We start from the raw sequence: 41,937 nt of genomic DNA on the forward strand, positions 1-41,937 counted from the left end.
ACGAATGACAAATGACAAATGACGAATGACAAATGACAACCCCCGCCTTTAACTTTTATTGTCCCCACCTGCACAAAACGTGAACCACTACTTTGCCACAGTCGCCCGTGGATTAGAACCCATTGCGGCGCAAGAACTTGAACGCCTAGGGGCGCAGGAGGTGCATCCTGATTTTACGGGGGTGCATTTTCAGGGGGATACAGCGTTAATGTACCGAGTCAACCTCTGGGCGAGAACGATTTTCCGGGTACTCGTTGTTTTAGCCGAATTTCCTTGTGCAAATGCGAAACAACTGTATCAGGGAGTACAAACTATCCCCTGGGCACAATACCTGAAACCGAAGCACACTTTAGCCGTAAATGCGACAGGAAAGACTAAACAGCTTAACCATAGTCATTTTACCGCCCTCCAGGTCAAAAACGCGATCGTTGATCAACAACGGAACCAATTTGGTAAACGGTCGAGTGTCAATATAGAAAAGCCTGACCTATTCGTCAATGTTCACATTCATCAAAACCGTTGTATTCTTAGTTTAGATAGTTCAGGAACCAGTCTACATCGGCGCGGATATCGACCCGCCATGGGACTTGCTCCCCTCAAAGAAACTTTAGCCACCGCACTGTTAGAATTAGCAGAATGGCAGCCAACGTTACCATTATTAGACCCAATGTGTGGTTCCGGAACATTACCCTTAGAAGCCAGTTTAATCAGCTTAACTATTGCCCCTGGCTTGTTTCGAGAACAGTTTGCATTTGAACGTTGGTTAGACTTTGATCCCACCCTTTGGCAACACCTGCTCAACGAGGCAAAAGCCTGTCAGCACCAGGAATTAGCTGCACCGATTACCGGGTGCGATCGCGCGGCGGATATCCTCAACCAAGCTCGGAGTAATGCCCTGCACTGTGGCATTTTAGATCAGATCACCTTTATTCAACAAGACCTTTCTCAGCTAGAACCGCCAGCCGATCGCGGAATAATTATCTGCAATCCTCCTTACGGAGAACGGTTAGGGAAGGCTCAGGAATTGGGAGATTTATATAAATTACTCGGCGATATCTTTAAACAACGATTTAAAGGCTGGACAGCATTTATTTTAACCGGGAATAAGCAGTTGGCAAAGCGAGTCGGACTTAAAGCATCGCGCCGAATTCCAGTATATAACGGCTCTATTCCTTGCACATTTTTAAAGTATGAATTGTATTAATAATTACATCTTGCACCTGTTGCCTGTTGCCTGTTGCCTGTTGCCTGTTGCCTGTTGCCTGTTGCCTTGCTAACAGAAAGCCTGCGCCAATTGCTGAACAATAAACAACCCGGCTTGAGAATTCCCCATCTCATCTAACGCCGGAGAATAACAAGCGATCGCACCCTGAGAAGGTACGACAGAAACCATCGCTCCACTCACCCCAGACTTAGTTGGCAATCCCACATCCGCCGCGAAGCGACTAGAGGCTTGATACAATCCACAGGTGATCAGAATGTCGTTAACAGTACGGCGGTGTTGAGGTGATATCATGCTACTATCCTGCGCCAGCAACATTCCCAAATTAGCTAAATCCCTCACCGTTCCCGATAGACAACAGACGTGATTGTAGGTATCCAGGGCGATTTCTGGGTGATCCAGATAACCCGAGGCGGCTAATAGATTCGCGATCGCGTGGTTCCGTTCATTGGGGAGAGAACGCACCGACTGTAACATCGCTTCATCTAAAACTAACTGAGAGTGCGATCGCTGATTCAGCCACTGGCGCAGACTTTCACAACAAGACGCCCCATCCTTACCCGGTAAACGCCCAGCGAGTGCGATCGCGCCACTATTAATCATTGGGTTGCGCGGCTTTCCCCGATCTGCTTGTAATTGCGCTAAGGAATTAAAGGGCTGATCTGAGGCTTCCCTTCCTACCCGATAAAATACCGCCTCGCTTCCCAATTTCTCCAGCAAAAATAGCAGAACAAATGGCTTAATCACACTCATCAAGGGAAAAGAACAGCCAATATCGCCCACCGCTATTTTCTCTCCTTGAATCCTCTGTACCTGTACCGCTATCCAGCTTGGATCTGCCTTGGCGAGTAAGGGGATATAGGTTGGTAATTCTCCCCCTTTACACTGTACCTTTGCCTGAACGATTAAGGTTTTGAGTTGAGCCTGAGTTAGTGTAGATAGTCTAAGTGAAGATTGATTACCCTTCTGAGCATTCCCGCTACTGAGAGATTCAGACGGCTTATTTTTTTCAGTCATATAGCATTCCTATTTGAGTCCTGTCCAAAAATCTGATAATTTTCGGGAATGGGGAATGGGGAATAGTGCGTGACAGATTATGGCGAACGCCATAATAATACCAAACTACCCCGATTGATAGATGTTTGAACGCCTAGCTTTAGCCGATAATGATAAGCTCAAATCAATATAATAGGAGTTCAACAGACTATGGGTTGGTTAAAACGATTATTTGGCATGGACAAGCCCAAAGAAGCGAAAGTAAACCCTCCGACACAACAGCCGCCTACATCTGCAGCTAGTCGCCCCAAAACAAGTCAAGCTCCAGCAACCACGCAACAATCCACCATTCCTCCAGAACGCCAGGGATTACATGGAGAATATGACCAAAGTGGTTTAGCCAAGCGCGTCGCTTTAGCTTTTGATGAAGACCCGGATTTAGATGACATCGATACTCTCTATGTCGCCCAAACGAGTACCACTGTAGTTTTGAAAGGTCAAGTTCCGAATCAAGCTATTTTGGATAAGATGGTCAAGGTTGCTAAAGGTGTCAATGGTGCAAAATCAGTTGATACAACTCAAGTTACCGTAGGTTAAGCTGATATCGCCAAAGGTAGAAGGCATTAAATTTTAACCTTCAATTATTTATTGCAGTGTTTCACTGTAGGGGCGCAAGGCTTGCACAAAAAAAAACTATCATGTTTTAACCTTTCTTTGCTTTTCTTTAGACCTCCATTAGACCAAGATATAGCCACAGGAACTATTATCGCTCGTTGAAGTGCCTTGTTTTTGTGAGCGCATCTACTTGACTATCTGTACGATATTGGGGATGATCAGGATGAAAATGCTATCATACATAATTCACCCAATCAATCCCCTTTCTAAATCGGTCTTGCCCTCTAATTTAATGAGCAGATAAAATTACTGTTCAATCTTTACCGAAAGAATTTTATCCCCTTTCTGAATCGCATTCACCACATTCATATCTTCTGTCTTGCCAAAAACAGTATGAACACCATCTAAATGGGGTTGAGACGAGTGGCAAATAAAAAATTGACTCCCGCCAGTATTACGACCCGCATGTGCCATAGATAACGACCCAGCTAAATGCTTATTGGGGTTAATTTCACAGTTAATCGTATAGCCAGGACCTCCCCTTCCCGTTCCCAGAGGACAGCCGCCTTGAATCATAAAACTGGGAATAACGCGATGAAAAGTCAATCCATCATAGAATCCTTTTTCACTGAGATCGACAAAATTTTTCACTGTATTCGGAGCATCTTTGTCGAATAAGTCCAGATGAATTGTACCTTTTTCCGTTTCCATAATGGCGCGGGTCATAGTTTTTTCCTTGCGTGTGATATGTTGTTAGGGTTAAGTGAAACTGGGGAATGTTCACATTATTCGGTACGATCCGTTTCAGCATTAAACGCCATTTGCCAAAACTCTGCTTCTAATTGAGCAACTTGCAAAAAGGCAGACTCGGCTTGCTGTTGAATGGATTCTGACCCCTCTGATAATACCTGATTCGCTTGGTTTTCCAACAAAGCGACATACTCAGTAAATCCAGGATTTCCCCAGCGTTGTGCAAATTCATTGTAAGACCCACTCATCTGACCTGGCAATTGCCAGCCTTGATTATATGCCAATTCAATCGCCCAAAACGCAGTGGCTTGAACCGGATAAGGCATATCCCAAAGCGTTTGCATGAAGTGACAGTATTGGTTACAGGCGGGTTGTTTCTGAGTATTCAGATTTAGCGATCGCTCTGTCGCCTTTTCTCGAAACCAAGTTAGTTCATCTTTGATCGCACTTGCTCCACTCAGGAGAGTATCAAAATGGGCGGTAGGGGCGGCGGCTAAGACTTGTCCGATTAGGCGGGTGAATTCTAGCACAAATAAATAATCTTGCACCAGCCAGGTGTTAAATTGTTCAGGTTTAATCGTGCCTAATTTACACTGTTTGAGAAATGGATGTATGGTGGCATTGTGCCAGACATGATTGTGCTTTTGCAGAAGCTGTTGACAAGTTAAACTCATAATCTTATTCTCTATTCTCCTACTTGGTCAGGGCGGGTTGAGTCGCATCTGGGTGAACAATAAACGATAATTGTAAAACCCGCCCCTACAACCGATAAATTATGCCACTGGGATGGGGCGGGTTTAGTCGCATCTGGAGCAACAATAAACGGTAATAGTCAAACCCGCCCCTACAACCGGCAAAACTTAAAACTCCCTTATCTACAAAACAGACTGTTGCCAATATTGATAGACAGAATAAGCCAGCGTCACCACACCTGTAATAATCGCCGATTCATTCACTTCAAATTGGGGGTGATGTAACGGATGATTGGGTTTATCCTTAAATCCGACACCGAGACGGAACATTGTACCCGGAGCATGTTCAAGATACATGGAAAAATCTTCTGCTCCCATAGAGGATTCGGGTAAAATTTGCACGTGATCACTTCCCCAAGCTTCCTTGGCACATCCTTCTAAAAGTTGAGTTAAAGCTAAATCATTTTGCACCGAAGGCACACCCCGGCGATAACTCACCTCATAGCGAGCGCCATACATCTGGCAGACATTTGCCACAATCGACTCAATCCATTCTGGCAGATTCGCGTGAGTTTCGGGGTGGAGCGATCGCACGGTTCCGGCTAAGTGGACTTGATCCGCAATCACATTCGGGGCGCGTCCACCATTAATCTGTCCAATTGTCAAGACTATCGGACGTAAAGGATTCTGAGTGCGGCTGATGGCTTGTTGTAAGGTAGTAATCACCTGAGCCGCAATCCAAATCGCATCCACGGCTTCATGGGGACGGGCACCATGACCCGATTCCCCGGTAATAAAGATTTCCAAATCATCCGCCGCCGCCGTGAGTGCGCCATACCGGACACCAATGGAACCCCCTGGAATCGATGGAAACACATGAACCCCAAAAATGGCACTGACATCATTCATCGCCCCATCCTGCACCATCCAGTTGGCACCTTGGGCAATTTCTTCAGCCGGTTGAAACAAGAAGCGCACATTTCCTGGCAATTGTTCGCCCAATCCGGACAACACCATCGCCGTACCTAAACCAACAGTGGTGTGAACATCATGACCACAGGCGTGCATTATCCCCATCTTCCGGGAGGCAAATTCGAGAGGGGCGGCTTCGGTAATCGGTAACGCATCCATATCCGTGCGAATCGCCACTAAGCGTTCATCCGTTCCCCCGACTAACTCCCCAATCACGCCAGTTTTGCCAATCCCTTCTTGGACAACAATGCCACAGGAGGACAACACCCCCGCCACATACGCAGCCGTTTGGTATTCCTGACCGCTCAATTCCGGATGAGCATGGAAGTGACGGCGAATTTCAATCAGACGCGGTGCAAGGTTTTGGGCTAGGTCTTTGATTCGGCTAAGCATAAACTCAATTAGAGAGGTCTTACTATACAAGCTGTTCTATTCCATCATCCAAACATCTGAAAAATAATGCAGCTATCGGTCGTTAGACATTACCTTAACCAAGACATTAATCCCAATCAAAATGGGAGTGGTAGGGTGGGCAATGCCCACCTACAGATGGAGACTGTGCGTAAATCCTGATTACCTTAACTAAGACGTTAATCCCAATCACAATGGGAGATATGGAGAATGAGCAAAAAACCATGAAAACCTACGATTGGATTGTTGTTGGTGGGGGTATTACCGGAGCAGCACTCGCCTATGAACTTGCCCAGGTAGGGTTAAGGGTTCTGTTGGTCGATTCAGATACAGCCATTCAAGGCGCGACTCGGTACAGTTATGGTAGTTTAGCCTATTGGTCAGGGACATCTGACCTAACTAGAGTGTTGTGCACTGAGGGAATTGAACGCCACAGGCATTTATCAGCGGAATTAGACCATGATACCCAGTTCCGGGAATTGGATTTAGTCCTGACAATTTCTGCCAACCAAAACCCAGAAACAATGGCAGCGGCTTATAAGCATTTTGCCATTCCACCCAAATTACTCTCAGTCGAGGAGGCTTGTGAGTTAGAACCCCTACTCAATCCTAATGCGATCGCGGGCGTTCTTACGGTTCGTCATGGTCATATTCATCCGGAACACCTTACCCAAGGCTATCGCCAAGCCTTTTGTCGTGCTGGGGGTGAACAGCAGATGGCTCAAGTGGTGGAACTCCTGCGCCAGGGGGATAGGGTGCAGGGGGTGAAAACCTCGGATAATCAAACCTATCATGCTGCCAATACAGTGATTTGTGCCGGGGGATTTAGCCGCGCCTTGCTCAAAGCGGCGGGTATTCAGGTTCACGTATACTTCACCCACGCGGAGATGATTGAAACGCCACCAGTTGACCTGAAATTGCGAACATTAGTCATGCCCGCAAACACCCAACGCTTTCAACTTGAAGCTCAAGCCAGCGCTGCGGAGGTAGAACCTTTGTGGGATAAGCCGGGTTACGAACCCGTGCCACCAATTCTAGACGCCGGGGCGATTCAGTTTCTAGATGGCAGTTTACGAATGGGTCAAATTAGTCGTGTTCTGACTCAACCCTTCGCCGCCATAAACTCAGCCGCGAGTGAGTCTGCCATTCGCACTCAGGTGGGGAATGTCCTACCTGCTTTAGCTAGCCTACCGGGAACTTGGCATCACTGTTTAGTGGCGTTTGGTGGTAATAATTTACCTGTGGTGGGAGCAATTGAGGGCGTAGAGGGTGTCTATATTTTCTCTGGATTTACGAATCCTCTGGTATATGTACCACCCTTAGCCCAACGCTTTGCCCAATGGGTTATGGGGAAGCAGGATCAGATTATCGCTCAATTGGCACGGAATTTGTAGGGAACGGGGAATAGGGAATGTAGAGACGTAGCATGCTACGTCTCTACATCGGGGCGGGTTTGATGTCAGGTTATCATTCAAATCGCGAAATGAAAGCCCATAAACCCGCCCCTACACAATCAAAATTTCCCCCTCTTCCCCAGATGCTAAAGTCATTTATTTAGTGACTAGCGGCTGCGGCTTTTTCTTGAGGTTTGGCTGAGCTTTGAGTTCCCAATTGTATCAGCTCAATCTTATAGCCAGTCGGGTCTTGGACAAAAGCGATGACAGTAGAACCATGTTTCATTGGACCAGGTTCCCGCACAACTTTACCACCCCGTTCCTTGATTTGTTCACAGGTGCCGTAAATATCATCAACGCCAATCGCAATGTGACCATAGGCATCACCCAACTCGTATTGGTCAACACCCCAGTTGTAGGTTAGTTCTAACACGGTATGGTCAGATTCATCGCCATAGCCGACAAACGCTAAGGTGAATTTCCCGCCGGGATAGTCTTTTTTCCGCAGTAACTTCATGCCTAGCACATCACAGTAGAATTTGAGTGACTCATCTAAGTCACCGACGCGCAGCATTGTATGTAGCATTCGCATAGCTGATTACAGACTCCTTAGGTTTATTCATGTTTCTTTGCTTTTCATTCTATCGAGGCGGTGAGGCGGTGCAACAGGTGATTCCCTCACAAACCAATCCCCAACGGCGAATCTTTAAATCATCGGGGTCAATATGTTCAAGTCTAATATAACGATCAATACCGTCTGCTTCAGGGTCTTTACTGCGTTCTTTACTCAGGCGAACCACATCACCAAACTTAACCCATTTCCACCCAGATTTTAACTTCTTCTCCTCACCCCTTAGGAAACATCCCCTTCCACAAAACCCTCAACCATCAACACCTTTAACTCAGAAACCCGTCGGAATTGGTCATCATTGGTTAACAAAGCCTCATCTAAAGTCACTCTGACTTCCTCCAGGCGCGATCGCGCTCCTCCCATTCATCCCGCATCTGACTAACCCATTCCTGAGCATCTTGACCTTCTAATAAATTGGGTGCAATCCCACGAAACTCTTGTAAAGGTCTTCTACATTCTGTGTTCTTAGTTTCAGCAATATATTGCAACAAATGTTCATAATCTTCCATCTCAGAGTTTACAGGTTCTTTCGCATTAGAATTAGGTTGTGGCTTCATATCTTTACTTGAATCCAGGAATAATATTTAGAGACTGATTCTTATTGATTCGATAGATAGCAAAATCTTCTCTGTCTATCGTAAAAACAGTATCAATTCCCATCGACTCAGCCAAATAACAAACAGACGAATCAGCAAGCTCTACTTGTCTCCGGCTGTGAGGATTACTAACGTAGTACCTATAAAGGAAATCCTTCAGCCAAGTTACAGCGTCTTCGGGTAAATCCACTATCTCTACAAGACCTCCTTCAACCATCTCGAATAACTTTTTCACCGCCTCCCTATCCTGTTTCAAGCGAAACTGTGCTTCCGTTACAACTGACCAGCAAGTAAATAGGGGAAAATTGATATTCTCTAAGGCTTTTACGCAAACTTGATGATAGTCGTCCTGCTCAGAAACAATCGCTACCAACGGCCCCGTATCAGCAATCACGCGAATCCCCATTAACCCCCAAACCCACTCATATACTCTTTGTTACTGCTGAGGTCAGGCGGTAGATTTTTGGCAGCACCAATAACTCCTAGCTTTACCGCTAAATTATAAGCACTCTGCTCATCCTCTTGTTCTGCTTTGTCAGTCGGTTGAGATATTTTCTCAATTACATCCATCGTCATTCTCTCCTTTAAACCATTCATCCAGCCCCAAGGGAAATTTCCTTCATACTGTAAACGACCAACAACAATCCCAGGATGAATCCCTATCTTCTCGGCAAAAGTGGTGACTTCTTCCTCAGACCGAAGAGAATAGAGTTCCGCTTCATATTCAGGAGGAATCAACCAATCTCGCGCCTGTTCATTGGCTTCATTTTCTTGGTCTGACTCTATTTTTTCTCCCTGCTCCCAGTCATCTAAGAAAACAACATCCTTATTTTCCTTTTCATGCAGGAGAATATGAGCAGCTTCATGGAAAAACGTAAACCAGAAGCGGTCATTATACTTGCCATAGAGAGACATCTGAATCAGAGGTCGATGGCGATTTAACCACCGTGCTAACCCACTCACCCGTGCGCCTGGGATTTTTGGGACTAATACCCACAACACCCCTGCTTCCAAACAAAGCTGTCGCAGACGGGGTATGGAGTCTTCCGGTGGTAGCACCGTGAGTGTCCGAATTTCCTGAATCGCCTTCTCAAACTTGATCCGGTTGAAACGGGGACAGCTTTGCTTCTCAACTTCAAGTTCACCCAGGCGCATCCAAGTCGTAATTACATTCGTATTATCCTGTCCAGTATAAGAACGTCGGAACTGCCCCTCAAGTTGAGTATAACAAGCTCGCCATTCATCAGGAGAAGCCACACCAAAAAACTCAAGCAACTCTCTCACAATCCCAAGCTTGTTTTTTGCATCCAAACGACAGTCGGTAATTTTGCGGGCTTTTTGCAATGCCTTTACAGGAATTTCATCAAGCCAATCAACCCAGTTTTCAAGACATTCGGTTTCTTCAACTTTCGCTAAAGCAGCACGATATTGAGCTTCGCGTTCTAGCCAAAACTCCTCCGTACTACCTAACACCCGCGCCAGCTTCAAGGCTGTGTCTTCAGTGATTGGTGCTTTCCCATTGACAAGCTGACTAACGTGCTTGGTGGTATAGCCCAAACGCTTTGCTAACTGCGCTTGCGTCCAGTCTAGTTCTTCTAGCAAATCAGCAATTGTTTCTCCTGGGGGAGATATCCAATCGGGATTGAAGGGATGAGTGCAATTAGTCATGATAATCCCCTATAAATACAATACAAACCTGAGAAACCTTTGCCCAATCCAGGCTTATGTCTTCCTTTAATTGACTTCTCTATTATAAGTTTACCAATTTGGTAAACTTTTTCAAGTTAAATGATCTGATCTAACATTTCAACCACCTCATCCATCGGTTACCCGGCGGAATCGTAAAACGGTGTTCATCAGCAAAGGCTTCACCGTACTCCTCAATCATGCGATCGCGTTCTTCGTCCCAGGTAAGCTGTTCGGCATTTAAATCTTAATGTCCAGGATAGCGAAATCCTTGTAGTGTGAGCATCTTGCTCGCTACCCATTCCCAATTTAAATGAGTTATATTTTATCACAAAGGTACTTGAAAAACAATAACGGTAGGATATAACTTATGTTAAGAAGAATGGTACTGACTGGTATGCTGGTGGGTTTCGACTTCGCAAGGACCCACCCTACGGTATATCCAGGGTGGAGGCAATTGATGTTAAGAATCATGCTTGATTGATCTAAAAGCATGATAAAAATCAGGCATGATAAGGGCAGCCCCGTTAAAAGCTGGAGGAACCTATGTCATCGGCTCCGCTATTTAGCGATCGCACTCATGCCGGTGAAGAGCTAGCTCAAGCTCTGCTCACCCAAATTACGGAACTGGAAATGACGACGGGTGAGACTGTATCACCAATGGTGTATGCACTCCCCCGTGGCGGTATTCCTGTCGCCGTACCGGTTGCTCGTCGGTTAAATTGTCCTCTGGATATCGTGGTGGCTAAAAAAATTACCACTCCCCAAAATCCGGAATTAGCCATTGGTGCTGTCACCTCAGACGGACAAGTGTTGTGGGCGCAACAACGGCTATGGGGGCGACTGAAGGCGAATCTGCGACAAACCGCCCTGCGTCATGCTCAAGATAAAGCTCAAGCTCAACTGGCTGAATTTGCCCCAGGTTGTCCTCAGGCTAATCCCCAAGGCAAATTAGCCCTTTTGGTTGATGATGGAATTGCTACGGGGATGACTATAATCGCGGCGACTCAAGCGTTGAAAGAGCATCATCCTCACCAGATCTGGATTTGTACACCCGTCGCCCCAGCTGGACTAATCAAATGTCTCGGTGGTTTTTGCGATCGCTTAGTTATCCTGGAAACACCGGATGACTTTCTCAGTGTCAGCCGTTTCTACGGGGAATTTCCGCAGGTCAACACAGATGAGGCGCTGGCTTATCTAAAAGACTACAATCATCTTCCCTACCAACAGTAGCCCAATTCCTTATCTTAATCAATAGTTCTAGCTGATGAGTTTTTTCATGAGACATTTGCAATTCTGTTGGCGCACCTTGGTGCTTTCCACGCAGCAAAATCCACCGGAGTCGATCGAACATTTGATGGTATTGTTAACCCTGGCTTTGGGGTTAAATTGGGTCTTTCAACCGGACTGGCAATACCTTGTCCTCAGTTCTAGCTTCGCGATTGGTGCAGCCGCATCCATGTGGGTGAGGGAAGCATTTGTCCCGTCACCGCGTCCGCGTTTGGTTATGGTTGTCGCGATTACGGTTTTGCTTCTCTATAGCGTCTATGCCTTTGCCAATGTTGCTTATGACGTAGCAATCAGTTAACGCTGCGGTTGGTGTAAAATTAAACGATTGCCGTTGGGGTCGTAAGCGTAGATTTCCCGCCCATGGGACGCGACGATGATTTCGCCCGGTGGCGGATATCCCATGTTGCTCAACTGTGCGATCGCGGCGTCTAAGTCATCCACGTCTAAACACAAACTCAACCCACTTTGCTCAGACTGCTCAAATTCCTGTCGATGATTATCCCTGGGCTTAAATAATCCAAGTCGCAATCCAGGTAGCTGAAACTCAGCATAGGTATTGGGACTATGGCAATGGGGAGATTCAGCGAGTAATTGACTATAAAATTCAACCAGTGGCTCGATATTCGTAGCCGCAATGGTAACCCAAGCCGTCTTATAGTGAAATTTCATCCCTATCGCTAAGTCCCTGAATATAACTTCTGTCGGGCGGAGTTAAGAATTGTAAAAACCCTCAATCCCTTGTCCCGTTCCCTGTTCCCTGTTAAGAGTTCCCCATTCCAGAGAAATTAATCCCCATCATTCCCGAAACCCCTACAATAAGATGAGTAATTCCTTTGAAGACACCAAGCCTGAGTATGCCCAAAACCGTTGCCGAAGTCATGAGCCGTGACCCGATCGCGGTTTCCCCCCAAACGCCCATCAGAGAGGCGATGAAAATTCTTGCCGAACGACGTATCAGTGGTTTGCTGGTGGTCAATGATGCAGGCAAATTGGTGGGCATTATTTCAGAAACAGATTTGTTGTGGCAACAGACAGGAGTCGAACCCCCAGTTTATATCGTATTTCTAGACAGTGTGATTTATCTGGAAAACCCAGCCCGGTACGAAGAAGAACTGCACAAGGCTCTAGGGCAAACCGTTGGAGAAGTCATGACCCAGAACCCCGTGGTTGTCAAGCCCGATCAACCCTTACGCAAAGCCGCGAAACTAATGCAGGACAAATCCCTACGCCGTTTAGCGGTGACTGACAACCAAGGAAAAGTGATTGGTGTCCTCACAGCGGGAGATATTGTGCGGGCAATGATTGCTGAACTCGAAGAGTCATAATCAACCCACCGCTTAAAAGCGTGGACATACAGACAGTATAATGCCACGATTCAAGATACATCATTGATTAATAACGAATACATGACTGTTTCTCGTGAGTCTGTTCAACAGTTGCTGAGTTCCGAGGATTTTGGCAACCGCCTGAGTGGGGTAAATCTACTACGCCAGCTAGAACCATCGGTAGCTTATGAATTAATCCAGCCTATTTTGACTGATGCCAATGCTCGGGTTCGGTACGCTGCTGTTAGCCAGCTTGATACCCTTGGGGATCAGGATTTATCTCTCACCTCGACACTGTTGCGCGATCGCCTCTTGAACGACTCAGAACCCGATGTCCAAGCCGCCGCCGCTGACGCTTTGGGTGCCCTGAAGATGACCGAGGCGTTTGAGGAGATGCAACAGTTATATCACCAATCATCGGAATGGTTATTACAGTTTAGTATTGTTGCCGCATTAGGTGAACTAGGCGACTCCCGTGCTTTTCCCCTCTTAAAAGAAGCACTTTCCTCCGAAACCAGCTTGATTCAAACCGCCGCGATTAGTTCATTAGGAGAACTGGGTGATCCCCGTGCTGTGCCATTATTAGTTCCCTTTGCCACCGACTCTGACTGGCAAGTACGTTACCGAGTCGCCCAGGCGCTCAAACCCTTCGATACTTCAGAGGCTCGATCTGCCCTAGAAGCCTTAGCCAACGACTCGGTTGAGCAAGTGGCTCAGGAAGCCAAACGAAATTTATGATAGGTGGACATTAAAGTTAAAGGTGGAGATCGTCATTCGTCATTCGTCATTTGTCATTTGTCATACTTCGGGGTTCATCAATCGACAACTTTCACAAGTCCACGATGCACCCCATAAATCAGCCGCATTAAGATAGCTTCATCATTACTTGTGAAAGAATTATCCCAAGGCGCTGTCATCAATTCACGCCAGTCAGACAAACTGATCTGACCCTTACACATGATGTCAGCAAATAGTGGTGCCAAACAGCATCGGCTCAAGGTTTGTTCGTCTAGAGGAGCTTGTTCAGTCGCATTCATGGCTGGTTGGGTTGACTTTCAATGATCACATCAATTGTACTCACTCACGATGAGTCGTCCGGCGATCGCGTCACCAATACCCCAAATTGGGCGGGCGGGAAAACTCGCAAAACCATGAAAAATAAAGGTTTCCAGAACAATTAAAGGTTTATAAAATGAATGCAGTTTTTGAACGGATATACCCTTTGTGGAGAGGTTGAAGTTATCAAAACTGTTCCCTGTTAACAATTTCCTAACCTCACCATAAGAGTTATTCAGCAACTCCTAATTCTGATTCTGTGTTAATGGAGCTAAGCGGGCTCGAACCGCTGACCCCCTCAATGCCATTGAGGTGCTCTACCAGCTGAGCTATAGCCCCGTGCAGCATCTTCCATCATGCCTTGATTCTGTCCTTTCGTCAAGTCTTATGAATTAAAATATTGCCTCGTGAGAGATTATCGAGTTACGCAACCCAAGCCTCACTAAAACGAACCCGACACCGCCGCAATCCGACTCAAGTAGCCCAAATAGCTGTCCATCAAGAAATACACGACCAACATGGCAGCAGCTGACATCGCCACTAAAGTGCCAGCCAGCATAAAGGAAAACTCTCGTGTGTCAAACGCCTGTTGCATTAAGTGCAGTGACCAAGCAACTAGAGCAATATCGAATATTAAAATAGCAATCAACATAATTTAAGAAATGTAACATCGAATCTATTCTAGCAGTGGTCTATGTAGCTGCAAACGATCCAATTGTGTGATATTAGTCACAAAAGTTTACGGCAGAGCGGCAAGGATTTGAGAACCCTCATGACATCCGGACAGGAACCTGATGGTTCTGCAAATAGTGCTTAATTTCCGATACGCTGAGTTGTCCGTAATGCAGTAGAGAAGCTAAGAGGGCGGCTTCGGCTTTCCCCTCACTCAGGGCTTGATAAATGTGATCACAGGTTCCCGCCCCCCCTGAGGCAATCACCGGAATTTCCACCTGTTCAGCAATGGTGCGGGTTAGCTCTAAGTCATACCCAGCTTGAGTTCCATCCGCATCCATACTGGTCACCAGTAACTCTCCCGCACCGCGTCGTTCCACCTCTTTTGCCCAGGCGATCGCATCAAGTCCGGTATTTTCTCGTCCGCCGCGCACGAAAACATCCCAACCCGGATGGCTGGGATCAACACGGCGACGGGCATCTATCGCCACCACAATACATTGATTGCCAAAGCGATCGCTGGCTTGATTGATAAAATCTGGATTGCGGACAGCCGCCGAATTAATACTGACTTTATCGGCACCTGCCCTTAACAATAACTTAACAGTCTCTAAGGATTGGATACCGCCGCCAACGGTTAAAGGAATAAACACCTGTTCTGCGGTACGGTAGACAACATCGATAATAATATCCCTGTCTTCATGAGTGGCAGTGATATCCAAAAACACCAGTTCATCGGCACCGGCTTGGTTATAAGCTTGTGCCAATTCCACGGGATCACCCGCATCTTGCAAATTTACAAAGTTGACGCCCTTGACCACCCGCCCCGCCTTTACGTCCAGGCACGGTAAGATTCGTTTAGCTAGCATGTCAGATGTCTTACGCTGTGTGATGCGATAATACTTAGTTCCTTAACTAATCTAAACCTTTTGCGCCTGAGTGTCTTGGTCGCCGATGAAATGATAGGCTGAAATCATGGCTATAACCTCCTTTAGACAATCTCAAGAACCCGACCCACAACCCCAATCCCGCCAGAAAAAAAAGGGTCGCCGTAAGAAACGTCAGCAAGACTTGGAAGCAGACTTGTTACTGGCGACGGCGACAGCCGATGAAACAGAGAACCAAGAGGAGGGGATTCGTCCCCATCGGTTAGCCGACTATATTGGGCAAAAAGAACTCAAAGATGTTTTAGAAATTGCGATCGCGGCGGCGAAGGCGCGAAATGAGGCTTTAGATCATTTGCTCTTGTATGGACCGCCAGGATTGGGGAAAACCACGATGTCGCTAATTTTGGCGACGGAGATGGGGACGAATTGTAAAATTACAGCGGCGCCAGCGTTGGAACGTCCCCGGGATATTGTGGGGATTTTAGTGAATCTGAAACCGGGGGATATTTTATTTATCGATGAGATTCATCGCCTCACACGTATGAGTGAGGAACTGTTGTATCCGGCGATGGAGGATTACCGTTTAGATATTACGATTGGCAAAGGGCAATCAGCGCGAACTCGGAGTATTCCTTTGCCCCAGTTTACCCTGGTTGGCGCGACGACACGGGTAGGATCACTCACCTCCCCCTTACGCGATCGCTTCGGTTTGATCCAGCGCTTACGATTCTACGAACCCGAGGAATTGAGTCTAATTGTGCAACGCACCGCCCAATTATTACAAACGCCGATGAGCGAAGAGGGAGCGATAGAAATTGCCCGTCGTTCGCGGGGAACTCCCCGCATCGCCAATCGTTTACTGAGGCGAGTGCGGGATTATGCTCAGGTGAAAAAGATGGGTGTTATTAATCCAGACGTCGCAGCCGTTGCCTTGGAAGTATTCAATGTTGATCCGGCGGGTTTGGATTGGACGGATCGGCTGGTGTTAAGTGTGATGATTGAACAATTCCAAGGGGGACCTGTGGGTTTAGAAGCCGTAGCCGCCGCCACCGGAGAAGACGCTCAAACCATTGAGGAAGTGTATGAACCGTATTTATTGCAGATTGGTTACTTACATCGAACCCCTCGCGGGCGGGTTGCTACAGACGCGGCTCGTAAGCATCTAGGGTATTGGCAAGAATGAGCGGCTCAAATTATGCCATCTACAGGATTAACCGTGCATGGCTCTACGCTTGAACTCCTCGTGCGCTCTAGAAGGAAGGGATTCAACTTTTTTGGGCGATCGCTTTCCATTCTCACAGGGCGCTTCAACTTTTGCCCAGTTCTCTTGAATGTAGTTTAGATCATCGGCTGATGCCACATAGCTTTCAACATAGCCACAATTGACACAAACATACGTATCCAGTGAAGCATAACGAGCGCTGGAGTTTCCTAGTCCTAGCGTCATCGTATTCAGTGCGGGAAATTTTCGGTTTTTGTTACTTCTGATCTGATAAGATCCACAGGAGTGGCATTGACCGTTCTTCATTGTCATGACTGCTTCAACCTTACAAGTTTGGCTTTCTTTTTGTCTTCATTAGGGAAACGGCACAATCCGGATGACCGTTAACTTTTATTTTCATTTCGCCAATAAAACGTGGGGGTCGTCTAGTCCACAAAATTCTGGTATAATTCAACAGGCTGCTGCCAAAATAGAATTTTTCTCAATATCTTCTGACGTTGCCGGATTTACAGGCGCTCAATACTCTAAACTAGACTCTAAACTAGCATCAAAACCAACAGGTTAACATAGTCAATTGAATACTGCCCACCTGAAATTTAAATCTGACATCAAATCGGGTTAAACAACCTCACGAAACATGGCTGGAACGCTCATTATGAGGTGATTACCGCTGTGTGCAATCAACCTGATTCGATAGGACATCAATTAACAACCTGTAGGGGCGACCCGTTTACATCAATTAACCACACCCGCCCACTCAATCGGGTCGGGTCGCCCTTTACTCAATGGGGTCTGATCCTCCTTTTGATGGTGACTTTACCCCATGAGAATTACCGTGTCAATAACATGGATAATACCATTATCTGCTTCGATGTCAGGGGCAACAACTGTGGCATTTTTGACTTCAAAACCATCAGAACAGTCAATTCGGATAGACGAACCCTCAACAGAAGTTACCGAATCGACCTTGGCTAAATCAGCTTGAGTCAATTTCCCGGAAACGACATGATACGTCAGAATTCGCGTAAGCTGGGGAATATTCTGGAGCAACGTTTGTATGGTTCCTGGTGGCAACTTGGCAAAAGCAGCATCATTGGGTGCAAAAACCGTAAAAGGACCAGGACTTTTGAGAGTGTCCACTAAACCAGCCGCTTGCACAGCAGCTACCAGGGTTTGGAATGAATCCGCACTAACGGCAATATCGACAATATCAGGCATTGATGTTAACTCATCCTCTGCAAAATAATCTCTTCTCGGATTTTTTCATTCTCCCATATACCTGATATAGAAGCGGGTTTTACGACTCTCGTTGTTTCTCTCACCCCCATGAATTAAAGCCACCCCGACTTTCCCTGATATGCTTCTAGTGGGGTTTTGAGTGATTCAAACGCTTAAACCAGATTCCTTAATCTCCTTGATTTGCTAAGTTTCAACGTATCGCGGGAGTCCCCACCCTCAGCAGATCCTTCGCAGGCTCAGGAGGGTGGGGAGGGATAGCGGATTGCCGGAGGAACGAAGGCAATCAACCCTTCGACTTCGCTCAGGGTTAATCTTGAGGTGCTTCTTGGGATTTAATGTAAGCTTTGACTCTCTCAATGGGAGCGCCACCAGTAGAGGCAACATAATAAGAGCCTGACCAGAATGCTGACTTGGTATAAGTTTGTGATAGTTCCACAGCAAAGTCTTTTCTGATGATTCGACTGGAAGCAGACTTCATGCTGCCAATTAGAGATGAAAGTTTGTTGTCAGGATGAAAGTCTACCAATAGATGTACGTGATCGGCTTCTCCTGAGAACTCGACAAGGCGGCACTTTGTCTTAATACAAATATTTGCAAGCACCTCATGCAATCGCTCCAGCATTCCCGATGTAATAACCTTACGTCTGTATTTAGTTACGAACACTATATGCAGTTGAACAGAAAATACGGAATGAGAACCTTTTCTGGCTTTCACTTGACATACCCCCACCTGAGTCTGTTAGATTAATGTTAACAGGAGGAAGCGGCAATGCCAACAAGACGTGTAACTTTTCGGCTATACCCCAATAAAAAGCAAGAGCAGACATTACGGTATCACGCCCCAGTTGCATAAAGACCTGTATAACGCTGCTGTCTGCAATCGATTTACCCAGTATCAAAGGTTTAATCACCGAGTTGATTACTTTGAGCAGCAAAACTCTTTGCCTGCTTTCAAGGAAGTTTGGGGAGAGTACAAAGAATGTAATTGCATGACTTTGCAGGCTACGTTAAAGCGTGTTGATTACGCTTTTAATCGGTGGTTTAAAGGGTTAGCCAAGCGACCTAAATATAAGTCGATTAAGCATTATTCGGGCTGGACGTATCCGAGTAAAACAGGTTGGAAGGTACACACAACAGGTGATAACGGTTATCTGGAATTAGCCAAAATTGGTTCTATCCAGATGCGCGGTAAAGCCCGGATTTGGGGGACTCCGACAACTTGTACCATTGTTTATCGCAATGGCAAATGGTACGCCAGTATCACCGTTAACTTAACCGAGCTACAGGCGGCAACAAGACAAACAGATTTTGGCTCAGTTGGCATCGACTTGGGTTGCAAGTCAGCGTTGGCGATAACTGATGGGGAAAACCATTCTTTTATTGAAGCCCCTAAGTTTTTGCGAAAAGCTGAGGCAAAAATCAAGCATCTTTCTAAGGGAAAGCGTCGTAAAACGGCTCCCAATAGACAGAAGAAACAGAAAGGCTCTAGCCGGTGGAAAAAGACCCAAGCTAAAATTAGCAAATTTTCCCGTAAGGTAGCTAATCAGCGTCAAAATTGGGTACACCAAGTAGCAACAGACATTGTACGCTGTAATAGCTTCGTTGCTACAGAAAAACTAGAAGTCTCTAAAATGACCCGCCAAGCCAAAAAAGGTAAGCGCAAAAAGCAAAAAGCCGGACTAAACAAATCCATTTTAGATGTGGGCATTAGGAAAGCTACCGGGGTTTGGAACGAGCCTCGTAGACGCAGATGTCTCTAGCTCTACTTCAGAAACTTGTAAGCGCAAGCGAACGGGAAGCATGAAGCAACTAGGGCAGGCGAAGCGTCGGAAACACAGCCCTACTGGTCTGGTTGTAGAAACAAGGGACCTCAACGAAGTAGGTCTGGGTAGTTCATGACACCCCATGGAAAGTCAGGTAGGTCACAAGCTAAAATCAGCGACATCAGTACTGAGGAGTCCGAATATGCGACATTTTATTGGCATCAGCGTCACCCTTGCCACAGCGGTACTAGCGAGTATGGCGTTTACCCCCACATCAGCATCAGCTCAAGCCGCTTATGGTAGTTATGTCGGCGCTGGTGGTACTTTCGGTATTGAAGAAGATAGTCGCGGTGAAGGGCGGCAATTTGGGGGAGTTTTGGCGGTACGATACAAACTCTTAGAACTTCCTGTCTCTCTGCGAGCGCAAGCCCTGATTGGTGCAGGTACGGCGGTGGTGCCAACTATTTCTTATGATTTTCCCCTCAACTGGCAAACGGATGTTTATCTGGGGGCGGGTGCGGCGTTTGCTAGTGGTGATACGCCGTCGCCGGTGGGAGATCAAACCAGTTTCGCCTTGCAACCGGGGATTGATTATGTTGTTCCTGGGGGTACTACAGTGCTTTTTGGGAATGCAATTATTGCCTTTGATGCCTATCGTAAAGGAGGCGGAACAGCGGTTTCGGTGCAGGGTGGCGTAGGGTTGCGATTTTAAAAAAACTGCCGCTAATTTGCTACCCCCGTTATAACCCAGTCCGTTTGTAGTAACCACTTTAGTGGCTTCAGATGCTCTATTTTCCAGCACTAAAGTGCTGACTACGAACAAATAGCAATCCGATTCTCACACCCCTGAATCTCCAATTCCAGTCGCAGTTCTGGCTGATTACAGCATAGAACACCCCGATAACCACTAGAAACCAGCGTAAAAGATAACTGTTGACTCTCCCCAGCTTCCACCGTCGCGTCTCCTAGATTCACCTGACATTTTGCCCAATCCACACGTACCTCTCGATTACTAAGAATATCGGTAATTAAGACGTGATGGATTGATTTCATCACCTTAATTGCTAAGTGACGCACCGTGAATCCTATCACCCCATTCTCAAATTCCTCTACTCTTATTTCTGGGGGTAATCCAGTAATCGTCAGTTGCTCAGTTTCAGGGGATTGGGGAAGTTTTGAGTGTGTAGGGGCGGGTTGAGGAACTTGCTTTTCGCTATCGATAATAACGTTTGTGCCAAACCCGCCCTGACTAAGTGTTGAGTTAACTCTCTTATCTCTCAGAGGACGTTCTCTTGGTGCTAATGGGGGAATCACCGAGATACTATCGGGATTCATTGCCCACTGCTGCGCTTTTTTAATCACATTAGACTGCAATTTTGCCCCTTTCCTCAGCTTTCCCTGATTCGTCACATAATCCACTTGTTTTTTCTTCGTTCCTATCCAACGTTCCCGGGCAAATTGACGCTGTTGCAGGTTCGTATCGTTGACAAATTGCTCGTAAAATGCTAGCGTTTCGACCAGTGTTCCAATTTTTTCCAAGGCAATTCCTATCTGTGGCATCAACAGGTAATCTTGCCAGTCACAATTGGATAAAACCTGCTCTTTTATAAATTGTGCATAGTCCTGGCGTTGGTCTTTGCTCAAGTCTTTGGGATTGAATTCTGACCCTGCCAGTTCATAAACAATGTCGAAATTCAGCGCGTTTTTTTCCTCAGTTGAACCGATGACATTCGGCAAATCGGTGTCTAGCAATTCGAGGGCGTCTTGCCAGTATTTCTGGCGGAAGAAATAACGGAAAAGTAGTCGTAGTAGCTTGATTCTGATCCCATCCCGCGTCGCCAGTTGAAAACAGTCTTTGACTTTAGCCAAGTCATCTAACCCCACATAAACCACGCAGGCTTGCTGGTATTCCTGCTTCATTTCCAACGCCTGGGCGACATAACGCAGCCATCTGCGATCGCGCGGTTTGCCAGCTTGCCGCCATTGGTGGATAATCTGATCAGCTTCGCCTGCTTGTGCCAAATACGTTAATCCGTCTGGCATACCGACAGTAAAGGCTTTTGCCCGATGATAGTCTGGGAGTTGAGTTGCATTACTTTCACCCCAATACTGTATCGCTTGAGCATAATTTTGGGCGCGATAAAAACAGGTTCCCGCTTGCACCTTTAGTTCTGGATAACCCGCTGAGGCTAAGATAGCTAGAACTTCGCCAAACTGCTGCCATTGTGATGAGTCTATTAAGGAATCATGGGAAATGGTTTCAATGCGACGGGCATAATCCTTAATTCCTTGCTGCCATTGTTTTTGCTGATTAACCTGTTGATTTCCCTGAATAACCGATGATTCATGACTGATAATATACCGAGTAAAACTATCCAGCGCGGCTAAATCATCAGCAGGTGTCACCATAAACCGTGCCAGGATGCCCTCAGGCGCTGATTGATGGTGGGGGTGCGAATCATACCAAGCCACCAATTCTGACCAGCACAGCCCCTGCCAGAAGCAATCCCACGCCTGATCAGATTCCCCCAACTCCAGGAAACAATGACCCGCGTCTCGATACTGCAGTTCAAATTTTAGCGCCCAAGCCTGACAATAGTTGGCTTGAGTGATATCTCCTAAATCCCGATAGAATTGTTTGGCTCGGCGTAGTAAACTGGGATTCTCTCCATGTAATCCTTTAAGCTGAAATTCTTGCGCGATCGCACCCGGGTCATCTTCACGCATTGTCTCTACCATATTTGGCATACCCGGTGTTAGGGTTTTCACATTATCTTGCCAACGGCTTTTGTGTTTAGCATAACCTAGCATTGCCTGTAACAAGGCTTCATCACTGGCATAGTGCCACAGTTGACGGTTTCCTGTGTCTGAATCGACGATAAATAAATAATCCGTTGCCCGACTAGCCGCGACATAGAGTTTATTGAAAAAGTATTCAACCTTGACTTTTTGGTCAACGCCTTGTAGGTTCCAGACATTATCGCTACACTCTTCACCAAATTTATACAAAATCACCCGTTTAAATTCCAATCCCTTGGCAGAAATGGCACTTAAAACATTTTTTAAGGGTTCTGGGGATAGTGTGGAGTGTTGAGTTAATTCTCTCATCTCCTCTGTTCCCTGTGACACACCGAGCGTGTTACCGAGCGGAGTCGAGGTAAGCCGAGGTGTTCCCTGTTCCCTCGGATTCAACGGCGGAAATATTTGAGATAATACTTCATCCGTTTGGGCATACGCCAGTTCCTCTCCTTCCTCGCAGGGAACAATGATAATTGTATCTTTGATATAGGTGATTAATTCCTCCGCACTAATCGTCTGATTGAGAATAAACATTTGCGGTTCAGGAAAATCACCTGGATGCCATGCGGTTTGGGGTTGTAGTTCGGGAATGTTAAACAGAACGTGACGCCAAAGCTGAATTAAATTGGTGAATTGAACAATCGACAGACTAGACCGATAGTTATAGGATAGTTCCTGAAAATTAACCGTCAACTTTAACTGATCCGCCGGATCAAGGGCGGTAATCACTTCCGCATCAAAAGCTGATTGGGTGCTAGACCAATGGAATCCGGTGGGGTTTAAGGTTTGAAAGGGATCACCAGCAAAGGCAAAGGGTAAACTAGGAATCGGTTGGTATCCCAAATGGTATTGGGAAAACAGAGACAACCGCATAATAAGCTGTAACTCTAGGCGGGTAAAGTCTTGGGCTTCATCGCAGAATATGGCGGTATAGTCGGGATGATAACACTTCAATTCCAAGACTCTGGCAATTAAATCTTGGTCATCCCAGTAATCCAGTTCCGTGGTTAGATGCTTATACCAGTGTTGCCAGATCGTGTCATAAATTCCCTGAAATTTCTCCACATCAATCGTGCGTTCTTTGCGAGGAACTTCCTCTTGATAATCTTCCGGCGTCATGTCGTCCGATTGACCATAGCCTTTAATAAAACTGCGGATAATGTGCCAACAAATTTCTGGAGAATAGCGGCGGGATTGGGGAAGATGCAAGATCAGTTTGGCGAGGGCGGGTTCGGGACTGGTTCCTTGATACAGTTGTTTGAACCGATGGAAGGAAATATAGTGGTCTGGGTTAAACCGTTGTCGTTCCTGGGGGGGGAGTAAGCTTAACAGGAATTTACCAAAGGGTTGAAAATAGCGATCGCAATTAGGAATGTGATCACCGGGACTGCGTTCAGCGACAAAGCGATGGTGGGAACGCAGGAGTCGATTCACTCCATCTCGGGCAATGTCTAATAACCGTTCATTGTAGGTGAGAAACAGGGGTTTACCCGGAAGCGGTTCGGGACGGCGATGTCCTTGGGGGGTGTAATATTTACGGTAGCAGTAGTCGGCAAACAGATAAATCAGCATCGTGGACTTGCCACTACCCGCCCGTCCATTAATAAATAGGGGAAGTGAATCGGTTTGGGGGGTAGGACAAGATACCGATTGGAGAATCTCCTCTTCTTCTGGGGAAAGGGCGAGATTTGCCTCTCTCCCCCGTTCAATCGCCAGCCAACTTTCGGCATCGGCTAAGAGGTAAGCGGGATAGGAACGACGGGCGAAGGGCGTTAATTCGTGGATAGTCAGGGATTGGGATAAACGGTTGGGGGTGTTTGCACCATTGAATAGGGTGGTTCGCACTCCCACGTCCCGAATCTCGGCGCTGGAGGGGGGGTGATCAAAGGCGGCTAAGAGAAACAAGACACCGCGAACACTCGTATCCGTGGTTTCAATCTGGCTGTAGAGAACGTAACAATTGTTTTCACTCCAGAGGTTGACATTTTCGGGAAGCTGGGGTTGACGGGAAATAATCAGAGTTTCGGCGAAGCTGTCGGTTGGGATGGCTGCACGATTACCATTACCATTTCCCGTAGATGGGGCGGTATGGGTATTAATCTGGGAAATAATCTGATAATAAGTTTTCCACGCCTCTTGCAGTTTAACCGTGGTCAACTGTCTCACCCATTCTTCACTTTCATAGATCACCCAATCGTCTGGGACAATATCTCGTTCCCATCCCGGCGGATCAAGCCAAGGGCGCAAGCGTTCCGGGAGTTCAGGTAAGGGTGCAACCGCCTGTTGCTGAGATTGAGCTTGGGTTAAGCAATCGCGAATCTGTTGCCGATCGAGTTGGGGTTCCAGATGGGTGCAACCATAATCAAGGGGGGATTCCAGAAACTGTTCATAGTCGTGATCACCCCGTTTAAAGATATCAATGAAGCACAAGAGTTGCTGATGATCCAGATGCAGGATACGACCAATCAGGCGTTGGTTGAGGATGCGGCGCTTTAGGTAGGGATAAACCCGCTCAAACCGGGATTGCACTTCATCGAGTCGTTGAGTTTGCAGTTGAGTACAAAGATCATCGATGCGATCGCGAATTCCATAGCGTTCTGCTTTCTCATTAAACCCAGAGGTGCGATAGATGTACATTCAAGAGTTCCCGTTCTTCTCTTAATATCTCTATTTTCGTCTAATGGAGAAAGTAGCGGAAACGACTTGAGTAACATTTTATACTAAAATTCCGATGGAATAGGAAGTCAGATCAATACTGTTCAGTTAAGGGAAGCTGGGGCAGAATACTTTAACCTCATCGATGCGGGACAATAGGAGCAGTTATTTGTTGCCACACTCATTCGACTATGCCTGAAATACTAACAGAGATTAATCTACCGCCTCAATTTCCTGACCATACCCAGTTACCTGAATCAGATGGTACATTCGTGAAAAATTTCCAGGAGCATCCCCAAAGCCTAATTCTCACTGATTCCCTTGATTCAACCTTGCGGCGACTGCATCCAGACGGGCAATATTGTATTGGACAAGATTGTGGGATTTACTGGCGCGAAACTGACCCACCGGAGAAGGGAGCAGAAGCGCCAGACTGGTTTTATGTGCCAAATGTACCGCCTCGATTAGATGGAGTCATCCGTCGCTCTTATGTGTTGTGGCGGGAATATATTACACCCACCATCGTCTTAGAGTTTGCCTCTGGAGATGGGAGTGAGGAACGCGATGATACTCCCTTATCTCGTACTGAAACCGGAGTCGTCACCAAACCGGGTAAATTTTGGGTCTATGAACGGGTGATGAGAGTTCCCTATTATGGCATCTATCAAATCAGCAACGATAGGTTGGAGATGTATCACCTTGTCGGTACGGATTATGAGCCGATGACTCCGAATCAACGGGGACATTATCCGATTAAGCCAATGGAGGTTGAGTTAGGGGTATGGCGAGGAGTTATTTTGAATCAGCCAGAACAATGCTGGCTACGTTGGTGGGATGAACAGGGGAACTTATGGTTAACCGGACAAGAACAAGCCCAACAGGAGCGACTAGAGAAGCAGCAAGCGCTGCAGCAGTTAGAACAAGAGCGACAGAAAAGACAGCAGTTAGCACAGCAGCTTAAATCCCTCACTCCGGAACAACTTCAAACCTTAGGAATTGACCCGGAAATGCTCGGCTAAGTAGGGCTTGCTGCACAAACGGGAAACTCCCTGCAGCAAACCCTAACGGTTCTTCCGTACCTGTTATGCTAAATTGCCTCAGACGACGCCCTCAACTGTTCAAACGGCGGTATGCTGGAGTAATTCCAACGTGCGATCGAGACGACTTTATCAGTCGGCTGGTTTATTGTAGCGAGCGATACGCTCCCACCGGGACATACTCTTGAATTGACCCACAAGTCCCCACCCGAATAATTGTCTCAATCCCCAATTGCACCAACTCATTCACCACGATACTCAGAGACGGTGCGCCCATACCACTCGTTGCTGATAAAATCGGGCAATTATTGGACAATTTGCCCAGATAACTGTTTAATCCCCGATTTTCCAAGAGCAGACACCCCTCCTGCAAATAGTCTTGAGCAATCTGAGAAGCGCGTTGCGGATCACCAGATAACAGCGCCAGGGTAGGCGGCGGTGAACCGAGGTCATCTTGCCCAAAGCCAAGGTGATACATAGAGGAGCGGGTCATGGGTGAAATATGTTCGCTGTTTCCATTAAATCAGCTACAAGACCTGCTGCGTTGCGCCAAAAATAGAACGCTTAACTTCACTTAAATTTTCTTCGGATAAAAAATAGTTGCAATTTACCAAGTTTTGATCAAGAGCCTCATCTATCCCCACTTCAGTATTCCGGAATTTTACGGATGTCTTTTTTATCCTGGTCTTTTGTGAAGACCTCATAAAGCCTTTACAAATTCCATAAATTTTTCATAAATCAATATTTTTATTTTCTACACTATTTACTTTGTAAAGTTTTTACATTTGGTATCTGACGTAAATCACCTAAACCCTTACCATTAAAAGACTACAGAGATGTAAACCTGACTTAATGTAATTTACAAACATCAAAGTTTTTGCAAAGTTGAGTGGTTTTGCTGGACAGTGAAAATACTTATATGACAGGATTTAATTAATCAAGCAAATTCAATCACCGCTCAGAAACAACGCCAAAAACATGTAATGTAAACCATCCAGATTCCGTCAAATTACATCGTCCCGATTTTTTCTTCAAAGAAGAGTCCTCGTAAACCTTTACTTTCAAGCAACCATGTTTACATCAACTGCCATGAAAACCTTATCAATGACAGCAGCTAGCGCGACTTTGATGGCTCTGGGAACAGGTGTGACTCCGGCTGAAGCAGTGACTGTGTTTACTGACCGGACGGCTTGGGAGGAAACAATGTCTGGTATAACTACGGAGACTTTCTCGACGCCTCAAAGCCAAAGTGAAAACTTACTCCTGGAGAGTGGTATTCAAGTTACAGGGATGTCATCAGTCTGGAGTTCGGGTCAATTTTATAGCTCTACACCCAGTCATTCTGAGAGTGTCGAGTTTGAGTTTCCCTCTCAAATACTCGGATTCGGCGCTGACTTTAGCTCAACAACCAGTAATGGAGGATTAACGGTTTCGGGTTTGTTCGATGAAATACCAGGTGTAGATACGGTGGTCTTCTCGGAGTATCTTCAGAGACAAGGTACTGGTTTCCTGGGAATCGTTGCGGATACAGCATTTAATTCCCTATCGTTTGCGATGCAGTCACCTCCACTGGCTGTCTCGGCGGCAAATGAAGCGTTTCAAATGGATAATTTCAGCTTTGCCAGCAACCTGGCTGATAGAGGTGCTGTAAGTTTCCCAGAGTCACTAACTGACTCAGAGACAGAGAATAATAGAGGTGAACCAATGCCTCTTTTGACCGACACGAGGTCGGACGACACGAGTTCGGACGACACGAGGTCGGAATCTGTTCCTGAACCTACTTCGGTGTTAGGTCTACTGATGATGGCTGTTTTGGGTACGACTTCTCTGCGGAAGCGCCAAACTCGATAAGTAGTGGTCACGGCAATAGGCAATAAAATAGGGAATGGGTGCATCCCTTACATCGCCCAAGTCGTTCTGAGAAGGGACAAGAGAGACAAAAGAAATAGTTCTGTTAAACGTGTTGACTAAAATAGGTGAGAATAGCTAGAGCGACAAACAGACTCAGCAGTAACCAGCGACGCCGCTTCAAGATTTGATCCAGATATCTGTTCATCGCAACTCCTGTGCTTCTCGTCTAAACATTAGAATGAATCGAACAGTATTTTATACCGCATTTGCCTGACTCCGTTAATCTCCTACAATTTCAATGACATAAAGAGATGAAACTAGGCAGAATTTACACTTAGAAATTTCATTATTATCATCGTAGCTACCCAAACAGCAGATGCCAACCCACAATTGCGATCGCTAAATCGGCGAGAATGTGGCTGATGTAACTTGACCATAAGGTACGATAGGTGAGATAACACCATGACCATACTGCTCCAGCGATGAATACGCCCACGGAACCTAATAGGACGACGCCCCAATCAGCAGTATAAGCGGCTAAGGCAATAATGTGATGGAGAGTGAATAGCATCGCCGCCAAGAATACGGCTTTTGTCCCAGATACCAATACCTCACATTTTTTATACACAAACCAACGCCAGATATACTCTTCGATCAGCGCATTAATAAAGGTAAAATACAACGCGCCACCCAGATAAATCTTTGGGCTAGTAATACCTGCTTGCTTTGCCTTAGTCCGGACATCCATCCCATCAATCCACTGCTGACCCAACAGCCAATAGGCACTGAGAATTATAGCAAACATCAACAGTCCTAATATTGTACCTGCTAACAATTCTTTTTTTTTCGGTAGGGATAGTCTAAATTTGCCATGATCCACCCAAATAAACCAGACTAGCGGTAGTGCAAGTAACCAGACTTTGCACAGGGAAAATATCATCTGCCCGAAAGAACCCGGAGCAATATATAATGCCATTGTTACCCCTAGGCTGGCAGCAGATACAAGTAGTAGCAATGCAAAAAATGCTTTTTTACGGGGATGAGTAGTTACCATTTGACCATTTGTGGCGCTAAGTTTATGTTGTATTCAACGCTAAAGGTTTGAATGGAATTCACCGCACAAGAGATGTGCCACTTTTATAAGTTGTCAATGGCGACTGAATCTATTTATCCTCTCAGGGAGACTGTCTAACCTCAGAACCGCTAAAGCGGTTACTACAAGCCACTCTGATGGCTGAAAAACCAGACAATTTGGTAACTGTCACAACCGTATGCTGATCCTGATGCTAGTTATGATCATGTGAATAACTGCTATAACTCAAAAGCTTCTGGTGGTTATTCGGACTAGACATTAACTGTTATGACACAAAAAACACGCGGCGCGATCGCGGCTGGACATGACAAAACGGCTGAGGCGGGTAGGGAAATGTTTCGCCTTGGTGGTAATGCGTTTGATGCGGCGGTTGCAGCGATTCTCGCCTCCTTTGTTACGGAACCGGGACTCACCTCAGGGGCGGGAGGCGGTTTCCTCTTAGCCCATACCCAAACGAATCAAAATATTCTCTTTGATTTTTTTAGCCAAACCCCACGTCAAAAACGTCCTGAGAATGAAATTAATTTTTATCCCGTTGATGTTAATTTTGGTGGTGCTATCCAAGAGTTTCATATCGGACTAGGTTCTATGGCGGTTCCCGGAAATATAGCTGGCGTGTTTCACGTTCACCAACGATTGGGTAGTTTACCCTTCCACGTTATAGCCGAACCAGCAATTCACTATGCGAAACATGGAATCAAATTAAATCGATTTCAATATTATTGTTTAACTTCAATTTTGGCACCAATCCTTATAGCGCATCAAAACGAAAAAAATGTGTTTATTCTCACAGGTGAACCCATCGAACCCAATGGAACAATAATCATGCCAGATTTTGCCGATACATTAGCGTATTTGGCGAAAAATGGAGTTCGGGAATTTTATCAAGGAGATATTGCTCATCAATTAGTCAACGATTGTCAGGAATTCGGAGGATATTTAACCTTAGAAGATTTAAAGCATTATCAGGTAATCGAACGGCAACCTTTAACGATTAATTATCGAGGTAATACCTTATTCACCAACCCGCCTCCCAGTTCCGGTGGAATATTGATAGCTTGGGCATTAAAATTATTATCTACCGTTGATTTAGCGAATCTGGGCTTTGGCAGTGCGCGTCATTTAGAAATTTTGGCACAGATTATGCAATTGACAAATGCAGCCAGACAGACGGGGTTAAATAATTATTTGTATCAACAGAATATTGTTGAACAATTTTTAGCTGACGATTCTATTGCCCAGTATCAACAAGACTTAGCAGAAACAGTGAATAAATGGGGCAGTACCACCCATATTAGTGTCATCGACGAGGCTGGAAATGCCGCTAGTGTTACCACATCTAACGGGGAAGGGTCAGGTTATGTGATTCCCGGGACAGGGATTATGGTGAATAATATGTTAGGAGAGGAAGACTTAAATCCCCAAGGCTTTCATCAGTGGCAAGAAAATGTGCGGATTTCGTCAATGATGTCTCCCTCGATTGTTTTGCAGAATAATCAGGCAGAAGTTGTTTTAGGGTCAGGGGGTTCTAATCGAATTAGGACGGCTATTTTACAAGTTATTTCTAATATTTTAGATTTTAACATGACGGTTGAGCAAGCCGTGAATAGTCCGAGAACCCATGGAGAAAATGGTCGGTTTCATATCGAACCAGGTTTAACTGAAGCGGAAATACTTAATCCATTATTGACGAACCAACAGGTTGTGCGTTGGCGCGAAAAGAATTTGTTTTTTGGCGGAGTTCATACGGTGATAAAAACTGCTGATGGCTTAATTGTCGGCGCTGGTGACAATCGTCGAGATGGTGCGGTTGCTAGGTTTTAGGGGGAATTTATTAAGCGGTTGAAACCGCAGCTACACAAACGAAACCCGCCTGCGCGGGTTTTCACATCCGTAGTTATGTAGGGTGGTAAGAAAGATAAACTAAAATACTCTAATAGTATCGTTTGTTATTCTTGTCCACCATAAGGTAACTTGGGATTTACAGTCTTACCCGTGGTGCAAGATGTGAGTAAAATGTAGGTGTCGCTATTTTCCCTAATCGGCATCGCCATTCAATTCACCCAATGACTTCACTCCCTCCCAACCGCTCTACCACCCTGAAAACAGCTTTTCGGGCTTGTGATGTGGGTCCCCTGCTGGGTTCAGATGTGGAACGATATTATGTGGATTTGTCCGCAGTACGGAATACGGAAGCGATTGAAGGAGTTAGCGCCCGTTTAGACTTTCTTAATTTAGACCGAGTTCCGCCCAAGGTAGGTTTATAAGACTTGCCCACCCTACATAAAAATCTGGGTCTATGAAATTTTTGTCTAAATCCTCTAACGTCCTCTGCGTACCTCTGCGTTAAAAAAATACTTCCAATGCCAAAGCATATAATATAATCCCCAATCAAACTACAAAACTTGCCGATATCGCCGTGAACGATTTTTTCTCCCATATAAACGATACCATTGTTGAGAACTGCGAATCGCTAACCACAACAGAATCAGCGCAATTAATCCCCCTTGTTGAGGCGCATCAAAGGCAAAAATAACCAACGCCACACATAAAACATCTTGGCTAAAAACCACCCATAATGGTAAACCTCGCAATCGAAAAAACCAGCCAACTTGTACCAATTGCAGGACAAAAGCCAATAACCCACTAACTATCCCAGCAATCCAAATAATTTCCACAGGGGCGTTAACAAACTGGGCGACAGCAATACCCAGAATCGCCCCAACCCCAGGACTGAACAAGAGTTGGGCGATTTGCAAGATTCGCTGTCCCAGCAACTTCTTTGAGGCAAATAATTCAAATAACGAGAAGGTGGTCAAAATACCGACTAAAACCGAAGGATGAATGCGAGACAGCAGGGGAATTTCATTCCAGAGGTTATCGCTTTGCAACAAGCCAATCACCAATAAAGGCAAAGCAATCCTCATTCCTACTGCTGCTGCTACCGAAAGTACGGCTAGGAGTTCAATCATTGTTATCTGATGCCTGAAAGAGAAATCAATTGGTTATACCGTGTAGACTAAACTTATAGAAACTTATGGGTTCAGTCTTTCACACTGGATTGACCAGTATCGGCTCCACGGCGCAGCTCACTACTCCCTCGACGGTGAACGCCTCTGGAAGATACTTGCGGATAATTTGGATGCTGCCATTGATGTCTGCATTAATTACACGTCCATTACTTGACTTAAATAATCCTCTCTTGACACGTCTGCCAGTATATTTTGATTGCTTGCAAGGGGACTCTAAGTCAATAGCTGATGTAATGGATGTGTAACTTTCCTCTATTATAACTACTTTGATACCTGCCAGTTCACACTTGTAGGTAAGCTGGTCGATTAAAAGAGCATGAGGGATATTGACAAAGGTTTGATTATTCCTTTTGCCTAAGTTCACCTTCTGCTTCCATCCTTCATTCTTGCCAATCACTAGAGTGCCAATACCTTGCTGTTTAAGTCGGTTGACAATTAGTCGGCTAGTATTGTGCAGATAGTTTTCCACAAATCGATGATTGTACAGATTCTTTGACTTAAACGCCAATTCATCGGCTTCCTGCCAGTAGGCATGATTTCGGTTGATGACGTGTCTTTCTACCAATTTCATGACGATGCCGCCCCCGACAATATCCCAAGAAGCCTTTGAATATTTTACTATATATCTACAATTTTCTACAATTTAAGAAGCAACAGTTCAGAACCCCTGTCCTCAGTTTAACGTTTGTAGACAATCCCACATCCTTTGATGCCCTTTCTCCGATAGGATGAAAACTGACCTAAAAACTGCAAGCCACCTATGCCAACGGCAGCCTTTTTGCAAGGAATTATGGGCGCGTCTAGTTTAGCCTTGGGCGCATCAGTGGGAGTGTTTTGGCAACCGAGTCGCCACTTATCGGCGACGATTATGGCATTTGGCAGTGGTACACTACTGTCTGCGATCGCGTTTGAAATTACGATTCCGGTCTATCGTCACAGTGGCTTTGTCCCCCTGTTAATTGGGTTTATGGCAGGAGGGATGTTATTTACCGGACTGACATCCTATATTGACCAACATGGCGGATTCTTGCGTAAACCAGCATCCAGTCGCCGCTACCTGGTTGAACATGGTGCTGATCAGGTGACGGATGTCCTCAATCGCATCGCCCATATTGAGGTGATGCAAAACTTACCTCCCAAGGAACGGCAGAGAGTTGCCCTGTTTCTGAATCCCATTCACGCCAACCCTGGAGACGTACTCTGTGAAGACGGAACCCCTGGTGACTATTTCTATATGATTGTTGACGGTGAAGCCGAAGTCCGCAAGGGTAGAAAAGTTCTCAGTACGATGGGACCTGGAGAAGTGTTTGGTGAGATGGCACTCCTGACTGGAGAACCGCGATCTGCCACCGTGGTTGCTCGCACCCAAATGGAATTGTATCAGTTACACCAGGAACATTTCAACACCATGCTAACCTGGTCGCCTCATCTGGCTTGGTCACTGAGTCGCGCCTTAGCCCGACGACTCCAAGTGGCAACAGAGTCACGCATGGTTGTGGAACATCGTTTAGATCGGTGGCGACAGCAGCTTATGGATCAAGTTGAACTGGATCTGTTACTCCGGGACGATCAAATGACCCTAGAAAATTTAGTGAAACAGTCTACATCGTTTGCCATTCTGGTGGGTACATTAATTGATAATATCCCAGAAGCGGCGGTAATTGGCATGAATTCCGGCAATAGCGATTTGGGCTGGTCTTTTTTATTGGCGGTATTTATTTCTAATTTTCCAGAAGCCTTATCCAGCGCCACGGGAATGAAACAAGCGGGAACGAAAACGAGTCAGATTTTAGGATTATGGATAGGTGTGGTGATTCTCAGTGGTTTATGTGCCATTGGGGGTTATTTTTTACAAAATAATACATCTGAGGTCGTTGTCGCGATCGCACAGGCTATTTCTGGCGGCGCAATCTTAGCCATGGTTGCTAGTACAATGATGCCGGAAGCTTATGAATTGGGAGGCAGTTCCGTGGTTTTCTCCACAATTTTAGGATTTCTGCTTGGGTTTTTTATCTCATCTGGTCATTTAGTATAAGTAGGTGGGGACAATTAAAGTTAACGGTGGTGATCGTCATTCGTCATTTGTCATTTGTCATTCGTAAGGGTTTGAGGTTTATTTACATAACTTAATATGAATGCCACTGACTTTAGAGTTTGTAGTCAGCGCTGTCTTCGCTTCTGGCACGCTTCGTGCCTACTACGAACCCAGCTTAAGTCAGTGCCATTAAACTTACTATAGATAGCTTTATTGACACCGACCTACTTAGAATACTGTTAGTCAATTGAGCGATCGCACGATTACCCCTGGTTCCCCAGATATGCCAATAACTCAGCGGTTTGTGAGGGTGTCACTAAAGTATTCGCGCAAAGAATACCCGAACCCGCCACGGCTGGAACACCGATTCCTGGCATTGTACTATCCCCCACCCGATACAATCCCGGAATCGGCGTGTGACAACTGGGAAACATAGCTTTACCCGCCGGAATCCCAGGACCATAAGTGCCTTGATAGCGACGTAAATAATAGGAATGGGTTAACGGTGTTCCAATCAATTCTAAGGTAATCCGTTCTCGAATATCCGGAATCACCCGTTCTAATGCCCGGAATAAAGATTGCGATCGCGCTTTTTTCTTCTCCTTATATTGATCATCACGCTGCCAACCCTGGTATGGTTCTAAGGTATAGGCATGAATTACATGATGATCCATAGGCGCGAGATTAGCATCCCATACAGAGGGAATAGAAATCATACAAGTATTACCCGGTTCGCTAATATCCCGATTGCCATCGTGAACCACCACATGATGTCCCGTCAACCCGTCTAACCCCTCCGCCCGAATCCCTAAATGTAGGTGCATAAAACTCTCGACGGCTGGGGTTTCTAGGGACTGTTTCCGGTACGCCGCAGGTAAATCCTCTGGGCGCAATAACTGACTGTAGGTATCCCAAATTGTGGCATTAGAAATCACCACCGGGGCGTTTACCACCTCTCCCCGTTGCAATCGTACCCCAACGGCTTTCCCCCCTTGGACTACAATTTGGTCAACATGGGAATTCAGGCGCAACTTACCCCCCCAGCGTTCTAACCCGCGCACCAACGCCTCCACAATCGCCCGACTTCCCCCAACGGGATACTCCACACCTGTACGGGAACGTTCCCCTAACATAAAGGCTACCTCAGGCGCGATCGTTCCCTGTGCCTTTAATCCGGATAACAGAAAACATTCCACATCAATCAGCCGCCGCACCCAGGGATCACGCACGGTTTCATCCATAACTTTGCCCACGGAATTCTGGACAAGTCCCAGATGGGGCAGTAATTTTAACAGTGAGGGTAAATAACGTCCGACTAAAACTGGAATCACTTGCCAATCTGATCGTAATGCAATTGTCGGAATCTCTCGCAATCCTTCATAGAGAGACAGCAAGCATTTTTCAAACTCTGCCAATTCTTTCGCGCCTTGAGGTGTAATCTCCGCTACGGCTTCTCGATACCGTTGGGCGTCACTGTACACAGGTAACGTCGCTTCGGGAAAATGGTAATGTCCGAGGGGGTCATAAGCAACCGTTTGTAACGACTCACCCAGCACATCCAAAACTTGCCGTAAGGGGTTAAGACTGGGGCGTTGCTGACTTAATCCACAATAAAACGAAGGACCCGAATCAAACTCAAACCCCCGTCTGTGGAAACTATGCGCCGCACCGCCGGGAATCCCATGGCTTTCACAAACTAGCACCCGTTTGCCATAACGGGCGAGTAAAGCACCCGCCGTCAATCCACCAATTCCGCTACCGATAACAATTACATCCAGACTCATGAATTCACGCGATTACACAACCGTGAGGGCGTTCTCTAACACAGGATACAGGTGCTGCTGTAGTTTAGCCTCATTTCCAGGATAGGCTGGAAGCGCCTCAATTTCTCCTCCGGAATATGACTTATAGGAACCCGGGTAAAGAATCGCCGCATATTGCACAACTTGATTACCCGTTCTATCGTGGATGGCGTCATGATAGGTATGCATTTTTTGGATATCTGCTGTCTTCGGCTTTCCTTGATTACCTAGATTGTCCTGTGTTTCACTATCGAGTTTATACTTAGGGTCAAAAAGGTAAACCTGTTGAGAACCATCAAGTCGCTCGATTTCTACTGCTATATCAGGACGAAGTTTAACACTGGCGCTGCGTAGTTCACCATCTTGTCCATAGGTTCGTTCTGGAATTAACTTTACTCTCCTTTGGTGCTGAGGGTGAATTAAAACTAATGCTGGCTGATTATTAGGTAGAACCCGTACATAGATGCCGCTTTTATCCCGACCCACCAAGCACTGTTTTTCTACCTGGTATCCTTTTTGGTGAGCGACTTTCAGCAGTGTTTCTATTACCCAAAGCGTCCCCCAAACCTGATAGAGATGAGGAAGATTCTTTAAAGGGGCATCGAGGTGTGATTCTTCCAATCGCACTGTCAGACTTCTGATAAATTCTAGATACCCTTCTAAAGCGGCATGGTAAGGTGGGCGCTTTAAGAGAACCATCGTGATTTGATTGGGTTGCCGTTTAAGCTGACTTACCTGGTCGAGAAAAGCAGCTTGCTGTCGAGCCTTTTTCAGTTGTGCAAACAGAGAATTTAATTCATCCAGAGGCTTACCTCTTGGGTCAGCGTCAAAGACATATCGAACTCGTCGCAGTCTTTGATTGACTAGCTCAAAAAACAACTTAACTACCTGATTCTCATAAACATCAATAGTATGTTCTACTCGTGTATCAGGTACGCGAATAGGTCGCCCATTAGCATCTAGGTTATGTCCTCGACTAAAAGCCTGAACTAGCCCACTAATAGAAGGTCGGCGAACTTGCTCTTGCCTAACCCAAATCTCATTAGTGTTGAGAATTTGGTAAGGGTTATCAGCAATTTGACGCAGAATATTAATAAGCCCGGGTCGGTTTTCTGTGCCATTGATAGCTCGACGCAGGCGAACTATTTCCTGTGCTAAAGTCGTCTCACCTGGTTGTGGCAATTTGAGACTAGCTAAAGCACCAATCCGTTGTAATCCTATGGCTACTGCGGTTGGGAGACTAGCATCCAAATCCTCTAGCATCTGAGCAAAAGCTGTGCGGCTAATCTTTTGAGACCAAACTGTGATAATCTGCTCCTCAATTTCACCCTGATATTCAAGTCGCAGACGATAGTAACCCGTATTTGAGCGATGCCAATCAGCCAGAATTCGAGCCTTGTTAGCCAAACGTTTTAGGGAGATTGAGAGTTCTTCACCCTGCCGCCAAAGCCGCACCTCTTCCCATTTATTTTTAGGGACTTGAATTTCTATAAAACCAGGCTGCCACTCTAACGGAGCCTGCAATGCTTCACCTTTATGGTTGAGAAACCTAAGTTTAGAAGTAGGAGGTAAATCCATGTTGATTGAATGTTTCCAGCATCTTAGTCGCTTTTTTATGACTTAATGTAAAACCCTTCTCATCAGCAATATCTACAAACGCTTGGAGAGCTACTCCCACTCGCTCATCTGTACCTTTGAATTTTGGCAGAATCTTCTGCAAAAGTTGTTCATCTAAAGCATCTTGCCAAGATACATCCAACGCTTCAGCCTCTTCTACATAAGTCTTGATTTCATCTATAACCCGGAAAGCAAAGGGAGCAACAGTGTGTACTTCATCCCAAATTTTCATCAGGATTTTACGATAGGGAACATCACCCAAATGCTCGTATAAATCCTGACGAGGGGCTTCAAGCTCAATGAGTTGCGCTCGATCATAAACCTTGTCAGCAAAGCTGTGAGTTGTTTCATCTACATTGACTGTACCAATGAAGTAGAGATTTGGGGTAAGTAAGACTTGTTTATCTGGCGCAAGCTGAATTTGGGCTACTCCCTCGCGCATCCGCACTTCCATTACAGATAGGAATTTCGCGAAATAATACTCCACCCGTGCTAAGTTCATCTCGTCTAAGACTAGATGATAGGGTTTAGGAGTACGTTTTTCAACTTGGGCTTGCTGATACTCCTCTTCCGCCTTCTCTAGAAATGTGCTAAAGTCAGTGTCGTGGTATTTGTTGTCAATTGGACTGAGATAACCTAGCAAATCTTCATTAGTCATCCAATTAGGAGCGACTGGAACCAAAAGATATTCAGCCTCTACTGCATCAGCATAAGCTTTGGTCAGCCAAGTCTTACCCGTGCCGCTAATTCCAGAGAGAATTACAAATTTCCGGCTTTTAAGAGCTAAGTGATAGCGGCGCAGAGTGCTTTCAGAGATACGTAAACCTTGATAGCGAACACTTTGGCAAATCTCCGTAAATGAAGGTTCATAGTAGTTTGGCTGAATTGTTTGAAGAATACTCTGCGCTTCTTCGGATTTATCCATGTCTTTTTCCTGCTCAAAGAGTTCTACTGCTCTGCATAAATCCTCAATTGCTCTCTCGTGATTCTCCAGTGCTAAGTAGGTAAGTCCTCTATGGTAATGAGCTAAAGCAAAGTTAGGATTAATATTCAGAGCTTGATTGTAATCCTGAATAGCTGTATCATAATCTTTGAGCTTATGGTAGGCATTGCCTCGGTTATAGTAAGCTTCAGAATTTTTAGGCTGAATGAGTAGTAATTGGTTATAGTCTGATATAGCTCCCTCAATGTCTCCCAGTTCAGCTTTAGCTTGTCCCCGGTAGCTATAAGCATCAGCTAAATTGGGAGCTTGTTCTATAGCCTTATTAAGTTCTTCAATTGATATTTGGTAATTATCTTCTCTATAGTTGCTAATTCCTCGTTCTAAATATCTTTCTGCCAAAGTATTGTTGTTGGCATTTAAATAGTGTCTTATCTCGTCAATAGGATCATCAAATGTCGCCATTAAAAATAGAATAAAAAGAGATTCAAAAGTCTGCTTAATCTGAGTCGTTAATTGTTCACTAGAATACAGTAAAACTTGATTGGGCAGGAAAAGCACACTGGCTTGAATATCCTTGGTACTACTATTCTTGCGAGCCAGAAGCTTTAACCATTCTCCCAAACGATTAATTGGCTCAAATCTTTGACTATACTTTGACAAGTGTAGTGTACAGTTATCAGGTAGGCAAGTATTCTGCAAAATGATTTCCTTGTTTGAATTATTCTTTACATTTTCAATGAAGCGTTGCTTGCTCTTGGTTTTATCACCAATAACCAATCCAAAACTTAGAAAATCTGAATCAATACATATAAACAATATAGCAGAATTATTTTTCAAATCAAGCCTTGTTTTTTTATGATAAAAAAGACCTAAAAAAATTTCATTATAAGAATTTTGAGATGCCTCAACTTTCAGTTCTAGGCGCTTAATAATCTCATTTGGTAGTTGAGCCGCCACTTGACGACAAAGCATCTGAAGTGGCTGTTCGACATACTTTGTGAATTCCGCTTCATGCGCTATATAGAAATCTTGATCCAGTTGTGCAAGAAGGTTAAAAGTTTCTTCTGAAAAGGGGCATTCCGGGTTTACAGTAACATCTGCCATTTTTCCTTATAATACTAAAGTTATTACTGCGACTGATGGCAGCAAGCCTAACTACTGACTCGCTCGTGTTAAAGCGCGATCGCACTCCTCAATCCCACCCTAAACTCCATCTGGCTCTTTACATAGCATAGCTGATACCCGCAAGGAGACTCAGCCGCCAAAAGCGCGATCGCACTCCTCAATCCCATCCCTAAGCTTCATCTAGCTCTTTTGGTAGCGTAATTGATGACAGTCATCGATATCAGACCCTATACAGGTTATGCTGTAGTTTAGGATTGGCGCGATCGCACGATTACGACTGAGGGATGCGATCGCATTTTTCACCAATGAACCGAGCTGTATTTAGCTTTTTAATTATTGTATAGCAATCCTAAATAGGTTGTGAAAAATCAAAAAATAGAAAAAAGCGTTTAAACTCTTCCCCATTCCCCATTCCCGAAAATTATCAGATTTTTGGACACGACTCAAATAGGATTGCTATAGTAGAAAGAATAGCTGAGAATAGGAAAGAAAGAATGAGCCTTCAGTTATCGATTCCTGACTCCGTACTCCGTGCAATTCGCTTACCTGAACAAAGGATTGAGCAAGAATTATTATGTGAATTGGCGGTTGCCCTTTATACAGAGAAACTCCTATCCTTCGGTAAGGCTAGAGAACTCGCCCAGATGGATAAGTATGAATTTGGTCAGTTACTGGCTCAACGGCAAGTCTTGCGTCACTACGGTGCTGAAGAACTAGAGGACGATTTACGCTATGCCCGTAGTGAGTAATACATCGCCAATCCTGAATTTGGCAATTATTGACCAACTTGAACTCTTGCAACAACAGTTTGGACAAATTCACATTCCTCCTGCTGTGCTTAAGGAATTGAAGATTGATCAAGATTTACCGGGTTCTTCACGGATACGAGATGCCATTACCGCCGGATGGATTCAAGTTCACGATATCAATAACCGCTCAATTGCAAACTTGTTAAAACAAACGCTAGATCAAGGTGAATCAGAAGCCATCGCTTTAGCTTTAGAATTGCCAGCAGATTGGATACTCTTGGATGAGCGAGATGCACGACAGGTTGCCAAATCGTTAGGACTGAGAATTACTGGAGTACTAGGGATTCTAATTCGAGCGAAGGATCAAGGACAAATCTTATCCTTACCCACAGTATTGAATCAGCTAAAACAAGAGGCTGGTTTTTGGATTGCGCCAGAACTATTAGCTAGAGTGATAGGCAAGACTTAAGCCGTCAAACCCCTACATTACATTGGAGTGGCATGGCACACCTAATTTAGTCGATGAACCTTACGCCCACAAACCGTAGGGGCGCAAAGCTTTGTGTCCCATTCAATCGTAATACCATGTCCGCTTGATTACTTGCGATAAAATTGGCAACACACAAACGTCCAAATGCTGTTTTCATCGACTTGGTGCATAGAAGTTATATCGTAAGTGATTATCCGGACATGATAGAAAATCTATTCCATCATTTTCGCTGTGCTACACCAGTCATTTTGGATGTAATCTTAACTCCAGAACAGCTATTTTTGGGGATTATCTATCGCCTTCTCTCCTGTAATTTGCGATAAACATCCCGCACATCAACCTGGTGATGCGCTAACGCCACCAACGTGTGATAAAACAAATCAGCCGCTTCTGACGCGATCGCATCTTTCTGATCATCCTTACACGCCATTACCACCTCGGCGGCTTCTTCGCCAATCTTTTTAAGAATCTTATTATCCCCACCATTAAATAGCTTACAGGTATAGGATTCAGCAGTAGGATTATCTCTGCGATCGCAAATCACCTCAAACACCTGAGACAAGGTATCCGCAGGCGGTGCAGCCTTTATCCCATCCACCTGATGAAAACAACTGCGTTCCCCGGTATGACAGGCAATATCTCCCACCTGTTCCACACCAATCAGCAGCGTATCACTATCACAGTCATAACGGAGCGATCGCACATATTGCAAATGACCCGATGTTGCGCCTTTGTGCCATAACTCCTGACGCGATCGACTCCAGAACCAAGTTTCCCCAGTTTCCAGGGTTTGCTGCAATGATTCCCGATTCATCCACGCCATCATCAATACCGTACCATCCAGATAATCCTGGACAATGGCGGGGACAAGCCCCTGATCGTTATAACGGATTTTCTCAACCGGAATCACGGGGCTAGGAGTAGAGGATACAGTCGATGACATAGTGCAGTAACGAAAGCGAACGATAATAACTAACTTACCAGTGTTCACCAAGAACATGGATTTTCATGAAGCCTTTTAGCAGCAATGACACCATTGATATCCCGTAGGGTGGGCATTGCCCACCAGAATACGAGGAGCATAACATTCATCAATGGCGAAATCATTGGTGTGCGAGCCGGAAAGCTCGCTACTCATACCCAATTTAAATGCCCACCAGAATACGAGGAGCATAACATTCATCAATGGCGAAATCATTGGTGTGCGAGCCGGAAAGCTCGCTACTCATACCCAATTTAAATGCCCACCAGAATACGAGGAGCATAACATTCATCAATGTCGAAATCATT

41 protein-coding genes, 1 tRNA gene and 2 pseudogenes are annotated in these 41,937 nt (G+C 45.5%); 17 read left to right on the forward strand and 27 right to left on the reverse strand.

The window, feature by feature from the left end; all coding sequences use genetic code 11:
• The first annotated feature begins 79 nt into the window (after positions 1-79).
• Positions 80-1,204: a THUMP domain-containing class I SAM-dependent RNA methyltransferase gene (locus tag RIG27_RS27920; RefSeq protein WP_446350404.1), complete on the forward strand. Its 1,125-nt coding sequence runs from the start codon at positions 80-82 to the stop codon at positions 1,202-1,204.
• 69 nt (positions 1,205-1,273) lie between these two features.
• Here RIG27_RS27920 and RIG27_RS27925 read toward each other — a convergent pair whose 3' ends face one another.
• Complete coding sequence (locus RIG27_RS27925; protein WP_446350405.1) at positions 1,274-2,239, reverse strand: glutaminase; 966 nt, start codon at positions 2,237-2,239, stop codon at positions 1,274-1,276.
• 189 nt (positions 2,240-2,428) lie between these two features.
• Here RIG27_RS27925 and RIG27_RS27930 point away from each other — a divergent pair, with 189 nt between their 5' ends.
• Positions 2,429-2,815, forward strand: coding sequence for a BON domain-containing protein (locus tag RIG27_RS27930; protein ID WP_446350406.1), 387 nt, complete (start codon positions 2,429-2,431; stop codon positions 2,813-2,815).
• A gap of 324 nt (positions 2,816-3,139) precedes the next feature.
• Here the strand turns inward: RIG27_RS27930 and RIG27_RS27935 are convergent, their stop codons facing one another.
• The 3 genes from RIG27_RS27935 to RIG27_RS27945 all read right to left on the reverse strand — a co-directional run bounded on the left by RIG27_RS27935 (position 3,140) and on the right by RIG27_RS27945 (position 5,640).
• Positions 3,140-3,559, reverse strand: a complete 420-nt coding sequence (locus tag RIG27_RS27935; protein ID WP_446350407.1) for a peptidylprolyl isomerase — start codon at positions 3,557-3,559, stop codon at positions 3,140-3,142.
• Between the two features lie 59 nt (positions 3,560-3,618).
• Positions 3,619-4,257: a TenA family transcriptional regulator gene (locus RIG27_RS27940; protein ID WP_446350408.1), complete on the reverse strand. Its 639-nt coding sequence runs from the start codon at positions 4,255-4,257 to the stop codon at positions 3,619-3,621.
• A 201-nt stretch (positions 4,258-4,458) separates the two neighbouring features.
• Positions 4,459-5,640, reverse strand: a complete 1,182-nt coding sequence (locus tag RIG27_RS27945; protein ID WP_446350409.1) for a M20 family metallopeptidase — start codon at positions 5,638-5,640, stop codon at positions 4,459-4,461.
• Positions 5,641-5,882: 242 nt separating this feature from the next.
• Between RIG27_RS27945 and RIG27_RS27950 the strand changes: the two genes are divergently transcribed.
• A complete protein-coding gene (locus RIG27_RS27950) occupies positions 5,883-7,052 on the forward strand; it encodes an NAD(P)/FAD-dependent oxidoreductase (RefSeq protein WP_446350410.1) in 1,170 nt (389 codons plus the stop codon).
• A gap of 160 nt (positions 7,053-7,212) precedes the next feature.
• Here RIG27_RS27950 and gloA read toward each other — a convergent pair whose 3' ends face one another.
• The 5 genes from gloA to RIG27_RS27975 form a co-directional block, all read right to left on the reverse strand.
• Positions 7,213-7,644 (reverse strand): lactoylglutathione lyase, encoded by a 432-nt coding sequence (gene gloA / locus RIG27_RS27955; protein ID WP_446340689.1) that lies wholly within the window; start codon positions 7,642-7,644, stop codon positions 7,213-7,215.
• 49 nt (positions 7,645-7,693) lie between these two features.
• The gene (locus RIG27_RS27960) at positions 7,694-7,852 is read right to left on the reverse strand and encodes a hypothetical protein (RefSeq protein ID WP_446350411.1); all 159 of its coding nucleotides are present in this window, start codon (positions 7,850-7,852) and stop codon (positions 7,694-7,696) included.
• A 154-nt stretch (positions 7,853-8,006) separates the two neighbouring features.
• Positions 8,007-8,240: a hypothetical protein gene (locus tag RIG27_RS27965; protein ID WP_446350412.1), complete on the reverse strand. Its 234-nt coding sequence runs from the start codon at positions 8,238-8,240 to the stop codon at positions 8,007-8,009.
• A 4-nt stretch (positions 8,241-8,244) separates the two neighbouring features.
• Positions 8,245-8,673, reverse strand: coding sequence for a type II toxin-antitoxin system VapC family toxin (locus RIG27_RS27970; protein WP_446350413.1), 429 nt, complete (start codon positions 8,671-8,673; stop codon positions 8,245-8,247).
• 11 nt (positions 8,674-8,684) lie between these two features.
• A complete protein-coding gene (locus tag RIG27_RS27975; RefSeq protein ID WP_446350414.1) occupies positions 8,685-9,947 on the reverse strand; it encodes a HigA family addiction module antitoxin in 1,263 nt (420 codons plus the stop codon).
• A 564-nt stretch (positions 9,948-10,511) separates the two neighbouring features.
• Between RIG27_RS27975 and RIG27_RS27980 the strand changes: the two genes are divergently transcribed.
• Complete coding sequence (locus tag RIG27_RS27980) at positions 10,512-11,198, forward strand: phosphoribosyltransferase (protein WP_446350415.1); 687 nt, start codon at positions 10,512-10,514, stop codon at positions 11,196-11,198.
• Positions 11,199-11,244: 46 nt separating this feature from the next.
• On the forward strand, positions 11,245-11,553 hold the full coding sequence (locus tag RIG27_RS27985) for a hypothetical protein (protein ID WP_446340683.1): 309 nt from the start codon (positions 11,245-11,247) through the stop codon (positions 11,551-11,553).
• On the opposite strand, the gene RIG27_RS27990 is transcribed toward RIG27_RS27985, so the two are convergent.
• Positions 11,550-11,924, reverse strand: coding sequence for a VOC family protein (locus RIG27_RS27990; protein WP_446350416.1), 375 nt, complete (start codon positions 11,922-11,924; stop codon positions 11,550-11,552). The two genes, RIG27_RS27985 and RIG27_RS27990, sit on opposite strands and share 4 nt — an antisense overlap.
• A gap of 185 nt (positions 11,925-12,109) precedes the next feature.
• On the opposite strand from RIG27_RS27990, the gene RIG27_RS27995 reads away from it, so the two are divergent.
• On the forward strand, positions 12,110-12,580 hold the full coding sequence (locus tag RIG27_RS27995; protein ID WP_446350435.1) for a CBS domain-containing protein: 471 nt from the start codon (positions 12,110-12,112) through the stop codon (positions 12,578-12,580).
• Between the two features lie 81 nt (positions 12,581-12,661).
• Complete coding sequence (nblB, locus tag RIG27_RS28000; protein WP_446350417.1) at positions 12,662-13,318, forward strand: phycobilisome degradation protein NblB; 657 nt, start codon at positions 12,662-12,664, stop codon at positions 13,316-13,318.
• A gap of 77 nt (positions 13,319-13,395) precedes the next feature.
• On the opposite strand, the gene RIG27_RS28005 is transcribed toward nblB, so the two are convergent.
• The 5 genes from RIG27_RS28005 to hisF all read right to left on the reverse strand — a co-directional run bounded on the left by RIG27_RS28005 (position 13,396) and on the right by hisF (position 15,177).
• Positions 13,396-13,617: a hypothetical protein gene (locus RIG27_RS28005; protein WP_006098710.1), complete on the reverse strand. Its 222-nt coding sequence runs from the start codon at positions 13,615-13,617 to the stop codon at positions 13,396-13,398.
• A 30-nt stretch (positions 13,618-13,647) separates the two neighbouring features.
• Positions 13,648-13,845, reverse strand: coding sequence for a hypothetical protein (locus tag RIG27_RS28010; RefSeq protein ID WP_446350418.1), 198 nt, complete (start codon positions 13,843-13,845; stop codon positions 13,648-13,650).
• A 57-nt stretch (positions 13,846-13,902) separates the two neighbouring features.
• Positions 13,903-13,975 (reverse strand) — tRNA-Ala (locus RIG27_RS28015).
• Between the two features lie 103 nt (positions 13,976-14,078).
• Positions 14,079-14,288, reverse strand: a complete 210-nt coding sequence (locus RIG27_RS28020; RefSeq protein WP_006098571.1) for a hypothetical protein — start codon at positions 14,286-14,288, stop codon at positions 14,079-14,081.
• 118 nt (positions 14,289-14,406) lie between these two features.
• The gene (gene hisF, locus RIG27_RS28025; protein WP_446350419.1) at positions 14,407-15,177 is read right to left on the reverse strand and encodes an imidazole glycerol phosphate synthase subunit HisF; all 771 of its coding nucleotides are present in this window, start codon (positions 15,175-15,177) and stop codon (positions 14,407-14,409) included.
• A 106-nt stretch (positions 15,178-15,283) separates the two neighbouring features.
• Between hisF and ruvB the strand changes: the two genes are divergently transcribed.
• Positions 15,284-16,378, forward strand: a complete 1,095-nt coding sequence (gene ruvB, locus RIG27_RS28030) for a Holliday junction branch migration DNA helicase RuvB (RefSeq protein ID WP_446350420.1) — start codon at positions 15,284-15,286, stop codon at positions 16,376-16,378.
• 27 nt (positions 16,379-16,405) lie between these two features.
• Here ruvB and RIG27_RS28035 read toward each other — a convergent pair whose 3' ends face one another.
• From RIG27_RS28035 to tnpA, 3 genes are all read right to left on the reverse strand, one after another.
• Positions 16,406-16,729, reverse strand: a complete 324-nt coding sequence (locus tag RIG27_RS28035; protein WP_446340677.1) for a hypothetical protein — start codon at positions 16,727-16,729, stop codon at positions 16,406-16,408.
• 504 nt (positions 16,730-17,233) lie between these two features.
• On the reverse strand, positions 17,234-17,635 hold the full coding sequence (locus tag RIG27_RS28040) for a fasciclin domain-containing protein (RefSeq protein ID WP_006098369.1): 402 nt from the start codon (positions 17,633-17,635) through the stop codon (positions 17,234-17,236).
• A gap of 328 nt (positions 17,636-17,963) precedes the next feature.
• Positions 17,964-18,371: an IS200/IS605 family transposase gene (gene tnpA / locus RIG27_RS28045; protein WP_446338167.1), complete on the reverse strand. Its 408-nt coding sequence runs from the start codon at positions 18,369-18,371 to the stop codon at positions 17,964-17,966.
• Between the two features lie 54 nt (positions 18,372-18,425).
• On the opposite strand from tnpA, the pseudogene RIG27_RS28050 reads away from it, so the two are divergent.
• Positions 18,426-19,555: pseudogene (locus tag RIG27_RS28050) on the forward strand (RNA-guided endonuclease InsQ/TnpB family protein).
• A 66-nt stretch (positions 19,556-19,621) separates the two neighbouring features.
• Positions 19,622-20,131 carry a hypothetical protein gene (locus RIG27_RS28055; protein WP_446350421.1) on the forward strand — a complete coding sequence of 170 codons (510 nt, stop codon included), beginning with the start codon at positions 19,622-19,624 and terminating at the stop codon, positions 20,129-20,131.
• Between the two features lie 101 nt (positions 20,132-20,232).
• Here RIG27_RS28055 and RIG27_RS28060 read toward each other — a convergent pair whose 3' ends face one another.
• On the reverse strand, positions 20,233-24,855 hold the full coding sequence (locus tag RIG27_RS28060) for a hypothetical protein (RefSeq protein ID WP_446350422.1): 4,623 nt from the start codon (positions 24,853-24,855) through the stop codon (positions 20,233-20,235).
• 209 nt (positions 24,856-25,064) lie between these two features.
• On the opposite strand from RIG27_RS28060, the gene RIG27_RS28065 reads away from it, so the two are divergent.
• Positions 25,065-25,892 carry a Uma2 family endonuclease gene (locus RIG27_RS28065; protein WP_446340674.1) on the forward strand — a complete coding sequence of 276 codons (828 nt, stop codon included), beginning with the start codon at positions 25,065-25,067 and terminating at the stop codon, positions 25,890-25,892.
• 181 nt (positions 25,893-26,073) lie between these two features.
• On the opposite strand, the pseudogene RIG27_RS28070 reads toward RIG27_RS28065, so the two are convergent.
• Positions 26,074-26,403 (reverse strand): annotated as a pseudogene (locus tag RIG27_RS28070) (nucleoside phosphorylase); the annotation flags it as partial.
• Between the two features lie 578 nt (positions 26,404-26,981).
• Between RIG27_RS28070 and RIG27_RS28075 the strand changes: the two are divergent.
• Positions 26,982-27,761, forward strand: a complete 780-nt coding sequence (locus RIG27_RS28075) for a PEP-CTERM sorting domain-containing protein (protein WP_446350423.1) — start codon at positions 26,982-26,984, stop codon at positions 27,759-27,761.
• A 361-nt stretch (positions 27,762-28,122) separates the two neighbouring features.
• On the opposite strand, the gene RIG27_RS28080 is transcribed toward RIG27_RS28075, so the two are convergent.
• Positions 28,123-28,815, reverse strand: coding sequence for a CPBP family intramembrane glutamic endopeptidase (locus RIG27_RS28080; RefSeq protein ID WP_446350424.1), 693 nt, complete (start codon positions 28,813-28,815; stop codon positions 28,123-28,125).
• A gap of 306 nt (positions 28,816-29,121) precedes the next feature.
• On the opposite strand from RIG27_RS28080, the gene ggt reads away from it, so the two are divergent.
• Together ggt and RIG27_RS28090 are read left to right on the forward strand one after the other, a co-directional pair.
• Positions 29,122-30,678, forward strand: coding sequence for a gamma-glutamyltransferase (gene ggt / locus RIG27_RS28085; protein WP_446350425.1), 1,557 nt, complete (start codon positions 29,122-29,124; stop codon positions 30,676-30,678).
• 242 nt (positions 30,679-30,920) lie between these two features.
• Entirely contained in the window at positions 30,921-31,121 is a 201-nt protein-coding gene (locus RIG27_RS28090) for a hypothetical protein (RefSeq protein ID WP_446350426.1), read from the forward strand.
• A 129-nt stretch (positions 31,122-31,250) separates the two neighbouring features.
• Here RIG27_RS28090 and RIG27_RS28095 read toward each other — a convergent pair whose 3' ends face one another.
• Both RIG27_RS28095 and RIG27_RS28100 read right to left on the reverse strand, forming a co-directional pair.
• Positions 31,251-31,826 (reverse strand): DUF4126 domain-containing protein, encoded by a 576-nt coding sequence (locus RIG27_RS28095; protein WP_446350427.1) that lies wholly within the window; start codon positions 31,824-31,826, stop codon positions 31,251-31,253.
• 79 nt (positions 31,827-31,905) lie between these two features.
• On the reverse strand, positions 31,906-32,457 hold the full coding sequence (locus RIG27_RS28100) for an IS200/IS605 family accessory protein TnpB-related protein (protein ID WP_446350428.1): 552 nt from the start codon (positions 32,455-32,457) through the stop codon (positions 31,906-31,908).
• Positions 32,458-32,646: 189 nt separating this feature from the next.
• Here RIG27_RS28100 and RIG27_RS28105 point away from each other — a divergent pair, with 189 nt between their 5' ends.
• A complete protein-coding gene (locus tag RIG27_RS28105; RefSeq protein ID WP_446350429.1) occupies positions 32,647-33,921 on the forward strand; it encodes a cyclic nucleotide-binding domain-containing protein in 1,275 nt (424 codons plus the stop codon).
• A gap of 263 nt (positions 33,922-34,184) precedes the next feature.
• On the opposite strand, the gene RIG27_RS28110 is transcribed toward RIG27_RS28105, so the two are convergent.
• The 3 genes from RIG27_RS28110 to RIG27_RS28120 are packed head-to-tail and all read right to left on the reverse strand — an operon-like array spanning position 34,185 to position 39,387.
• Complete coding sequence (locus RIG27_RS28110; protein WP_446350430.1) at positions 34,185-35,705, reverse strand: phytoene desaturase family protein; 1,521 nt, start codon at positions 35,703-35,705, stop codon at positions 34,185-34,187.
• 12 nt (positions 35,706-35,717) lie between these two features.
• On the reverse strand, positions 35,718-37,301 hold the full coding sequence (locus tag RIG27_RS28115; RefSeq protein WP_446350431.1) for a DUF2357 domain-containing protein: 1,584 nt from the start codon (positions 37,299-37,301) through the stop codon (positions 35,718-35,720).
• Positions 37,279-39,387, reverse strand: coding sequence for an McrB family protein (locus RIG27_RS28120; RefSeq protein WP_446350432.1), 2,109 nt, complete (start codon positions 39,385-39,387; stop codon positions 37,279-37,281). The genes RIG27_RS28115 and RIG27_RS28120 overlap by 23 nt, the downstream gene beginning before the upstream one ends.
• A gap of 515 nt (positions 39,388-39,902) precedes the next feature.
• On the opposite strand from RIG27_RS28120, the gene RIG27_RS28125 reads away from it, so the two are divergent.
• Together RIG27_RS28125 and RIG27_RS28130 are read left to right on the forward strand one after the other, a co-directional pair.
• Positions 39,903-40,157, forward strand: coding sequence for a UPF0175 family protein (locus RIG27_RS28125; protein ID WP_446350433.1), 255 nt, complete (start codon positions 39,903-39,905; stop codon positions 40,155-40,157).
• Complete coding sequence (locus RIG27_RS28130; RefSeq protein ID WP_446350434.1) at positions 40,141-40,626, forward strand: DUF3368 domain-containing protein; 486 nt, start codon at positions 40,141-40,143, stop codon at positions 40,624-40,626. The genes RIG27_RS28125 and RIG27_RS28130 overlap by 17 nt, the downstream gene beginning before the upstream one ends.
• Positions 40,627-40,939: 313 nt before the next feature.
• Here the strand turns inward: RIG27_RS28130 and hisIE are convergent, their stop codons facing one another.
• The gene (gene hisIE / locus RIG27_RS28135) at positions 40,940-41,590 is read right to left on the reverse strand and encodes a bifunctional phosphoribosyl-AMP cyclohydrolase/phosphoribosyl-ATP diphosphatase HisIE (RefSeq protein WP_446340660.1); all 651 of its coding nucleotides are present in this window, start codon (positions 41,588-41,590) and stop codon (positions 40,940-40,942) included.
• Positions 41,591-41,937 lie beyond the last annotated feature (347 nt).

The organism is Coleofasciculus sp. F4-SAH-05 (assembly GCF_040222985.1).
Taxonomy (GTDB): domain Bacteria; phylum Cyanobacteriota; class Cyanobacteriia; order Cyanobacteriales; family Coleofasciculaceae; genus Coleofasciculus; species Coleofasciculus chthonoplastes.

Excerpts from the sequence above, each read along its gene's own strand:
- RIG27_RS27925 (WP_446350405.1), bottom strand. The coding sequence starts at position 2,239 with ATGACTGAAAAAAATAAGCCGTCTGAATCTCTCAGTAGCGGGAATGCT.
- RIG27_RS27930 (WP_446350406.1), top strand. The coding sequence starts at position 2,429 with ATGGGTTGGTTAAAACGATTATTTGGCATGGACAAGCCCAAAGAAGCG.
- RIG27_RS27935 (WP_446350407.1), bottom strand. The coding sequence starts at position 3,559 with ATGACCCGCGCCATTATGGAAACGGAAAAAGGTACAATTCATCTGGAC.
- RIG27_RS27940 (WP_446350408.1), bottom strand. The coding sequence starts at position 4,257 with ATGAGTTTAACTTGTCAACAGCTTCTGCAAAAGCACAATCATGTCTGG.
- RIG27_RS27945 (WP_446350409.1), bottom strand. The coding sequence starts at position 5,640 with ATGCTTAGCCGAATCAAAGACCTAGCCCAAAACCTTGCACCGCGTCTG.
- RIG27_RS27950 (WP_446350410.1), top strand. The coding sequence starts at position 5,883 with ATGAAAACCTACGATTGGATTGTTGTTGGTGGGGGTATTACCGGAGCA.
- gloA (WP_446340689.1), bottom strand. The coding sequence starts at position 7,644 with ATGCGAATGCTACATACAATGCTGCGCGTCGGTGACTTAGATGAGTCA.
- RIG27_RS27965 (WP_446350412.1), bottom strand. The coding sequence starts at position 8,240 with ATGAAGCCACAACCTAATTCTAATGCGAAAGAACCTGTAAACTCTGAG.
- RIG27_RS27975 (WP_446350414.1), bottom strand. The coding sequence starts at position 9,947 with ATGACTAATTGCACTCATCCCTTCAATCCCGATTGGATATCTCCCCCA.
- RIG27_RS27980 (WP_446350415.1), top strand. The coding sequence starts at position 10,512 with ATGTCATCGGCTCCGCTATTTAGCGATCGCACTCATGCCGGTGAAGAG.
- RIG27_RS27985 (WP_446340683.1), top strand. The coding sequence starts at position 11,245 with ATGAGACATTTGCAATTCTGTTGGCGCACCTTGGTGCTTTCCACGCAG.
- RIG27_RS27990 (WP_446350416.1), bottom strand. The coding sequence starts at position 11,924 with ATGAAATTTCACTATAAGACGGCTTGGGTTACCATTGCGGCTACGAAT.
- RIG27_RS27995 (WP_446350435.1), top strand. The coding sequence starts at position 12,110 with ATGCCCAAAACCGTTGCCGAAGTCATGAGCCGTGACCCGATCGCGGTT.
- nblB (WP_446350417.1), top strand. The coding sequence starts at position 12,662 with ATGACTGTTTCTCGTGAGTCTGTTCAACAGTTGCTGAGTTCCGAGGAT.
- RIG27_RS28005 (WP_006098710.1), bottom strand. The coding sequence starts at position 13,617 with ATGAATGCGACTGAACAAGCTCCTCTAGACGAACAAACCTTGAGCCGA.
- RIG27_RS28020 (WP_006098571.1), bottom strand. The coding sequence starts at position 14,288 with ATGTTGATTGCTATTTTAATATTCGATATTGCTCTAGTTGCTTGGTCA.
- hisF (WP_446350419.1), bottom strand. The coding sequence starts at position 15,177 with ATGCTAGCTAAACGAATCTTACCGTGCCTGGACGTAAAGGCGGGGCGG.
- ruvB (WP_446350420.1), top strand. The coding sequence starts at position 15,284 with ATGGCTATAACCTCCTTTAGACAATCTCAAGAACCCGACCCACAACCC.
- RIG27_RS28035 (WP_446340677.1), bottom strand. The coding sequence starts at position 16,729 with ATGACAATGAAGAACGGTCAATGCCACTCCTGTGGATCTTATCAGATC.
- RIG27_RS28040 (WP_006098369.1), bottom strand. The coding sequence starts at position 17,635 with ATGCCTGATATTGTCGATATTGCCGTTAGTGCGGATTCATTCCAAACC.
- RIG27_RS28055 (WP_446350421.1), top strand. The coding sequence starts at position 19,622 with ATGCGACATTTTATTGGCATCAGCGTCACCCTTGCCACAGCGGTACTA.
- RIG27_RS28060 (WP_446350422.1), bottom strand. The coding sequence starts at position 24,855 with ATGTACATCTATCGCACCTCTGGGTTTAATGAGAAAGCAGAACGCTAT.
- RIG27_RS28065 (WP_446340674.1), top strand. The coding sequence starts at position 25,065 with ATGCCTGAAATACTAACAGAGATTAATCTACCGCCTCAATTTCCTGAC.
- RIG27_RS28075 (WP_446350423.1), top strand. The coding sequence starts at position 26,982 with ATGTTTACATCAACTGCCATGAAAACCTTATCAATGACAGCAGCTAGC.
- RIG27_RS28080 (WP_446350424.1), bottom strand. The coding sequence starts at position 28,815 with ATGGTAACTACTCATCCCCGTAAAAAAGCATTTTTTGCATTGCTACTA.
- ggt (WP_446350425.1), top strand. The coding sequence starts at position 29,122 with ATGACACAAAAAACACGCGGCGCGATCGCGGCTGGACATGACAAAACG.
- RIG27_RS28090 (WP_446350426.1), top strand. The coding sequence starts at position 30,921 with ATGACTTCACTCCCTCCCAACCGCTCTACCACCCTGAAAACAGCTTTT.
- RIG27_RS28095 (WP_446350427.1), bottom strand. The coding sequence starts at position 31,826 with ATGATTGAACTCCTAGCCGTACTTTCGGTAGCAGCAGCAGTAGGAATG.
- RIG27_RS28100 (WP_446350428.1), bottom strand. The coding sequence starts at position 32,457 with ATGAAATTGGTAGAAAGACACGTCATCAACCGAAATCATGCCTACTGG.
- RIG27_RS28105 (WP_446350429.1), top strand. The coding sequence starts at position 32,647 with ATGCCAACGGCAGCCTTTTTGCAAGGAATTATGGGCGCGTCTAGTTTA.
- RIG27_RS28110 (WP_446350430.1), bottom strand. The coding sequence starts at position 35,705 with ATGAGTCTGGATGTAATTGTTATCGGTAGCGGAATTGGTGGATTGACG.
- RIG27_RS28115 (WP_446350431.1), bottom strand. The coding sequence starts at position 37,301 with ATGGATTTACCTCCTACTTCTAAACTTAGGTTTCTCAACCATAAAGGT.
- RIG27_RS28120 (WP_446350432.1), bottom strand. The coding sequence starts at position 39,387 with ATGGCAGATGTTACTGTAAACCCGGAATGCCCCTTTTCAGAAGAAACT.
- RIG27_RS28125 (WP_446350433.1), top strand. The coding sequence starts at position 39,903 with ATGAGCCTTCAGTTATCGATTCCTGACTCCGTACTCCGTGCAATTCGC.
- RIG27_RS28130 (WP_446350434.1), top strand. The coding sequence starts at position 40,141 with ATGCCCGTAGTGAGTAATACATCGCCAATCCTGAATTTGGCAATTATT.
- hisIE (WP_446340660.1), bottom strand. The coding sequence starts at position 41,590 with ATGTCATCGACTGTATCCTCTACTCCTAGCCCCGTGATTCCGGTTGAG.